The 57671-nt window shown below is 46.4% G+C and carries 58 protein-coding genes (2 of these 58 cut by a window edge); 13 read left to right on the top strand and 45 right to left on the bottom strand.

The window, feature by feature from the left end; all coding sequences use genetic code 11:
* The 8 genes from JAO78_RS01715 to JAO78_RS01680 all read right to left on the bottom strand — a co-directional run.
* Positions 1-40, bottom strand: the 5' end (the start) of a protein-coding gene (locus JAO78_RS01715) for a DUF368 domain-containing protein (protein WP_226749626.1). 881 nt of this gene lie to the left of the window's left edge; 40 of the gene's 921 nt are visible here — the first part of the coding sequence; its start codon is at positions 38-40; its stop codon lies off the left edge, out of view.
* 27 nt (positions 41-67) lie between these two features.
* Positions 68-706 carry a protein-L-isoaspartate(D-aspartate) O-methyltransferase gene (locus JAO78_RS01710; protein ID WP_226749625.1) on the bottom strand — a complete coding sequence of 213 codons (639 nt, stop codon included), beginning with the start codon at positions 704-706 and terminating at the stop codon, positions 68-70.
* A gap of 2 nt (positions 707-708) precedes the next feature.
* Positions 709-1461 (bottom strand): 5'/3'-nucleotidase SurE, encoded by a 753-nt coding sequence (surE, locus tag JAO78_RS01705; protein WP_226749624.1) that lies wholly within the window; start codon positions 1459-1461, stop codon positions 709-711.
* Positions 1462-2544 carry a tRNA pseudouridine(13) synthase TruD gene (gene truD / locus JAO78_RS01700; RefSeq protein ID WP_226749623.1) on the bottom strand — a complete coding sequence of 361 codons (1083 nt, stop codon included), beginning with the start codon at positions 2542-2544 and terminating at the stop codon, positions 1462-1464.
* The gene (gene ispF, locus JAO78_RS01695; protein WP_226749622.1) at positions 2538-3017 is read right to left on the bottom strand and encodes a 2-C-methyl-D-erythritol 2,4-cyclodiphosphate synthase; all 480 of its coding nucleotides are present in this window, start codon (positions 3015-3017) and stop codon (positions 2538-2540) included. Before ispF ends, truD begins: the two co-directional genes overlap by 7 nt.
* Positions 3017-3709 (bottom strand): 2-C-methyl-D-erythritol 4-phosphate cytidylyltransferase, encoded by a 693-nt coding sequence (ispD, locus tag JAO78_RS01690; RefSeq protein WP_226749621.1) that lies wholly within the window; start codon positions 3707-3709, stop codon positions 3017-3019. The genes ispF and ispD overlap by 1 nt, the downstream gene beginning before the upstream one ends.
* Positions 3709-3987 carry a cell division protein FtsB gene (gene ftsB, locus JAO78_RS01685; protein ID WP_226749620.1) on the bottom strand — a complete coding sequence of 93 codons (279 nt, stop codon included), beginning with the start codon at positions 3985-3987 and terminating at the stop codon, positions 3709-3711. The genes ispD and ftsB overlap by 1 nt, the downstream gene beginning before the upstream one ends.
* 65 nt (positions 3988-4052) lie before the next feature.
* Positions 4053-4706, bottom strand: coding sequence for a hypothetical protein (locus tag JAO78_RS01680; protein WP_226749619.1), 654 nt, complete (start codon positions 4704-4706; stop codon positions 4053-4055).
* A gap of 194 nt (positions 4707-4900) precedes the next feature.
* Between JAO78_RS01680 and JAO78_RS01675 the strand changes: the two genes are divergently transcribed.
* The gene (locus JAO78_RS01675; RefSeq protein ID WP_226749618.1) at positions 4901-5419 is read left to right on the top strand and encodes a DUF1569 domain-containing protein; all 519 of its coding nucleotides are present in this window, start codon (positions 4901-4903) and stop codon (positions 5417-5419) included.
* Positions 5420-5455: 36 nt separating this feature from the next.
* Here JAO78_RS01675 and JAO78_RS01670 read toward each other — a convergent pair whose 3' ends face one another.
* The 6 genes from JAO78_RS01670 to rlmD form a co-directional block, all read right to left on the bottom strand.
* The gene (locus JAO78_RS01670) at positions 5456-6070 is read right to left on the bottom strand and encodes a hypothetical protein (RefSeq protein WP_226749617.1); all 615 of its coding nucleotides are present in this window, start codon (positions 6068-6070) and stop codon (positions 5456-5458) included.
* A gap of 205 nt (positions 6071-6275) precedes the next feature.
* Positions 6276-7568: a phosphopyruvate hydratase gene (eno, locus tag JAO78_RS01665; RefSeq protein ID WP_226749616.1), complete on the bottom strand. Its 1293-nt coding sequence runs from the start codon at positions 7566-7568 to the stop codon at positions 6276-6278.
* Positions 7569-7628: 60 nt separating this feature from the next.
* The gene (gene pyrG, locus JAO78_RS01660) at positions 7629-9266 is read right to left on the bottom strand and encodes a CTP synthase (RefSeq protein ID WP_226749615.1); all 1638 of its coding nucleotides are present in this window, start codon (positions 9264-9266) and stop codon (positions 7629-7631) included.
* Positions 9267-9567: 301 nt separating this feature from the next.
* A complete protein-coding gene (gene mazG, locus JAO78_RS01655; protein ID WP_226749614.1) occupies positions 9568-10344 on the bottom strand; it encodes a nucleoside triphosphate pyrophosphohydrolase in 777 nt (258 codons plus the stop codon).
* Between the two features lie 26 nt (positions 10345-10370).
* Positions 10371-12566, bottom strand: coding sequence for a GTP diphosphokinase (gene relA / locus JAO78_RS01650; protein ID WP_226749613.1), 2196 nt, complete (start codon positions 12564-12566; stop codon positions 10371-10373).
* A 64-nt stretch (positions 12567-12630) separates the two neighbouring features.
* Positions 12631-13956, bottom strand: a complete 1326-nt coding sequence (rlmD, locus tag JAO78_RS01645; RefSeq protein WP_226749612.1) for a 23S rRNA (uracil(1939)-C(5))-methyltransferase RlmD — start codon at positions 13954-13956, stop codon at positions 12631-12633.
* An 83-nt stretch (positions 13957-14039) separates the two neighbouring features.
* Here rlmD and JAO78_RS01640 point away from each other — a divergent pair, with 83 nt between their 5' ends.
* Positions 14040-16754 (top strand): response regulator, encoded by a 2715-nt coding sequence (locus JAO78_RS01640; RefSeq protein WP_226749611.1) that lies wholly within the window; start codon positions 14040-14042, stop codon positions 16752-16754.
* Positions 16755-16756: 2 nt separating this feature from the next.
* Here the strand turns inward: JAO78_RS01640 and acpS are convergent, their stop codons facing one another.
* From acpS to rpoE, 11 genes are all read right to left on the bottom strand, one after another.
* The gene (gene acpS / locus JAO78_RS01635; protein WP_226749610.1) at positions 16757-17134 is read right to left on the bottom strand and encodes a holo-ACP synthase; all 378 of its coding nucleotides are present in this window, start codon (positions 17132-17134) and stop codon (positions 16757-16759) included.
* Complete coding sequence (gene pdxJ / locus JAO78_RS01630) at positions 17134-17865, bottom strand: pyridoxine 5'-phosphate synthase (RefSeq protein ID WP_226749609.1); 732 nt, start codon at positions 17863-17865, stop codon at positions 17134-17136. The genes acpS and pdxJ overlap by 1 nt, the downstream gene beginning before the upstream one ends.
* A gap of 20 nt (positions 17866-17885) precedes the next feature.
* On the bottom strand, positions 17886-18578 hold the full coding sequence (gene recO, locus JAO78_RS01625; RefSeq protein WP_226749608.1) for a DNA repair protein RecO: 693 nt from the start codon (positions 18576-18578) through the stop codon (positions 17886-17888).
* 8 nt (positions 18579-18586) lie between these two features.
* Positions 18587-19504 carry a GTPase Era gene (gene era / locus JAO78_RS01620; protein ID WP_226749607.1) on the bottom strand — a complete coding sequence of 306 codons (918 nt, stop codon included), beginning with the start codon at positions 19502-19504 and terminating at the stop codon, positions 18587-18589.
* Complete coding sequence (rnc, locus tag JAO78_RS01615) at positions 19494-20168, bottom strand: ribonuclease III (protein WP_226749606.1); 675 nt, start codon at positions 20166-20168, stop codon at positions 19494-19496. Before rnc ends, era begins: the two co-directional genes overlap by 11 nt.
* A gap of 9 nt (positions 20169-20177) precedes the next feature.
* Entirely contained in the window at positions 20178-21101 is a 924-nt protein-coding gene (lepB, locus tag JAO78_RS01610; protein WP_226749605.1) for a signal peptidase I, read from the bottom strand.
* Between the two features lie 28 nt (positions 21102-21129).
* Complete coding sequence (lepA, locus tag JAO78_RS01605; RefSeq protein ID WP_226749604.1) at positions 21130-22929, bottom strand: translation elongation factor 4; 1800 nt, start codon at positions 22927-22929, stop codon at positions 21130-21132.
* A 133-nt stretch (positions 22930-23062) separates the two neighbouring features.
* A complete protein-coding gene (locus JAO78_RS01600) occupies positions 23063-23527 on the bottom strand; it encodes a SoxR reducing system RseC family protein (protein ID WP_226749603.1) in 465 nt (154 codons plus the stop codon).
* 18 nt (positions 23528-23545) lie between these two features.
* Positions 23546-24487: a MucB/RseB C-terminal domain-containing protein gene (locus tag JAO78_RS01595; protein WP_226749602.1), complete on the bottom strand. Its 942-nt coding sequence runs from the start codon at positions 24485-24487 to the stop codon at positions 23546-23548.
* A 2-nt stretch (positions 24488-24489) separates the two neighbouring features.
* Positions 24490-25098: a sigma-E factor negative regulatory protein gene (locus tag JAO78_RS01590; RefSeq protein WP_226749601.1), complete on the bottom strand. Its 609-nt coding sequence runs from the start codon at positions 25096-25098 to the stop codon at positions 24490-24492.
* A 30-nt stretch (positions 25099-25128) separates the two neighbouring features.
* Entirely contained in the window at positions 25129-25710 is a 582-nt protein-coding gene (rpoE, locus tag JAO78_RS01585) for an RNA polymerase sigma factor RpoE (protein ID WP_226749600.1), read from the bottom strand.
* Positions 25711-25918: 208 nt separating this feature from the next.
* On the opposite strand from rpoE, the gene nadB reads away from it, so the two are divergent.
* Positions 25919-27523: an L-aspartate oxidase gene (nadB, locus tag JAO78_RS01580; protein WP_226749599.1), complete on the top strand. Its 1605-nt coding sequence runs from the start codon at positions 25919-25921 to the stop codon at positions 27521-27523.
* Here nadB and JAO78_RS01575 read toward each other — a convergent pair.
* Positions 27520-27951 carry a protein YgfX gene (locus tag JAO78_RS01575; RefSeq protein ID WP_226749598.1) on the bottom strand — a complete coding sequence of 144 codons (432 nt, stop codon included), beginning with the start codon at positions 27949-27951 and terminating at the stop codon, positions 27520-27522. The two genes, nadB and JAO78_RS01575, sit on opposite strands and share 4 nt — an antisense overlap.
* Complete coding sequence (locus tag JAO78_RS01570; RefSeq protein WP_226749597.1) at positions 27938-28189, bottom strand: FAD assembly factor SdhE; 252 nt, start codon at positions 28187-28189, stop codon at positions 27938-27940. The genes JAO78_RS01575 and JAO78_RS01570 overlap by 14 nt, the downstream gene beginning before the upstream one ends.
* A 118-nt stretch (positions 28190-28307) precedes the next feature.
* Here JAO78_RS01570 and ygfZ point away from each other — a divergent pair, with 118 nt between their 5' ends.
* The 5 genes from ygfZ to dbpA all read left to right on the top strand — a co-directional run bounded on the left by ygfZ (position 28308) and on the right by dbpA (position 32710).
* The gene (gene ygfZ / locus JAO78_RS01565; RefSeq protein WP_226749596.1) at positions 28308-29279 is read left to right on the top strand and encodes a tRNA-modifying protein YgfZ; all 972 of its coding nucleotides are present in this window, start codon (positions 28308-28310) and stop codon (positions 29277-29279) included.
* 9 nt (positions 29280-29288) lie between these two features.
* The gene (locus JAO78_RS01560) at positions 29289-29774 is read left to right on the top strand and encodes an FKBP-type peptidyl-prolyl cis-trans isomerase (protein WP_226749595.1); all 486 of its coding nucleotides are present in this window, start codon (positions 29289-29291) and stop codon (positions 29772-29774) included.
* A gap of 197 nt (positions 29775-29971) precedes the next feature.
* Positions 29972-30922: a M23 family metallopeptidase gene (locus JAO78_RS01555; protein WP_226749594.1), complete on the top strand. Its 951-nt coding sequence runs from the start codon at positions 29972-29974 to the stop codon at positions 30920-30922.
* An 8-nt stretch (positions 30923-30930) separates the two neighbouring features.
* Positions 30931-31251 carry a bactofilin family protein gene (locus JAO78_RS01550; RefSeq protein ID WP_229585375.1) on the top strand — a complete coding sequence of 107 codons (321 nt, stop codon included), beginning with the start codon at positions 30931-30933 and terminating at the stop codon, positions 31249-31251.
* Between the two features lie 70 nt (positions 31252-31321).
* Complete coding sequence (dbpA, locus tag JAO78_RS01545; RefSeq protein ID WP_226749592.1) at positions 31322-32710, top strand: ATP-dependent RNA helicase DbpA; 1389 nt, start codon at positions 31322-31324, stop codon at positions 32708-32710.
* Between the two features lie 6 nt (positions 32711-32716).
* On the opposite strand, the gene arfB is transcribed toward dbpA, so the two are convergent.
* The 3 genes from arfB to yaaA form a co-directional block, all read right to left on the bottom strand.
* A complete protein-coding gene (arfB, locus tag JAO78_RS01540) occupies positions 32717-33133 on the bottom strand; it encodes an alternative ribosome rescue aminoacyl-tRNA hydrolase ArfB (RefSeq protein WP_226749591.1) in 417 nt (138 codons plus the stop codon).
* A gap of 9 nt (positions 33134-33142) precedes the next feature.
* Positions 33143-34441 carry an inosine/guanosine kinase gene (locus JAO78_RS01535; RefSeq protein WP_226749590.1) on the bottom strand — a complete coding sequence of 433 codons (1299 nt, stop codon included), beginning with the start codon at positions 34439-34441 and terminating at the stop codon, positions 33143-33145.
* A gap of 66 nt (positions 34442-34507) precedes the next feature.
* Positions 34508-35281 carry a peroxide stress protein YaaA gene (gene yaaA / locus JAO78_RS01530; protein WP_226749589.1) on the bottom strand — a complete coding sequence of 258 codons (774 nt, stop codon included), beginning with the start codon at positions 35279-35281 and terminating at the stop codon, positions 34508-34510.
* A gap of 340 nt (positions 35282-35621) precedes the next feature.
* Between yaaA and tal the strand changes: the two genes are divergently transcribed.
* The 3 genes from tal (at position 35622) to JAO78_RS01515 (ending at position 38567) form a co-directional block, all read left to right on the top strand.
* Complete coding sequence (gene tal / locus JAO78_RS01525) at positions 35622-36572, top strand: transaldolase (protein WP_226749588.1); 951 nt, start codon at positions 35622-35624, stop codon at positions 36570-36572.
* A 25-nt stretch (positions 36573-36597) separates the two neighbouring features.
* Positions 36598-38217: a glucose-6-phosphate isomerase gene (pgi, locus tag JAO78_RS01520; RefSeq protein WP_226749587.1), complete on the top strand. Its 1620-nt coding sequence runs from the start codon at positions 36598-36600 to the stop codon at positions 38215-38217.
* Positions 38218-38393: 176 nt separating this feature from the next.
* Complete coding sequence (locus JAO78_RS01515; RefSeq protein ID WP_226749586.1) at positions 38394-38567, top strand: DUF3545 family protein; 174 nt, start codon at positions 38394-38396, stop codon at positions 38565-38567.
* 40 nt (positions 38568-38607) lie between these two features.
* Here JAO78_RS01515 and ung read toward each other — a convergent pair whose 3' ends face one another.
* The 5 genes from ung to JAO78_RS01490 form a co-directional block, all read right to left on the bottom strand.
* Entirely contained in the window at positions 38608-39276 is a 669-nt protein-coding gene (gene ung, locus JAO78_RS01510; RefSeq protein WP_226749585.1) for a uracil-DNA glycosylase, read from the bottom strand.
* Entirely contained in the window at positions 39276-40559 is a 1284-nt protein-coding gene (gene thrC / locus JAO78_RS01505) for a threonine synthase (RefSeq protein ID WP_226749584.1), read from the bottom strand. The genes ung and thrC overlap by 1 nt, the downstream gene beginning before the upstream one ends.
* On the bottom strand, positions 40550-41515 hold the full coding sequence (gene thrB, locus JAO78_RS01500) for a homoserine kinase (protein WP_226749583.1): 966 nt from the start codon (positions 41513-41515) through the stop codon (positions 40550-40552). Before thrB ends, thrC begins: the two co-directional genes overlap by 10 nt.
* 3 nt (positions 41516-41518) lie before the next feature.
* On the bottom strand, positions 41519-43993 hold the full coding sequence (thrA, locus tag JAO78_RS01495; RefSeq protein ID WP_226749582.1) for a bifunctional aspartate kinase/homoserine dehydrogenase I: 2475 nt from the start codon (positions 43991-43993) through the stop codon (positions 41519-41521).
* Between the two features lie 221 nt (positions 43994-44214).
* Positions 44215-45162 carry a sensor domain-containing diguanylate cyclase gene (locus tag JAO78_RS01490; RefSeq protein WP_226749581.1) on the bottom strand — a complete coding sequence of 316 codons (948 nt, stop codon included), beginning with the start codon at positions 45160-45162 and terminating at the stop codon, positions 44215-44217.
* Between the two features lie 125 nt (positions 45163-45287).
* Between JAO78_RS01490 and JAO78_RS01485 the strand changes: the two genes are divergently transcribed.
* On the top strand, positions 45288-47030 hold the full coding sequence (locus JAO78_RS01485; RefSeq protein WP_226749580.1) for a sensor histidine kinase: 1743 nt from the start codon (positions 45288-45290) through the stop codon (positions 47028-47030).
* 57 nt (positions 47031-47087) lie between these two features.
* On the top strand, positions 47088-47993 hold the full coding sequence (locus JAO78_RS01480) for a recombination-associated protein RdgC (protein ID WP_226749579.1): 906 nt from the start codon (positions 47088-47090) through the stop codon (positions 47991-47993).
* Positions 47994-47996: 3 nt separating this feature from the next.
* Here the strand turns inward: JAO78_RS01480 and JAO78_RS01475 are convergent, their stop codons facing one another.
* The 10 genes from JAO78_RS01475 to JAO78_RS01430 form a co-directional block, all read right to left on the bottom strand.
* The gene (locus tag JAO78_RS01475; RefSeq protein WP_226749578.1) at positions 47997-48836 is read right to left on the bottom strand and encodes an HDOD domain-containing protein; all 840 of its coding nucleotides are present in this window, start codon (positions 48834-48836) and stop codon (positions 47997-47999) included.
* 84 nt (positions 48837-48920) lie between these two features.
* Complete coding sequence (locus tag JAO78_RS01470) at positions 48921-51551, bottom strand: ATP-binding protein (protein ID WP_226749577.1); 2631 nt, start codon at positions 51549-51551, stop codon at positions 48921-48923.
* Between the two features lie 191 nt (positions 51552-51742).
* On the bottom strand, positions 51743-51955 hold the full coding sequence (gene nqrM, locus JAO78_RS01465; RefSeq protein ID WP_226749576.1) for a (Na+)-NQR maturation NqrM: 213 nt from the start codon (positions 51953-51955) through the stop codon (positions 51743-51745).
* Positions 51956-51963: 8 nt separating this feature from the next.
* On the bottom strand, positions 51964-52977 hold the full coding sequence (locus JAO78_RS01460) for an FAD:protein FMN transferase (RefSeq protein ID WP_226749575.1): 1014 nt from the start codon (positions 52975-52977) through the stop codon (positions 51964-51966).
* A gap of 69 nt (positions 52978-53046) precedes the next feature.
* Positions 53047-54273: an NADH:ubiquinone reductase (Na(+)-transporting) subunit F gene (gene nqrF / locus JAO78_RS01455; protein ID WP_226749574.1), complete on the bottom strand. Its 1227-nt coding sequence runs from the start codon at positions 54271-54273 to the stop codon at positions 53047-53049.
* A 19-nt stretch (positions 54274-54292) separates the two neighbouring features.
* A complete protein-coding gene (nqrE, locus tag JAO78_RS01450; RefSeq protein ID WP_226749573.1) occupies positions 54293-54901 on the bottom strand; it encodes an NADH:ubiquinone reductase (Na(+)-transporting) subunit E in 609 nt (202 codons plus the stop codon).
* Between the two features lie 10 nt (positions 54902-54911).
* The gene (locus JAO78_RS01445) at positions 54912-55544 is read right to left on the bottom strand and encodes an NADH:ubiquinone reductase (Na(+)-transporting) subunit D (RefSeq protein ID WP_226749572.1); all 633 of its coding nucleotides are present in this window, start codon (positions 55542-55544) and stop codon (positions 54912-54914) included.
* Positions 55537-56331 carry a Na(+)-translocating NADH-quinone reductase subunit C gene (locus tag JAO78_RS01440; RefSeq protein WP_226749571.1) on the bottom strand — a complete coding sequence of 265 codons (795 nt, stop codon included), beginning with the start codon at positions 56329-56331 and terminating at the stop codon, positions 55537-55539. The genes JAO78_RS01445 and JAO78_RS01440 overlap by 8 nt, the downstream gene beginning before the upstream one ends.
* A complete protein-coding gene (locus JAO78_RS01435) occupies positions 56324-57529 on the bottom strand; it encodes an NADH:ubiquinone reductase (Na(+)-transporting) subunit B (protein WP_226749570.1) in 1206 nt (401 codons plus the stop codon). Before JAO78_RS01435 ends, JAO78_RS01440 begins: the two co-directional genes overlap by 8 nt.
* 2 nt (positions 57530-57531) lie before the next feature.
* Positions 57532-57671: the 3' end of a Na(+)-translocating NADH-quinone reductase subunit A gene (locus JAO78_RS01430; RefSeq protein ID WP_226749569.1), read on the bottom strand. Its footprint extends 1198 nt past the window's final position; the window shows 140 of its 1338 coding nt (coding positions 1199-1338); its start codon lies off the right edge, out of view — the gene reads right to left on this strand; it ends in the stop codon at positions 57532-57534.

The following is a 57671-nucleotide window of genomic DNA, read 5'->3' as shown; positions in this document are numbered from 1 at the left end:
CCATAGCGAGACCTTTGATCAGCCATTGCAGATACTTCATATACTTCCTGTTTGCACGTTGTGCTGGTTACGCCAGATCGCCTGGCACTAAGGGAACAAACCTTACGGTTTCAATATCTTGTTTTTGCCACTGTTCGCCGTTTCGCTGATAAACACGTAACACTTGTTGTTCCGCACCCACGGGGATCACCAAACGCCCGCCATCGGTTAATTGCTCTAACAAGGCTTGCGGCACATCCACCGGCGCAGCGGTTACAATAATGCTATCAAAGGGCCCTTTCGTCGGCCAGCCTAACCAGCCATCACCGTGCTTCATCGACACATTGTGTAAATCTTGCGCTTGTAAACGGCGCTTCGCTTGAAACTGTAACGATTTAATACGCTCGACACTGCAAACATGACTGAATAACCGAGCCAAAATGGCAGTTTGATAACCCGAGCCCGTACCAATTTCGAGTACTTTGCCGCAACTGCCGCCATGCAGCAACAGCTCGGTCATACGTGCCACAATATAAGGTTGCGAAATGGTTTGCCCCAAGCCAATCGGCAAGGCCGTATTCTCATAAGCTTTGTGTGCTAGCACTGGTTCAACAAAGAGGTGGCGCGGTGTTTGCGCGATAGCGCTCAGTACACGGGCATCAGTGATGCCATCAGCTTGAAGTTTTTGCGCTAACATCTGCGCACTACGTAAGGTAACGACTGCCATAATTACAATGGGATCCCCTCTAACCAATGTGCCAAGGTTTCCATACTTTTATAGGCAGACATATCAACATGTAATGGTGTGACTGAAGCATAACCATTTGCAATGGCATGAAAATCCGTGCCTTCACCAGCGTCTAATTCTGGCCCTAAAGAGCCGTACCAATAAATTTTTCGACCCCAAGGATCGGTTGAGCTACTCATGGTTTCGGCTTTATGCCGACGGCCAAGCCGCGTCACCTGAATACCTTTTAGTTCGTGCAAGGGAATGGCCGGCACATTGATATTCAAAATTTGATCAGCAGGTAACGGATGTGATTGTAATTTACGGATCACTTCAACGGTCACATGCGCCGCCGTAGCAAAATGCTGTTCTTCACGCCCGGCAAGCGACACGGCGATAGCCGGTAAGCCAAGGTGTCGGCCCTCTGTCGCGGCGGCTACGGTGCCAGAGTACAACACGTCATCCCCGAGGTTTGCCCCATGATTGATGCCGGCGACCACTAAATCGGGTGTGAAATCTAATAATTGGCTAATGGCTAAATGCACACAATCGGTCGGGGTGCCATTGACCGCAATAAAGCCGTTGTCTAAGGTTTGTGTGCGCAGCGGATTAAGTAAGGTCAACGAATTACTGGCACCACTACAGTTACGATCGGGTCCTACGGTAGTGACTTCAGCAATTTGTAATAATGCTTGCTGTAATACTTGAATACCACGGGCATGCACCCCGTCATCGTTACTCAGTAAAATGCGCATTTAACACTCCATTTGTACAAGATCGCGGGCAATGTCACGATAAGACACTAACTCTCGCAGGACACTCGTCGCAAAACACCCTGCAGGTAAAGCAAACTGCAAGGTCACCGTATCAGCTTCGACTGTAGCGCTGACCGACTCGGGGATCACGCGCATCGCCCGACGGCCAACTTGCACCCGCAGTAGCTCTAAACCGCTAACCCAGTGCTGCCAGGGGGCCAGTACCTGCTGTTCAAATAAAGCGGCGTCTGCACTGACTAACGCCTTACCCTCACCACATAAAGGTGCGGTGAGATGAATATCGGCGCTGTCGAGCCGCTGTTGCAACACCGCGTCGGGTTCAGTAACCGGAAATATCGAGCCAGATCCGTTTAGCTGCACCACATCCCCAGCCATTAATTGCTGAAAATGACCTTTTTGGATCCGCGCTGACAGAACCTGATTAAACAAAAAAGAGCGGCTTGCCGATAGTGCTAACCCCCGTAATTGCCGATCTGCGATACTTTCGCCCTGAAACAAACGCTCAGCAAGGTGTAAATTCCCGCCAGCCAGACCAAAACGTTGCTCACCATAATAATTAGGTACCCCAGCTTTCAGCAAAGGTAACTTGGCCATTAGCGCCGGTATATCAGATACTTGAGTTAAGCGTAAAGTAAAATGATTGCGCTTTAAAGCACCTAGGCGCAATTTACGGTAATGCCGTACCATCTGTAAGATGTTAGCGCCTTCAATTTGCCAGGTTTGCCAGTCCAGCTCTTGCTTGATGGGCCATTTAAAACAAAACCATTGCTGCGTGACCGCATGCCGATCTTTTAAACCCGCATAGCTAATATCGCGCACGCGTAAACCGGTTAAACGCGCCAGCTCGCGGGCAATAAACTGGGTATTTTGCCCGGTTTTCTCAATTTGCAGCAGAATATGTTCACCGGCACCGCTCGGTGTAAAATTAAGTTCTTCCACCACTAAAAAATCAGCAGCTGCCGCTCGAATAGCGGCGCGAATATGCGGTTGACCGTGCAAATAAGCTAACTCAGCTTGCGCAGGAAAAGACGGATGACTTAATGCGGATTCAGTATTCAGCATGAGGTTAATAACACCACGGCGGCAACCGCGATACCTTCTTTACGTCCGACAAAACCCAGTTGCTCGGTGGTGGTCGCTTTAACATTAACTTGTTCAGGCTGACACTGCAGATCGGTAGCAATACAGGCACACATATCGGCAATGTGCGGTGCCATCTTCGGTGCTTGCGCCATAATGGTAATATCCACATTACCAATCTGATAACCACGTTGCTGCACTTCATCCATTACTTTGCGGAGTAAAATGCGGCTATCAATACCTTTATACGCTGCATCGGTGTCAGGAAAATGCTTGCCAATATCACCGAGTGCTACTGCACCAAGTAAAGCATCGGCTAACGCATGCAGTACCACATCACCATCTGAATGTGCAACCAGTCCTTGGCTATAAGGAATTTTGATACCGCCCAGCGTCACTGGCCCCTCGCCACCAAAGGCATGTACATCGAAACCATGACCAATACGTATTGTCATTATTGATTTTGCTCCAAATAAAACGCTGCCAGCTGCAGATCGGCCGGCCGCGTAATTTTAAGATTATCACTGTGTCCTTCTACTAACAGAACCGGCTCATTTGCCCATTCCATAGCCGAGGCTTCATCTGTGATAACCACTTTGGCCGCTAACGCAGCTTGGATATTCGCTCTGAGTAAGGCCGTAGGAAAAAATTGTGGTGTAAGCGCATGCCATAAATGCTCGCGCTCTACCGTAGCATTAATTAAGCTTTGACCACGTTTCATGGTATCACGGACTGGCGTTGCTAAAATACCACCATGCCCAACCTCAAGGCAGCGCTGGATCAGTAACTCGATATCTTGCGGACGCACTAAAGGTCGCGCAGCATCATGCACAAGTACCCAAGGCATTTTTTCAGCGTCTATCGCTAACAGCGCATTTAATACCGAGTGCACCCGCTCTGCACCACCATCAACCCGCACAATATTTTCAGCGGTTAAGCCGGTTGCGGCAAAATAGGGATCGTTTGGGCTTAGCGCTAAATATAACTGTTGCACGGCGCTAATGGCTAACACCGGTTTAACACTGTGCTCTAAAATGGTTTTGCCGTGTAAGCGCAAGTATTGCTTGGGTTTATCGGCTTGCATACGCTGGCCAACCCCAGCGGCGGGGATCACGGCGGCAATCGCCGGAAAAGATTTTAATGACATTACGGTGTCCGCGGTACTATCCGAAAAAAAACTTCATCTTCAGCAATCAGACCAAGCTCGTTGCGAGCTCGCTCTTCTATCGCTTCCAATCCCTGGCGTAAATCATCAACATCCGCCAACAACATACGATTACGCTTAATCAACTCCTGATTACTCGCTTGTTGAGTGGCTATTTCTTCCTGCTGACGCAGGTAATCTGTCACACTGAGCTGACCAAACCAAAGCCGGTGTTGTAAGGCCGCTAACACGATGAGCAACAGCACGATTAATATGCGCATAACTAAACCGTTATTTCTGTTTGAGCTTATTATGAAGCGTTAAATAGCTACTGCAAAGCTTTATATCAGCTGCTTTGCCCCAAATGTGGTCGAGCGAAATTACGCCAATTTAGGCGGCTAGCCAATAAAAGTTCACGCAAAGTGAGTAAACGCGGTTCTTTTTTTTGTAAGTTTAACCACTGATGGCCACAACAAGCGGCGGTCATAATGTTCTTGTCTGGTTTAAGTAAAAACAACTTACTGTTGTCCTCGGCTAAGGGCATACCACTAAACGAAAACCAACCATACTGATTACAATGCAAACGCTGCTCTGTTACATCCACTTCATCAACACTGTCTAACACGATATGTTCAAGGGTTTTATCTTCGCAGTAAAGCGGCACAATCAGACCAGGTTTCGCTGCTTTGCTGTAAAAAGCTAGGATCGGATCCGCCGCCTGTTTACTGGCCGGACAGCGTTTAAATTGTTTGCCATACCAAGAGGCATTTTGACTATCGAGCGCCAAATTAGCAGGATATTGCAAAATACTGCTCGCAGCACGTCGAATATAAAAAGGTAAACTGGCGATGCGTTTTGGCAACTGTGCTAATTCTGAGCTGGGGGTGGCCGCCAAACGAAATAGCTCACGCTCATACAAAGCATTACACAGCTCAGTATAAGTTTGATTGGCTGCAGTTGCTTGCCAAAAATGTGGTTGATTTTCGTGCATCATCGTCATGTAGCGATGTTAGCCAATAGCCTGATTATTGTAAAAGCCTAAATGCATCTGTTAAGCAGAAAAATCGCTCTGTAAGAAAAAACCTTCGCAGCAAAGCGCTTATCCGCCAGGCTATCGCTGCAGACTGGACGCTCGCGCCGAAAAACGGTAGTTTAAGCGCCAGTCACACCACCGTTAGCCATAGAATAGGTCCGATGAATCGTCGTCAATTTTTACGCACCGCCGCTTTTACCCCCTTGGTTGTCGTGCTGGGCAGCAAATTTGTTGCGACTTTACGGCATTACCCTCTGACCGATCTGCAACAACGTTTACGCGCAATGCAACCGGATCGACTCCGTAGTATGGGGAACTGGAATGTGAGTCAGATTTTTCAACATTGTGCGCAAAACCTACGTTACTCTATTGTGGGTTATCCACAGCATCACTCGGTATTACAAAAAAATATCGTGGGTAAATTAGCGCTAAATTTTTATGCCGCAATAGGCAGTATGCCAGCGGCGCAGGAGCAGCCGATTCCTGGCGCACCACCACTGGCAGTAGACGTTCCTAATGATGTGGCACTACATGAGTTAATGTTTGAATTACAGGAATTTATTAATTGGCAGGGCGAATTAGCCGCGCATTTTGCTTACGGTAGCCTCACCAAGGCGCAGTACTACAAAGTGCATGCGTTATTTTTAGAACAACACTTGCAGCAGATTGTCTCTCGCTAACTAGCGGAACGACAGATTAACTCGCCAGTGGTTATCTTAGCGTAACTCAATGGCTTTATCGCGGAGCTCGTATTCACTACTTGCTATACCGCGAGCAAACGGCTCACATTTTATCTGCACGCGGTAACCATAAAAGATATTATCTGCCGGATCAGGATGACCTTGTTTATTTAAGCGTAAAGTGACGGCATTCGGGCCATAAAAATGTTTCACATCTTCAGGATGATATTTTTGCCTTAAGGCATCAAGCTGCTCTGCGGCCACCACTAAACACTGCGGTGGTGTTTCAGCCAGCTGAGCTTGGGTTTGTAATACAATCCAGTACGCTTGTTGTTGCCGATTAAAATACACATTTAACAAGGTTTCACCGTCTGCCCCATTACGCTGTGCCTGACACTGTGTTTTCACACATTTAAATGCCGCTATACTGGTATCACTGCTCTCACTGCTCTCATCGCTGTGACTAAATTGATGTTTTAACAATCGTTCTACCGTGGCTTTACTCATATCAAGCTGTATGCCATTAATTTGCACTTGTGATAAATCAATCTCACTTAATGTTGGACTTGGTTTATTTTGCGCTGAGGTGATGCTGATGAAACCGGCACCTAATACTGCACAACATATCTGAATCAAAGCATGTCTTTTCATAGCAAACCTAAAAAGTTGTTAGATATATTGACTATAACGCAGCCATTGCGTTTCGGCGGGAAAATTTCAATAAAGCTGCAGCAGCTTTGATCTTCATCATATGTTATGCGTTAAGCACAATAAAGATGGTGCTCTGCCACAGCAGGGTGCATGCCGCAAGCAGTTATACCGGTAGCCTGGCGGCTACCGGGAAACAAAGCCTAAATTACTGGCCTTTGATTTCGCTACGGCCTTTGTAGGGGGCCTTGCTGCCTAACTCTTGTTCGATCCGCAGTAATTGATTGTACTTCGCAACGCGATCTGAACGACACAGTGAACCGGTCTTAATTTGACCGGCTGCGGTACCCACCGCTAAATCCGCAATAAAGGCATCTTCGGTTTCGCCGCTACGGTGTGAAATAACTGCAGTAAAGCCCGCGTCTTTAGCCATTTTGATAGCGGCTAAGGTTTCGGTTAACGAGCCAATTTGATTAAACTTAATCAAAATTGAGTTACCGATGCCCTGCTCAATACCGCGTGTCAGGATCTTGGTATTGGTGACAAACAGATCGTCACCAACTAATTGCACTTTAGTGCCAATTTTGTTGGTTAAATCTTTCCAGCCATCCCAATCACTTTCGTCTAAACCATCTTCAATAGAAACGATCGGATAACGCTGTGATAAACCGGCTAAGTAATCGTTGAAACCATAGGAATCAAAGCTTTTGTTCTCGCCGCTTAACACGTACTGACCGTTTTTATAAAATTCAGAGGCCGCACAATCTAAGGCTAACGTAATGTCTTTATCCATTTCGTAGCCGGCAGCTTTTACCGCTTCAACGATAACCGATAAAGCTTCTTCGTTAGATTTCAAATCAGGTGCAAAACCGCCTTCATCACCCACTGCAGTGTTTAAACCGCGTTTTTGCAGCTCTTTTTTCAAGCTATGGAAAATCTCAGCGCCCATGCGTAATGCTTCAGCAAAGGTTTTAGCGCCGACAGGCTGCACCATAAATTCTTGAATATCAACGTTATTGTCAGCATGCTCGCCACCGTTGATGATATTCATCATCGGTACTGGCATGCTGTAAACACCCGAAGTGCCATTTAAATCAGCAATGTGTTGATATAATGGGATCTTTTTATCGGCAGCGGCAGCACGCGCTACGGCCAGTGATACCGCTAAAATGGCGTTTGCGCCTAATTTTGATTTGGTTTCAGTACCGTCTAAATCGATCATGATCTGATCGATGTCAGCTTGTTGGTAAGCATTTTTGCCGACTAACGCTGCTTGGATCGGGCCATCAATATTGGCAACCGCTTTTAATACGCCCTTGCCCAAATAACGGCTTTTATCACCATCACGTAACTCTAAGGCTTCGCGTGAACCGGTTGAGGCGCCTGAGGGTGCACAACCGCGCCCCATTACACCACTGGTCAAATACACATCCGCTTCGACTGTCGGGTTACCACGTGAGTCTACGATTTCGCGAGCAATAATTTTTGCAATTTCTGACATAATTTAAGATCCCCTTGATAAAGACAAAAAAGCCGTGTTATCCAACACGGCTTGCTAAAGTTATACGCGCTGCTGTTTTTGGAACTTATGCGCAGCGGCAACAAAGCTTTGGAACAATGGATGGCCATCGCGCGGCGTCGAATTAAACTCCGGATGGAACTGTCCAGCCACAAACCAAGGATGATCGGGTATTTCAATCATCTCAACCAGCTGATTATCAGCTGATAAACCAGAAATCACCAAGCCGGCAGCTTCTAATTTTGGTCTTAAATTGTTATTCACTTCATAACGGTGGCGATGACGTTCTTGTATCACCGCTTGACCATAAATACTAAAGGCTTTGGTATCGGCAACCAAATTACAGTTTTGGCTACCCAAGCGCATGGTGCCGCCCAGGTCAGAGTCGTTAGTACGCACTTCAACTGAGCCATCTGCATCGCGCCATTCGGTGATCAAACCGACCACCGGATACGGTGTTTCTTTATTAAATTCAGTAGAGTGAGCTTCTGGCATACCCGCCACGTTACGCGCATATTCAATTAAAGCAACTTGCATACCTAAACAAATGCCCAAATAAGGTACTTTGTTTTCGCGAGCAAATTGCGCCGCTAAAATTTTACCTTCAACACCGCGCTCACCAAAGCCACCCGGTACTAAGATACCGTCTAAACCGCTTAATATTGCAGGGCCTTTGCTCTTAATATCTTGCGAGTCGATGTATTTAATATTAACGGTAACGCGATTTTTTAAACCGGCATGACCCAAAGCTTCATTCACCGATTTATACGCATCGGGTAACTCCACATACTTACCAACCATACCAATGGTGATCTCGCCCGTCGGGTTCGACTCTTGGTATAAAACCTGTTCCCATTCCGCTAAATCGGCTTCAGGTGCATCGATATGGAAACGGCGACAGACTAAATCGTCCAAGCCTTGTGATTTCAACAAAGCCGGAATTTGATAAATGCTTGAGACGTCTTTTAGCGAAATAACTGCTTTTTCTTCAACATTAGTAAACAGCGCTATTTTAGCCCGTTCGTTATTCGGGATCGCCCGATCGGAACGGCAAACCAGAATATCAGGTTGAATACCGATAGAACGCAGCTCTTTTACCGAGTGTTGAGTTGGCTTGGTTTTGATCTCGCCAGCCGTGCCTAAGTAAGGCACCAAGGTTAAATGCATAAACAAAGTGCGCTCACGACCCACTTCGGTACCCAGCTGACGAATAGCTTCTAAGAAAGGTAGCGATTCAATATCACCGACCGTACCGCCAATTTCGACAATGGCAATATCATAGCCATCGGCACCGGCAACCACGCGGTTTTTAATTTCGTTAGTGATATGCGGGATAACTTGAATGGTGGCACCTAAATAGTCACCACGACGCTCACGGCGCAATACGTCAGCGTAGATGCGGCCTTGCGTAAAGTTATTTAACTTCGTCATTTTAGTGCGAATAAAGCGCTCGTAGTGCCCCAAATCCAGATCCGTTTCCGCACCGTCTTCGGTAACGAAAACTTCACCATGTTGGATCGGGCTCATCGTGCCAGGATCGACGTTGATGTAAGGATCCAATTTCAGCAGAGTGACATTTAAACCACGCGCTTCCAGAATTGCCGCCAGCGATGCCGCAGCAATGCCTTTACCTAGAGATGAGACAACCCCACCCGTCACAAAAATATATCGTGTCGCCATAAGACCCCAGAAACGCAGTAATAGAAGATTTCGCCAAACAAAAAAAGCATTTAGCACCGATAAAACTATCGGTTGCTGTTAAAACAAGGGCTTAAAATGTTTGGTATCAGGACGGGAGGAAAGTATAGCAAAGGCCGAACAGCGGCTCAATCTAAAGCTGTGTTAGTCGTTAAATAATTGCACAACGTAAAACAGGTAAGACCAGCAAGTTGCAATGCAACAAGCAATCTGCATAACCCTTTACTTCAAGCCGGTAGTTAAGGGCGGTCATTACCGCCCTGTGCATGCCACTGGGCCGCCATTATGACGGTTGGCGCTTTACCTGCTGCCAAATCTGTTCCATTTCGTCCAAAGAGGCCTGTTCAGTGCTGCGGCCTTGCTCGGCAAGCGTTAGTTCGACCGCGCGAAAGCGCTTTTCAAACTTACTGTTCGCCGCACGTAAAACCGCCTCAGGATCCAGTTTATGCTTACGCACCACATTCACCAGCGCAAACATTAAGTCGCCGAGTTCTTCTGCTAGCTCGGCACTGCCCGGGGCGGTTTGTTCAACTTCTAAAATCTCTTCTTTGACTTTATTCCAGCAACCGCTAACATCCGGCCAATCAAAACCGACATTAGCACAGCGTTTTTGCAGCTTATAAGCACGGCTTAATGCTGGCATCGCTTGCGGAATATTATCCAGCACACTGTGTTGCCCGCTCTCTTTACGCTCCGTGCTTTTCAGGGCTTCCCAATTTTTTAGCACGGTGTCGGCATCTTCTGCACTGAGATTACCAAACACATGCGGATGGCGACGCTCTAATTTATCGCAAATGGCCGTGACACAATCTTCAAACTGAAAGCGACCTTCTTCTTTAGCTAACTGGGCATAAAACACCACTTGAAACAGCAAATCGCCTAATTCATCTTTCAGCTCATCAAAGCTATCACGCGCGATGGCATCAGCCACTTCATAGGCCTCTTCTAAAGTGTAGGGCACAATGCTGGCGTAGCTTTGCTTCAGATCCCACGGACAACCGCTAACAGGATCGCGTAATGCGGACATGATGCTTAACAAGCGTGAAATGGGTTCAGACACGGCTAACTCTTCTTATACTTAACGGCTTAATGATGAAAGCGTTTTGCTTCAATCACATCGTCTATTTGGCTAATTTTACTCAGCAGTTTATTTAACGAGTCCAAGTTGTACAGTTCCATCGTCATATTAATCACCGCGGTTTGCGCTTTAATATCCGAACTACTGCTCATACTGGTCACGTTGGCTTTTTCATTGGCCAAGATACTGGTGATATCGCGTAACAAGCCATTACGATCATTGGCCACAATCCGAATATCGACTTCGTAACCAGAGGCATACTTGTCGCCCCAAGTGGCATCAACCACCCGCTCTGGATGTGAATCCAATAAAGTTTTGAACTGATCGCAATCATCACGGTGAATCGCAATACCACGACCTTGCGTGATATAGCCAATAATGGCATCGCCTGGTAACGGCTGACAACAGCCCGCCATATGTGTTAGCAAATTACCCACACCTTGCACCACCACATCACTTTTCACTTTATTAGTGGGTAGCGGTTTGGTTTTTAAACGCGGATCAATCTCGGGTAATTCATGATTTGGGCTTTGGCTTTGAATAAAGTGGACCACTTGTGTCACTTTGATTTCACCACCGCCAATGCCCACTAATAGCTCGTCCATGCTATTGACATTAAAGCGTTGCAACACCTTGGTTGGCGCTTCAATCTGCAGGTTTAACCGATTCAATTCGGCATCGAGTAATTCGCGACCGGCTGACAAATTCTTATCACGATCCTGTAAGCGGAACCAATATTGTACCTTAGAGCGTGCCCGACTTGATTTTAAGTAGCCTAAATTAGGATTTAGCCAATCTCGGCTGGGGTTGGGCTCACGCCCCGTAAGAATTTCGACCTGATCACCGGTTTTTAATTGGTAGGTAAAAGGCACGATGCGCCCAGAAATTTTCGCGCCGATACAACGATGTCCAACATTAGAATGTACATAGTAAGCAAAATCTAACGGTGTCGAGCCCATCGGTAAATCAACAATATCGCCTTTGGGCGTAAAGACATAAACGCGATCTTCAATGACCTGAGTACGCAACTCTTCAGCCAAGTCGGTGCCATCGGCTAAATCTTCTTGCCATTGCAGTAACTTACGTAACCAGCTAATTTTTTCATCGTTCGCCACGGTTTTGCTGGCCGCGCCGCCCTCTTTGTAACGCCAATGCGCCGCGACACCCAACTCGGCATCTTCATGCATTTGCCGTGTACGGATCTGGATCTCGATCGGCCGCCCTTGTGGGCCTAGCACCACGGTATGAATGGATTGATAACCATTTTGTTTTGGCGTGGCGATGTAATCGTCGAACTCTTTGGGTAAATGTCGCCAATTGGTGTGCACTAACCCCAAAGACGCATAACAATCTTGCACACGCTCGGTCACAATCCGAACCGCTCTGATGTCATACAACTGTTCGAAAGACAGTTGCTTTTTCTGCATTTTCTTCCAAATGCTAAAAATGTGTTTCGGCCGCCCGTAAACTTCGGCTTGCACTTGCGCGTCGAGCATTTTTTGCCGAACCGCAGCCACAAAATCTTGCATATATTGTTCGCGATCTAAGCGTCGCTCTTCCAGTAAACTGGCCACCTGTTTATATGTGGTTGGATGCAAATAGCGAAACGCCAGATCTTCAAGTTCCCATTTTAATTGGCCAATACCTAAACGGTTGGCTAAGGGCGCAAAAATAGCATTAGTTTCTTTCGCCGCGAGAACACGCGTTTCTTCATCGGCATCTTTCACATCACGCAGATAGCAAATTTGTGCCGCTAATTTAATCACCACCGCGCGCACATCTTCTACCATGGCTAGCAACATGCGCCGTAAGTTATCCGCTTGTTGGCCATCCGCACCTTGCTTAACGCTGGTTGGGATAGTGCGGATCGCTTCCATTTGTTGCACTGCAGACAGCAGCAAGGCCACCGGAGCAGAAAAATTGGCTTCAATCTGCGCCAATTCCAGCAGGCCCGCCTCAAAAGCAGGAAATAACAAGGAGGCAAGCAGTGAGTCCTGATCCATTTTAAGATCAGCCAAAATCTCTACCATTTCCCAGCCGGTTCGCACCTCTAGCACATCGTCGTCTAGTTGTTGCTGTTTTAGCCAGGCTGCACATTCTAATAATGCACCAATCCTTTTTTCAGACAGCCCCAGTGAGCACAGCCATTCGACTGTCTCACCACCATGGTAGCCACTGCTGTGTGACTGGCGCACCCTAACCATGCTTTGTCCTCATTAAAATAAGTCGTTCCAGCTTATTGCACGTCACGAAAGTCAGCCAGATTGGCTAACGACTGAACAACGCCATCAATTCCAGATGACTCGTGTGGGGAAACATATCGATGCCAGCAATATTTTGCAACTGATAACCCGACTGTAACAACACTTTTGCATCGCGCGCAAAGGTCGCGGCATTGCACGATATGTACAATATCTGTGCCGGTTTTAGCTTAACCAGCTGTGGCATCGCGCCTTCGGCACCGGCTCGGGCAGGATCAAGCACGATCTTCTGGTAAATCGGGTTATTCCAGTCCGTTTTACCCCAAGCTAAATGCAAATCGGCTTGCCAAAACTGGGCGTTCGTAATGCCATTAAGTTGGGCATTCGCCGTGGCTTGCTGCACCATAGTGGCAAGTCCTTCAACACCATGCACCAATTTAGCGCGCTGCGCCAAGGCTAAACTAAAATTGCCCATACCTGCATACAAATCAAGAATATTATCCTCAGCATGCGGCTGCAACCATTGTAGCGCTAATGACACCATTTGCTGATTTAATTGCGGATTGACTTGAATAAAATCAGTTGCGGCAAAGGCCAACTCTAAACCTTGCTCGCTTAACCGATAACGCGGACTCGGCGCATTAGGCTGCCAGTTTGTTAACTGCCCTGCTTCGGCTTCACCCAGCCAAACCGCTTCAGGCCACGCCGTAACAAATAATTGTTGCTCAGCGGTGGTCAATGGCTTTGTGTGCCTCACAATTAAAAACACTTGCTGCTCAGCGGCAATCACTTCAACATGCGTGATCGCACTCGGCTCTGATAATTGTGGTACAACCTGTTGTAATACTGCAAAAATAGGCTGTAACTGCGGCTGCAGTACAGCACAGGTATTAATGGGCGTGAGGGTTTTGCTGGCACTTTCTCGAAAGCCAACCGTCAGCTGCTTGCGTTTACGATCAAACCAGACACCAATTCGCGCTTTACGCCGATAACCTTGATCGGGCCCCGTTAACAATGGCTGCCATGGCAACTCTCCTAAACCGGTTTGATGACGGATTAATTCATCTACACCTTGTTGTTTTAATTGTGCTTGCTCGGCACTGGCAACATGCTGCAATTGACAGCCACCACATAACTGATAATGCGGGCAAAAAGGCGTCACTCGCAATGGGCTGGCTTTAAGTACCCGCTCAACGCGCGCTTTAATAAAATGCGTTTTATCTTCAGTCACTTTAGCAAGCACCTGTTCGCCTGCTAAAGCACCGCTGACAAAAGCAATCTTCTGTTGCCAACGACCAATACCATTGACTTCATAATCGGTCGATTCCACTTGCAATTTTACTTGCTGGCCAAGGTGTTGCGATTTTTGTTTCGGTTTATAGAGCGTTACCATTCGATGCAGGTCTTATAGGCATTTAAAGGATCATGTGTCATTATGACATGGCTGAGCTTAATTGTAACAAGTGCCGTGCCCTGATGAAAAAAATTGGTCTACGTTTTTGGTTAATTCTTTGTAGTGTGCTACCCAGCTTGCTGGTGGGTATACTGCTGGCTAGCTATTTTAACCACCGGCAACAACAGGCCAGTGAATTACACTTGCATGAGCGTGCTGCCAATGTCGCCCTGATGTTGGCAATTAGCAGCCAACCCCTGTTACAACAACAGCCACTAAAAACCGTTCTGCCTTTGCTGGAACATGCTCATCGTTTAAATGCCCCCTTGATTACCAGTATTTCGTTATTTGATGCTGAGGGCCGTTTATTACTCACCAGCAATAGCCAACAAGATTTATCTACTCATGCGGTGCATCAACAAGCCACTAAGCCTTCGCAAATCCGCTTTTATTCGTCCCAACCACAATTAATTGTCTATCAGCCATTATTGCGCGATAACAATTTACTGGCAGAAGACCCTGGCTATTTGCTATTACAGTTTGACCAACAACATATTTTATTACAGCAACAATTAGGGGTGCTGCAAAGCGGCGCTTTAATTGCTTTAGTCTTGCTGCTCGCACTGGGTTTAACCCTATTTTTAATTCAAAAACTGCAACCTGAACTGCAACGCCTGAAACGGCAAATGCAGCAATTGATGGATGGACAATATCGACTGCGGCCTTATTTGTTAGGTGTTAGAGAGTTTGATAATTTTCAACAAGGCTTATTGAAATTAGCCGAACACCTGTCTCGGCTAGAGCAAGAAATGCAGCAAAATATCGAACAAGTAACTAGCGATTTACGACTGAGCATGGAGCAACTGGAGATCCAAAACATCCAGCTCGATTTTGCGAAACGCAAAGCGCTAGAAGACAACCGACAAAAGTCTGATTTTTTAGCCAAAATGAGCCATGAATTACGCACCCCGTTAAACGCCGTCATTGGCTTTACCCGGCAATTATTAAAAACCCCGCTGACTCACCATCAAAGTGACTATCTACAAACTATCCAGAAGTCAGCGAATAGCTTATTGAATTTGGTCAATGATGTTTTGGATTTTTCGCGGTTAGAAGAAGGCCGTATGTCGATTAATCCTGAGCCGTTTTCTCTGCGCGACGTGCTAAACGATACCATCGAATTATTAGTCAGCAACGCCTTTGATAAGCAATTAGAGTTGGTGTTATTGGTCGAGCCAGATTGCCCTGATGCCGTGGTAGCCGATCCGGCCCGATTAACTCAGGTATTGATGAATATTGCCGGTAATGCCATTAAATTTACTGAGCATGGCAGTATCATCATTCGGGTTAAAGCCACCAGTTTGAACGATGAACAAATTCAGCTACAAATTTCGGTTAAAGATACCGGTCGTGGCATCAGTGAAGATAAAAAACGTCATTTATTTGATGGCGTCACACCCCTTGAGCAAAGCGACCAACAAACCGGCTCTGGCTTAGGCTTGCTTATCTCGAAACGGTTAGTGCTAGCCATGCAAGGTACTATTGGCTTTGAAAGCAAGTTAGCCGAGGGGTCAACTTTTTGGTTTACCATTAAGTGCCAACGCCATCAATTGTCGGTTGCCGAAGCGTTACCACTAGAGTTGCTGGCTGAAAAAACCGTTTTGTATTTTGAACCACAGCAATATTCACGCGAGGCCACCTTACAACTGTTGAGCAGCTGGGGAATGGTGGTTACGGCCTGCGCCACCAAAGCGCAACTGCAACAAGCGCTCAGTAAGACTAAGGCTTATGATATCGGTTTATTAGGCCGTGCCGTTGCGATTAATCAAGTTAATGAAATTATTACGCTGGTGCAGCGCATTAAAGCACACTGTCAGCATGTCTATTTGTTGGTGAATACCTTATCACCCAACTTGCGTGAGGTATTGCTCAGCTCAGGCGCCAGCGCTTGTTTACCCAAGCCGGCTCATATGCGCAAATTAGCTTTAACCTTAGCTCAGCCCTATACCGACATTGCTCAAGCCAATGGCCAAAGTGAAGAGATGCTATCGCCGGGCTTAAAAGTGTTAACGGTCGACGATAACGAAGCCAATCTAAAACTGATTAATACGCTTTTACGTGAGCATGTGCATGTTCTGGATTCGGCTCGTGATGGTGCCGCCGCGTGGCAGAAATCGACGCAGCATGCCTACGATATTATCTTTATGGACATTAATATGCCGGTGATGGATGGCATCACGGCGTGTCAACGCATTCGACAAAGCTCGTTAAATGAGCGTACACCGATTATTGCTGTGACCGCACATGCGATGGATGGCGAGCGTACACGCTTAATCAATGCCGGCTTTAATGAATTTTTAACCAAACCGTTAGATGACAAAATGCTGTTGTTTACCTTGCAAGAGTATTGTCAGCTGCAAAAACATCAAGATACCCAGCAACAAGCCTTACAAGTGGTGCCTTTAATCGATTGGCCCATGGCGTTACAACGGGCGGCAGGTAAACCGGAATTAGCGCAAGAGATGCTGCTGATGTTGTTAAAAAGCTTACCGCAGTCTGAAAAACAAATTAACCAAGCGATTAGAGACAATGACCAACAAATGCTGCTGCATGCCTTACACAAACTGCATGGTGGATGTTGTTATACCGGTGTACCCAGGTTAAAAAATCTACTGGAAGCGCTTGAAACACAATTAAAACGCGGCGCCAATATCAAGCTATTAGAGCCGGAGTTATCTGAGTTAGACGATGTTATCCAACTGCTCTATGGCATCGATCCGTCGATGCCAGAGCCCTGAGCTTAAGATTCTAAAATGACCGTGGCACAAGCATAAGCCTGCTCATCACTAATACTGAGCCAAACTGCGGTAACGCCCTTCTCGGCAGCTAACACAGCGGCTTGCTCGGTTAAGGTTAACTCAGGCTTGCCCCAGACATCATTACGGATCTCAAAATGTTGAAATGAAATGCCACGACCAATACCGGTACCCAAGGCTTTTGCCGCGGCTTCTTTCGCGGCAAAACGTTTTGCAAAGTAACGCTCGGGTTGCCGATGATTTTGATATTGCTCTTGCTCAAACGGGGTTAACACCCGCAGCACTAATCGAGGGGTCTGCTGCAAACTTCGGGCAATGCGTTCTATCGCCACAATATCAGTACCTAGGCCGCGGATCGCCATTAACGACGTGCCTCCACCATCAGCCGTTTCATTTCGCTTACTGCTGGGCCTAAACCGCTAAAAATGGCGCGGGCAATAATGGCATGACCAATATTAAGCTCGTACATTTCAGGGATAGCCGCAATAGGCTGTACGTTATGATAATGCAAACCATGGCCCGCATTGACCGTTAACCCCAAAGAAGCCGCATAGGTTGCAGCCTCTTGAATACGCTTTAGTTCGGCTAACTGCTCCGCGGGATGCTTGGCTTCGGCATACTTACCCGTGTGGATCTCGATAAAGGGTGCGCCGACTTCGGCTGCGGCAGCAATTTGTTTTTTATCGGCATCAATAAACAGTGACACCAAAATATTATCTGCGGCAAGTTGCGCCACAGCATCACGCATTTGGCTTAATTTACCGGCAACTTCTAAACCGCCTTCGGTGGTCAATTCTTCACGCTTTTCTGGGACTAAACAGCAAAAATGCGGTTTCAGTTTAGCCGCAATGCCCAGCATTTCATCGGTCAGTGCCATTTCAAAATTGAGCCGTGTTGCGATGGTCTCGCGTAAAATAAACACATCGCGATCAATAATATGGCGGCGGTCTTCGCGCAAATGCACGGTAATGCCATCCGCACCGGCTTGCTCAGCCATCATTGCCGCGTGCACTGGCTCGGGATAATAAGTGCCACGTGCATTACGCACTGTTGCCACGTGATCAATATTGACACCCAAATAAATTGCCGTCATTTTTCTCTCCACTCTTTGGGTTACGCCTTATCGGACGAAGTAAATAATGCCCTGCTGGCTAAAGGTTTATTGCCCAGTAACGGGGCCAGTAATTGTCGAGTCAGTTGCTTAGCCACCGGTAATAGCCCAACAACATGCCATTGCTCTGCGGCCAGCGCTAGCAACATAGCACCAGGCCAGCCTTGCTGCACGGGCACCAAGCCTTGCTCTGACACGTAACTATAATGCTGATCGGCTTGCAAAGGTCGATCATAGCAGTCAGATGACCAGTCAGGTAATACGCCTAATTCGTCTAATAAGGCCAATTCAAATTGGCGCAACGCACTTTCTAAACCCGTTGCTTGTTGTTGTACCTGCACTAGCGCGGCTAATGCCTGTTGATATAAAGCAAATAAGTTATCTGATGGCTGATCAGCAGGCCATATACGACATATCAATTCATTGAGATACAGACCACTGAACAGCACCTTACCGCTTAATTGGCTGGCGGCACTGCTCTCTTCGAGCTGTTTTACCGTTTTTAAGTCACTGCGCCCGGTTAAACTAACCGAGAACAACTGAAAAGGTTGGAGTGCGCGATGCTGTTTGCCACTGCGTCGCCGCGCAACAGCGCTAATGCGCCCTTGCTCAGGTAACAACAGTGACAATAAAAGTTTATCTTCCTGAAAGGGACGGCTATGCAAAATATAGGCAGGCCAGAGCTTAGCGTCCATTGGCGAGCTTAATCTTCGCCGTAACCTAAGCTGCGCAGCGCTCGCTCATCATCTGCCCAACCCGATTTCACTTTAACCCAGACTTGCAAAAACACCGGCGCATCCAACATGTCCGCCATATCTAGCCGGGCTTCGGTGGCAATTTGCTTGATCCGCTCGCCTTTGTTACCAATGACCATTCGCTTCTGACTTTCGCGCTCAACCAGTACTAACGCTGCAATATGAAAGTGTTTTTCTTCCCATTTAAAGCGCTCGATCTCCACCGTAACGGCATAAGGTAATTCATCACCGAGAAAGCGCATCAGTTTTTCACGGACGATTTCCGCTGCCATAAAACGCTGCGAGCGATCGGTAATATAATCTTCTGGGAAAAAGAATTCGCAAGGCGGCAACTGGCGTTGTATCACTTTACGTAGAGCTTCAACATTATCGCCGGTTTCAGCAGATAACGGCACCACGTCTAAAAACGGTAACTGGCTACCCAACCACTGCAAATGGGGTAATAAATCTGATTTGTCTTTATACAAATCGACTTTGTTCACCACTAACACCACTGGTTTATTGGCCGCGATCAGTTTGTTCAGCACCATTTGATCATCATCGTGCCAACGCGTGCCTTCAACCACAAAAATCACACACTCAACGTCTTGAATTGATGACGAAGCCGCTTTGTTCATCAGGCGGTTAATCGCGCGTTTTTCTTCAATATGCAGGCCTGGGGTATCGACATAGACGGTTTGATACTGCTCTTGAGTATCAATACCGACAATACGATGACGTGTTGTTTGTGGCTTTTTTGAGGTAATACTGACTTTCTGACCCACTAATTTATTTAACAGGGTCGATTTACCGACATTCGGCCGCCCAACTATGGCCACCAAACCGGCAAAAGTCGTTGCTGCGTCGGGCTGTTGCTTATCTGTCATGTTTAATTTGTTCCAAAGCCAACTGAGCCGCATCCTGCTCAGCTTTGCGCCGAGATGAACCGGTCGCATTAATCGGGGGCATGCCTGGCACGGTGCAACGCACAGTGAAAGTTTGCTGATGAGCCTCACCCACGGTGGCAATCACATCGTAGGTAGGCAAGGGTTTACGTAACCCTTGTAAATATTCTTGCAGCAGGGTTTTCGAGTCTTTTTGCTGGCCTGGGGTAATCTCTTGTAAACGCTGTGCAAACCACAACATGATTTGCGCTTTACACGCTGCCATACCGCTATCTAAATAAATTGCCCCAATAATCGCTTCTAGCGCATCCGCTAAAATCGATTCTCGACGAAAACCACCACTTTTTAACTCACCTGGCCCTAAACGTAAAAACTCAGATAAGCCTAATTCTTGGGCAATAGAGGCTAAAGTGACCCCTTTTACCAGCGCCGAGCGCATGCGTGTTAAATCGCCTTCGCGGGTCTCTGGAAAACGCTCAAATAACGCTTCCGCAATGACCAGACCCAGTAAGGCATCACCTAGAAATTCTAACCGCTCGTTATGTTGTCCTTTACAACTGCGGTGGGTCAGCGCCTGCTCCAATAAGGCGGGTTGCTGAAACTCATAACTTAATTTGCGCATCAGCGGTGCTAACGGTTTATGCATAAAACACTCTTAATGGATCGGTCCTAGTCGTGCAAAACGTACACCAACCGGAACCCAACGCGGTAACCAGCTATTCGGGTCTTCGCTAAATTCAAAACTCATCCAGACAAATACCGCTTTACCAACCATGTTATCGGCAGGCACAAAGCCCCAAAACCGACTATCAACACTGTTGTCGCGATTATCACCTAGTACAAAATAGTGGCCTGCAGGTACAACAAACTCATCAATACCCGTACCTGGCTGACGATAGAAATCCTGTAGATTGTCTGGCAGCATCGGCGTTTGCAAAATATTGTGCGTTACCTGCCCCAGCGTTTCTTCATATCGGCGTTGTGGTAACGGCCCCATAAAGAACTCGGCTTCGGCTTGAAAGGTTAACGGGATCATTTCTAAATTGCCGCAGCCGCTGGTTTGACCTTCGCTACAAGCGCGTTGAATATACAATTGCTTTTGCTTATACACAATGCGATCGCCAGGCAAACCCACAACCCGCTTGATATAGTCTAAACGTGGATTAGGCGGATATTTAAATACCGCAACATCTCCACGCTCAGGCTGATTGTTTGACCACAGGGTTTTGCGCCAAACCGGATCTTTCACATCATAAGAAAACTTTTCTACCAAAATAAAATCACCGACCAATAAAGTCGGCATCATCGATCCTGACGGAATTTGAAACGGCTCGTATAAAAACGAGCGTAACAAGGTGATGCCCGCAACCACCGGTAAAATTGAAATAGCGGTTTCAACAATGGCCGGCTGTTTTAAAAAGTCCTGCTGCACCTGTTCTGGCAATACCGACTTCGATTGGGCATTGGCAAAAGCTAATTTTTGCTGCCGCTTCGGCGCGAGTAAAAACCGCTCTAATAACCAAGTAACGGTACATGCTAACGTCAGTAACACCAAAAATATTGCAAAATAACCAGCCATTAAGCTTCCTTAATCATGCGATCGGGGTTTATTTACCCACTTTTAAAATGGCCAAGAAGGCTTCTTGTGGCACTTCCACATTACCCACTTGTTTCATCCGTTTTTTACCGTCTTTTTGCTTTTGTAACAGCTTTTTCTTCCGGCTAATATCGCCCCCATAACATTTCGCTAATACGTTTTTGCGTAATTGTTTTACCGTAGTACGAGCAATAACATGGTTACCAATAGCTGCTTGAATGGCAATATCGAACATCTGCCGTGGGATCAGCTCTTTTAGCTTTTCCGCTAACTGCCGGCCTCGGCCTTGTGCAAAATCGATATGACTGATGATGGCCAGCGCATCTACCCGCTCGCCGTTAATCAGGATATCAACCCGCTGCATATTCGAGGTTTGGAAACGTTTGAAACTGTAATCCAATGACGCATAACCGCGACTGGTCGATTTTAAGCGGTCGAAGAAATCCATCACCACTTCGGCCATCGGCAGTTCGTAAACCACGGCGACTTGTCGACCATGGTAGCTCATATTAATTTGCGTACCGCGCTTTTCGATACAAAGGGTAATAACGTTACCTAAATACTCTTGCGGCACCAAGATATGCGCTTCAACGATAGGCTCACGGATCTCATCAATATCATTTACCGCAGGTAAATCGCTGGGGTTATCCACTAAAATGGTCTCGCCATTTTTGGTTACCACTTCATACACTACCGTTGGTGCTGTTGTAATCAGATCCAGATCGTATTCCCGCTCCAACCGCTCTTGAATGATTTCCATGTGCAACATACCCAGGAAACCGATCCGAAAGCCAAAGCCTAAAGCGCCTGAGTTTTCTGGTTCATAAAATAATGACGAGTCATTTAAGCTTAACTTAGCCAGCGCATCACGGAAGTCTTCATAATCATCGCTGGACACCGGGAAAACACCCGCATACACCTGCGGTTTAATCCGTTTAAAACCCGGTAAGGCTTTTTCAGCGCTGTTTTTTGCCAAGGTTAAGGTATCACCCACTGGGGCGCCCTTAATTTCTTTAATACCGGCAATCACAAAGCCTACTTCACCGGTTTTCAATTCGCCGGTATTGGTGGCTTTCGGGCTGAACACCCCGACTTTGTCTACTTCAAAGATTTGACCACTCGACATCACTTTGATTTTGTCTTTGGTTTTGATACTGCCGTGTTTTACCCGAACTAAGGAGACAACACCTTGGTAGGCGTCAAACCAAGAATCGATAATTAATGCTTGCGTCGGGGCATCCGGCTCACCTTCTGGGCAAGGAATTTTTTTAACGATGGTTTCTAACACATCCTTGATACCCAAACCGGTTTTAGCCGAACACTGCACCGCACCGAGGGCTTCAATACCAATAATATCTTCGATTTCTTCAGCTACCCGCTCCGGCTCTGCCTGTGGTAAGTCGATTTTATTCAGTACCGGGATAACTTCTAAATTCATGTCCAAGGCGGTATAGCAGTTGGCAACGGTTTGTGCCTCTACCCCTTGTCCGGCATCCACTACCAATAAGGCGCCTTCACAGGCAGCTAACGAACGGCTCACTTCATAAGTAAAGTCTACGTGGCCTGGCGTATCGATAAAGTTTAGCTGGTAAGTATTGCCATCATCTGCAGGATAATACAGCGTCACACTCTGTGCTTTGATGGTGATACCACGTTCACGCTCCAGATCCATGGAATCCAGCACTTGTTGCTGCATTTCACGATCACTTAAACCGCCACAATATTGGATCAGGCGATCGGATAAGGTAGATTTTCCGTGGTCAATGTGGGCAATAACTGAGAAATTTCTGATATGTTCAAGTTTAGGCATGGTATCCGCAAGAAACTAAGCGTATGGCCGCCGTCGCTGTCAGTAAATGACCAATAGCTTAAGACTAACCATACAGGTTATTAATAAAATTAGCGCGAATTGTACTCTATCCCGCGGCAGCTTGCTATGGTTGTTAAGCGTCAGTCGCTGCAGGGTTTAGCTTTATACTGGGCAGTACGTTTAAGATGATCACTTGCTCTTGCTGGCTTTGCAAAGACTGATTATAGCGCCGAGCTAAAGCAAAGCCGCTGGCCCCGCCGATCAGTGCGCCCAACATCAACCAGCCTTCAGCCGGTTGCCATAGGCTTTGCATGGTCACCACCACCACTAACATCAACACTAAGGGTAATAAATAGACGGCCAAGGCCGCTAACACTAAGCCTTGCTCGGCAACACCAATCGTCACTTGTTCACCGGGTAACAGCTGTAACGGAGTTTTGACAAAAAAGCGATTTTGGCGAGGTGTAAAGGTTTGCGCTACGATGCCAGTACCACAATCAGTACTGACATGACAGCTATGACAGGTCCCAGCCGGTGTGGTGTTTAACCAGACCCCATCGGATTCAATGGCTAATACGGTGGCAATTTCTTCAACCATGGGGCAGTTGGCTCATCATTAGCGCACCGCAGCGGCTAAACGCTTGGCCGTTTCAATGCTGATTGGTCCAATCACGGTCACATCCTGTTTAGCATCGGCTTGAACATAAATGGTGGTGGCGCCATCACGGTAAGCTTGAGTGGGTAACTGATGGCTATTCTGCACAAAAACCGACACTTGATGTAAGCCATCTGACAATAACCAGTAACTAAGAACATCAGGTTGTAACTGAGGCACTAACAATGGATCGTCGCTAATGCTAAAACCCTTCGGTAACCAGCTAAGTTGGTGCGGTTGCGAAGCCGGTTTGGCCACCACGGGCGGTGTCAGCGCAGGCAACTCAATTTCCAGCAATTGCGCTAAGGTATCGGGAAGTTCAGGAGTGATGCGTAAATGCGTGACCTGCCAAATCTCTAAAGCACGGTTTTTGTTATTGGGATGTTGTTCAGACAAGGTATCAATGCGCAGCGGAAAGCCGGTTTGCACATCGACCCACAGCCAATAATGATGCCGATTATCATCAATAGCAGATAGCCTTAATAGCTGGGCACTGCGACCGTCCATCAGCGAACTGCTGCCAGCGACCGCATCGTATAGGCTGCGAATCTTTTCGGGGCTTTGAAATAATAATGGCGGCAGTTCTTTAATACTGCTGCTTTGGGTCACGAGAGAAGGACGCTCGCTGAGTAAATAATACACTTTGTCGCTGCGTCTAACGATATCGACCCCATCGGCGTACATTGGGATCAGATGTTCAATTTCTTTATCACCCGAACGGCCATGCAACCAACGATAGGTCTCGGCTTGGCCGCCTTTAAGCACGACATAAGAAACGTCAAAATTGTGCTGTTTAACACTCTGCTGCACTTTATCAAATAAAGCCCAACCCGTTTCTTCGGCACTTGCCGGCTGACTACAACACAGCACGACTATACTACAGATGCCAAACAGCCATTTCATCATTATTGCTCGCGTTTTTCCTGTGTTGAGGTTTTGTTCGTTTGCGTTTCAGAAACTCGAATTTGCTGACGGTGTGCCTGTAATAACGCTTGCAGACGTTGCTGTTGCTCTAACATCGCTTGCTGCTCTTGCGCTTCAAAACGATTTTCAACAGACGTTTGACTTAAACTCACTGGCGTGGCAAAACCGGCAACGGGGCGAGTTTGTAACAGAGGCGTTGGCGCACTCAGTTGCTGTTCGAGCGGTTGCTGATATTGCTGCACACCAAATACCGCGACTAAAGCGACACTGGCGGCAATAGCACCATGTGCTGCCGGTTTAAACCATTCCGCATTCGCCGCCTGCCGTAAACCGTTTTTCATTTTCTGTAATAAACTGCTGCTGTTTTGCAATTGGTAAGTTGGCTCTTGTTCCAACATACTGGCCAAGTTATCGGCAAAATCCAGTGGTAAAACACTTTCGGCTTCGTTTCGAAGCACGGCACCAGCCAACTGATAGCGCTGCACGGTTTCCTGCAAATCAGGCTGCTGTAACAATTCTGACAGTTGCTCGGCAGTTAACGCGTGATTATCGGCGGCTTGTGACAGCCATTCTTGCTTTTCTGACAACATAAAGTTTCCTGTCAAATAGTCTATATCGGCTTAGGTATTACCCACTAAGGGTTTTAACTGAGCGTCTATGGCTTCGCGCGCCCGGAAAATACGACTACGTACTGTACCTATCGGACACTCCATAACTTCGGCAATCTCTTCGTAACTTAACCCTTCTAATTCACGTAGCGTAATTGCCGTACGTAACTCATCGGGTAATTTTTCTATGGTACCAAACACCACTTGGCGAATTTCCTCGGACAATAATAAATGTTCCGGAGAATCTTGTTCTTTTAGCGCATCACTACCTTCGTAGTATTCTGCATCCTCGGCATCAACATCGCTAGCCGGTGGCTTACGATTGTTTGATACCAGATAATTTTTGGCACTATTCACTGCTATTCGATACAACCAAGTGTAAAACGCACTCTCACCACGAAAACCGGGGATAGCTCGATAAGCTTTGATAAAGGCTTCTTGAGCGACATCAGCTACGTCACCATGGTTAGAGACATAACGTGAGATTAAGTTCGCGATCCTATGCTGATATTTTTTTACCAGCAGATTGAAAGCAGCTTTATCGCCTTGTTGTACACGCTGGACAATTTGCCAATCTAATTCTTGCTCGCTCATTCTTGAGCCTACCCCTGTAATACTTATTTAGGTGTTGTAAACGAATGGCGCCAGTCAAGCGTACTAACTATGACTGCAGGCTGAATAAATAGTTCTGTTTATTTTTATAAAAACGCTAGAATAACCTGAACATAGCGCAACAAATTATACCGCAGCCTGTTATTTTAGTCTGTTTTACCAAAGCCACTAACTGAGTTAAGTGTATCCTATGACACAACCCAATGAATATCTTTGTGACGTATTAATTATTGGTAGTGGCGCGGCGGGTTTGTCGCTAGCGCTGCAATTGGCGGATCACGCCAGCGTTATTGTTTTAAGTAAAGGGGCTTTACGCGAAGGCTCAACACTTTACGCGCAGGGCGGGATCGCCGCGGTGTTTGACGAAAATGACACCATCGCGTCGCATGTGAATGACACCCTGATTGCTGGTGCCGGTTTGTGCGAAGAAGAAGCGGTAAAATTTACCGCAGAACACGCTAAGCAAGCGATGGAGTGGTTAATCGCCCAAGGCGTCCCCTTTGATCAGTATCAAGATACTGATGGCAGCATGAAATACCATCTCACTCGGGAAGGTGGCCACAGTCATCGCCGCATCTTGCATGCAGCCGATGCCACTGGTAAAGCTGTACAAATCACGCTGGTTGATCAAGTTAAACGCCACCCAAATATTCGTTTGTTAGAAAACTACAACGCCATTGATTTGCTCACCGGCAAAAAACTCGGTCTTGATCTGGCACGTTGTTATGGTGCTTATGTTTGGAACAACCTTTTGGCTCGCGTTGAGACCATTCAAGCTAAAGCGGTGGCACTAGCTACCGGCGGCGCCAGTAAAGTGTATCTGTATACCAGCAATCCAGATGTGGCCAGTGGCGATGGCATTGCGATGGCTTGGCGTGCGGGTTGTCGGGTGGCCAATATGGAATTTAATCAATTTCACCCAACCAGTTTGTACCACCCTGCAGCACCGAATTTTTTAATTACCGAGGCCATGCGCGGCGAAGGAGCCTATTTAAAGCGCCCCGATGGCAGCCGGTTTATGCCTGATTTTGATGAGCGTGCAGAGTTAGCACCGCGAGATATTGTGGCTCGTGCGATCGATTTTGAAATGAAACGCCTTGGCGCTAACTCCGTGTTTTTAGATATTAGTCATCAAGACAAAGACTTTATTATTGAACACTTCCCCACTATTTACGCTAAATGCCTCAGTGTGGGTATTGATATTACCAAAGAGGCCATTCCGGTCGTTCCTGCTGCGCACTATACCTGCGGCGGCGTAATGACCAATTTGCATGGCCAAACAGACTTGCAAAATTTATACGCCATTGGCGAAGTGGCCTATACCGGTTTACACGGCGCAAACAGAATGGCGTCTAATTCGTTATTAGAATGTATTGTTTTTGCCCAAGCCGCTGCTCAACATATTTTAACGCAATTGCCTCAATCTCAAGCTACCCTAACGTTGCCCGCTTGGGACGATAGTCGAGTGAGTAATTCGGATGAAGAAGTAGTGATAACGCATAACTGGCACGAGTTGCGGTTATTTATGTGGGATTATGTGGGTATTGTACGCACCGATAAGCGACTTGAACGGGCACTGCATCGCGTAGAGTTACTCAAACAAGAAATCCACGATTATTACAGCCATTTTCGTATCAGCAATAATTTATTGGAATTACGTAATTTAGTGCAAGTAGCCGAGCTTATTATTCGCTGTGCCATGCAGCGTAAAGAAAGCCGGGGTTTACATTACAATTTGGATTACCCAAATATGCTAAGTGATAGTAAACCGAGTATTTTACAACCGCTGCGTTAAAGCGCCTCGTCAGCAACGCTGCGCCAGCGTTGCAATTGTACCCGTCTTGCCAGTGCTCGATAATCACTGGCAGACAATTGGTCGGCAAACAGATAACAGCGCTGCTGCTGGCCCATTTCGTCATACCAAAACAATTGCACAAACCAAGGGTTGAGCAGACAATTTGCGGCTAATTGCCCAGCGGGTAAAGCGCTTTGTTGCCAATGCAAAGCGCCATCTTGCTCAATATGTAAAATACCGCTAACACCGGGTGCAGCCCAGTATTGCAACATCAGATAAAAAAACGCTAGTAGCAGCAAGGCAGCGGGTAAATACCAGATCCCTTGCAGCGGTAAAGTGAGGACGATAGCGCCACCGAGCAAACTGATGGCCAGTAGCGCAATGCGTCGGAAACGCGAGGTTCTCAGATAAAAGCTAGACCCGGACACGATTGACGATTAACTCAACCATGGCTTGAATAGAGGCATCTTTTGAGTGCTGATGCCCCATGAACCAAGCGAATAAATCCGGATCATCACAGGCTAAGAGCCGTTCAAAATCGGCTTTTTGCTGGTCGTTTAATGCATCGTACCCTTCGTCGACGAAGGGGGCTAATAAAATATCTAACTCCAACATACCGCGACGACACGCCCAGCGCAGTTTTGGTTTACTCATTAAAGCGGTCATGTAGACTCCTCATTATTCTGCGACATTTGCAGTATCTTAACAAATATTGCGATCAGGGGTTGAGCTTTTGTGTCTTGCCCCAATCTATTTACTATTCACGTTTAAATGAACGCTCGCTATGCATACATCTTGGCTAACTGCAGAACAATACGCACAATTATCTACTCAGGTTCATGATGCTTATCTTGCTCCTTTACCTGCTTTTCAGGTATTGGCTATTAGCGGGCCTGATAACCGTAAATATCTACAAGGGCAAACGACCTGTGATATTGAAACCTTAACGGCGGACACTTTTTTACGCGGCGCACATTGTGATGCTAAAGGTAAAATGTGGGCGATATTTCAGTTGTTTGCCAAAGACGATGCGCTACTGATGGTCGCTTTTCGTGACGAACTGCAAGCCTCTGCCGCCCAACTGAAAAAATTTGGCGTGTTTTCCAAAGTAAGTTTTGACCAAACCACCGAACCTTATGCCGTGCTTGGTTTAGGCGGTTCGCAAGCAGAGCAACTTGTGACACAGTTAGGCTTTAGTCTGCCCGCGGCAGACGGTCAGGTTAGCCACGGACAACACGGCAGCTTATTACGCTTAGCTGCGGCGCATTTTATGTTGGTGCTACCGCAAACGCAGGCGCAGCAACTTATGACGGCAGATTGGCCACTGGCTGCCCCAACGGTTTGGCTCAGAGCCCATATTTTGCAAGGGTTAGCTTATTTAGAACAACCACTAATTGGCGAAGCTGTGCCACAGATGCTTAACTTACAAGCGATTGATGCCATTAGCTTTACCAAAGGCTGCTATATCGGACAAGAAACGGTAGCCCGCTTGAAATACCGCGGTGGCAATAAAAGAGCCAGTTACATTTTACACGCAAACACCAACGAACTTCCGGTCGCAGGTACAGCAATAGAACTGCAACTGGAACAGAACTGGCGCCGGATTGGCCAAGTCATTAATGCGGTGAATATCAATGACCAACTTTGGTTGTTAGCACTGCTCCCGAATGATATAACACCGGCAGACACCTTGCGGTTAAGTGCTGAGCAGCCCGTTTTGCTGCAGCAGTTACCGCTACCTTATTCATTAAATTAAGAGGTTTGCATGACCATTTCTCAAGACAAAGTCGTCGCCATCCATTACACAGTAACAGATACTGCAGGTAACCAGCTTGACTCTTCTGCTGGCGGCGAACCTCTAGTCTTCCTGTTTGGCCATGGTGCATTGATCCCAGGTCTGGAACAAGCACTGATTGGCAAAAACAGTGGCGATAAATTTACGAGCAGCATTGCTGCTGCAGATGCTTACGGCGAGCGTCATGATCAACTAGTACAATCCGTACCGAAAAACATGTTTGAAGGTATGGATGTAGAAGTAGGCATGCGTTTTCGCGCATCCGGCCCGGATGGACGTGAACAGCCAGTCATTATTGTCGACGTCACAGAAGAAGAAGTCGTCGTTGATGGTAATCACCCACTCGCCGGCATTGAACTCAGTTTTGATGTTGAAGTTGTGTTAGTTCGTGATGCGACAGAGGAAGAACTGGCGCACGGCCATGTGCATGGTTTAGATGGACATGCTTCACACTAAGGCCTATTGATTTCATTGATAAAAAAAAACCGCAGTGACCGCTGCGGTTTTTTTATTGACCCTAAGCAAACATGCCAACTGAAAAATCATTGCTCTGAAGTAGTGCAACCTGCCGCATGAACTGCTTGACAGCCACCCCAAAGCCACATATTTTTAGCCATTGTTATTTTTCAGCCACTGAGCATATTATCCAGCTGATGAAAGATCGTATTAGTATTTCTATCTCTAGCATCAACGGCACCAAGCACTTTAGTATCGGTAAGATATTTAAGCGCAATGCTGTTATTGGCTTATGGCTTGTGCTGTTTTCAGTACTGATCACCGCGGCGGTGATTAACTATTTGCTGCATACGGTTGAACAAACCAAAACCGAGCAACAGCTACTGACCTCACAAACGAATGCTTTACAGCAACAACTGGCTCAGTTAAATGCCGCTCGCGAAACCCTAGAACACGAATTAACCCTTAAACAAGATCAGATGCTGCAAGTCAGCCAGCGTTTGGGTGAAATTGAACAGAATTTAGGTTTAGAGCAAGGTATCGACCAAAATTTAGAAGCTCGACTGGATATCGCCACCGTAAATGCCAGTGCAAGGATGGCCATGTTGCAGCTGGTACCCAATGGCTCACCACTTGATTTCGATAAACGTTCTTCTCGCTATGGCGTTCGTACCCACCCTATTTTAGGCAAGCGCAAGCATCATAATGGTATCGATCTCACAGCACCGAAAGGCACCGAAATTTATGCCCCTGCTGACGGAGTGGTAGAAGTGGTGCGTCGCAGCAATAGCGGTTATGGCAACTTATTAAAAATACGTCATGCTTTTGGTTTTGCCACGCTTTACGCTCATTTATCAGACTTTAATGTGGCAAGTGGCACCTTTGTCCACAAAGGCCAATTAATCGCTAAAGCAGGCAATACCGGCAGTTCTACCGCACCGCATTTACACTATGAAATTCATTTTCTTGACCGGTCACTTAATCCACAACACTTTATGGAATGGGATTCCGGTAATTTCGACCTGTTGTTCGAAAAAGAGAGGAGTATTAAATGGGATTCTTTGGTAACCATGTTGCAAACCAAGGCAAGCACACAATTACAACTGTCATCGCTGAGGGATGCGTCCTTAACGGCAACTGCCGAGTAAACAGTGATATGCAAATCGACGGCGAACTTGAAGGTAACGTCGAATGCAAAAGTACTGTCATCATCAGCTGTAGTGGTAAAGTTGTTGGCGAAATCACCGCTGACAAGGTGATGATAAATGGCTATTTCGATGGTCAAATCACCGCTAATATAGTTGAAATACTACCTCAAGGCAAAGCACATGGCGTGGTGTTCAGCGATAATCTGTGTATCGAACGGGGTGGCAGTTTTTTCGGCGAAACGCATGCCTCTAAACCTGGCCAACAAAATCTGCTGTTAACCGACGAATTGCAACCCAACAACGTTGCTGAACTTAGCCAAGCGAAATAACGCCTGTTTATGCTACACTATGCCCTTTACGTGCAGACAATGGGTCTGCGCCTAGTGCAGGATAGTTCCCTTGAGTGTTCAACTTAGTTTCAGCGCTTTTGCGCTTTCACCCGCCTTACTCGATACCTTAACCAGCTTGAATTATCATCAGCCTACGCCTGTGCAGGCACAAAGCCTACCAGCAATTTTAGCGGGTAAAGATGTGCTGGCTCAGGCCGCGACGGGCTCGGGTAAAACAGCCGCCTTTGCACTAGGCTTACTCAGCAATTTAGACGTTAAGCGTTTTCGGGTACAAAGTTTAGTGTTATGCCCCACACGTGAATTGGCTGAACAAGTCGCCACCGAAATTCGAACTTTGGCGCGCGGCATCCATAACATCAAAGTATTAACCTTATGTGGTGGTATTCCGGCCAAAGGACAAATTTTGTCTTTAGAACACGGTGCGCACATCATTGTGGGCACACCGGGTCGAGTGTTAGATCATTTACAACATGATCGTTTGAACCTAGAAGAACTGACGATGTTAGTGCTCGATGAAGCCGATCGGATGCTCGAGATGGGTTTTGCCGAAGACTTACAACAGATCATCGATGCTATGCCAGCACAGCGCCAACAACTGCTGTTTAGTGCCACCTTTGCGCCTGCCGTAAAGAAACTAGCAAACGAGCTGTTACACTCACCCCAAGAAGTGATTATTGATAGCCCTGCTACCAAAGCCAACATTAATCAGCAATTCTTTTTGCTAAGCCATAACCAAGAACGCAGCCAAGCCACGGTACGTTTAATTTTGGCTAAAGCACCGCAAAGCTGCGTTATTTTTGCCAATACCCGTAAAGAAGTGCAAAGCTTAGCCGAGCAATTAAAATATGCCGGTTTTAGTGTGGCTGCCTTACACGGTGATTTAGAGCAGCGCGAACGCGAACAACAACTGCTGCAATTTGCCAATGGCAGCTTACAATTGTTGGTGGCCACCGATGTGGCGGCACGCGGTTTAGATATCGAAAAGCTCGATCTGGTGATCAACTTTGAGCTGGCGCATGATACCGATACGCATATCCATAGAATTGGCCGCACCGGCCGTGCCGGCGAGCAAGGGGTCGCCTGCACGCTGTATACCACGCAAGACGGTAATAAAATTAGCCAACTTGAAGAGGCGCTGGGCCAAGAGATTAATCCTGAGCCCTTACCTGAAACCCGCAATAGCAAGCCGCTATTACCGTTAATGGCAACCATTGAAATTGACGGCGGTAAAAAACAAAAATTACGCCCGGCCGATATTGTGGGTGCGCTCACCCGTGATGATCAGATTGCTTTTGCCGATATTGGTAAAATTCAATTGCAGGATTTTCGGGCTTATGTGGCGGTAAAACGCAGCGCTTTAAAAGCCGCTTTGCAGCAATTAAACAACAGCCGCATCAAGGGCCGCAGTTTTCGGGCCTACCGTTTAGGTAACGATTAACTAGCCCTACTCAAAACCTTTATCACGGCGCAAGGCCTTAGTTTGGCCTTGCTGCTTCTTCTGCTGTAAGCGTTTTTGCTGGCTGCCATAACTCGGTTTGGTGGCAAAACGCTTCTTCGGGGTTTTACTGACACTGTGCACCAGCTCCACAAATTGCAATAATGCCAGCTCGCGGTTTTGCTCTTGGCTGCGGCTTTGCTGACATTTAATCAAAATTTTGCCGCTGGGTGTAATACGGTGATCAGACAATTGCAGCAAACGGCTTTTGTAGATCTCAGGTAAGCTGGAGTGGGCAATATCAAACTGCAGCAACACTGCCGTTGATACTTTGTTTACATGCTGGCCACCAGGGCCAGATGAGCGCACAAATTGCCAACTCAACTCATCATCTGCTACATGAACATTTGCATTAATCCTGATCACCGCTGCTCCTTAACGCTCCCAGTAAGCCTCTTCTAAGCTATCTTCGCGCTCAGGTAGGCCTTTAGACAAACGAGGAGCATTCTGTACTAAAATCTCATAGCTGACCCGATTGGCGTATTTACATAATTGTGCAAACGATGAATAAGCCAAGTATGACTCTTCGTGCTTGCTCGATAACGGCTGCACTTGTTTATGATAATGATTCGCCGCCATATCGTGTAATATGGCCGCTAAGGCCCCATCACCGGCGCCATTGGTATTTTTAATGCGCTCTGGACCGCCTAAATACGGATCAATGTGCGAATACACCTTCAAGGGGGCTTGGCAATTTTGCCGCAGCATCGGCCGACTAAACTCAAAGCGATTAAAATCTGCTAAGCTGGCCGATTTGATCGGGTTAGAACTTTCACGTTTCATACTTTCATCAGTATAACCGCACAAGTATAGCCCCTCAGCACCCGCGGTGATCAACACCATATCGGTGATCTCTAAAGCGGCTTGCGCTGCGCGTAGCGGATCAGCAAAGCCGGTTAACGCTTCGGCCTCTAATTCATTCATCGCCAGAACATTGACATATTTGCTAACGGTTTCAATGATTTGCTCGCGGTTTTCTTCCACCAAATGCCGTGTACCTAAGCTCATCACAACCGGTACTTGCTGCTCACTGGCATCCGACAACGCTTTAAGCATAGCTTGTTGAATGGGCTGATCAGTGGCGCGCAAGGGGTAAGCACTCACCACAAATGCTGCGGCACCTGCAATAATGTCAGTCGGGATATACTCAGGTGCCAACTGATCCATATCACTGGGATCGATAACAAAAGTACGTTCACCATCGGGCGTAATCATCGTGATACCACGGCCAATATCACCGGCAACACCTTGCAGGCGGTTCATATCCACTTTCGAGCTGGTATGACACACATAATGATAGGCTGGCGAACCCAGCGCGATATTGGCCGACATCACGCCGAGCAACACCGATTTATCATCGGCTAATACGGAGTAATTATGAATGGTATTACCAATAGTGCCACCGGCAAAATGATCCGAAATCGCTTGCTCCACCACCAACTCATGGTAGATCTCGTTGGCTTTTTCATGTGCGACTAAATTGGATAACCCTTTGGGAATATTATGTTTCGCGAGAAACTCATCACTGACACTGGCCACTACATCAACGATAGTTTGATCAAGCCCTACGATATACGTGTCCAACTCCGGCCGCACTTCAAAACTGGGCAGTTGTGGTTTAGGTTGGGATACTGGGAAGTAATGCTTTATTTTGCGCAGACCAGGAAATTTCATAGCGTTGGCTCAACTGAAAACAGGCCGGTATGTTAACAAAAATACCGGCAAAAAAGTAAGGTAATGTCAGCTGGCATCACGCAAAAACACCGGTTTATCCAAGCTGGATAACGTATCGCTGAAATAATAACCATCAAGGTCGAATTGTTGTAATTGTGTGGGTTCCTGTAATGCGTGCTGGATCACATAACGCGCCATCAGGCCACGCGCTTTTTTGGCATAAAAACTGATGATTTTGTATTGGCCATTTTTATAGTCTCGAAACTCAGGCGTAATAATGCGTGCTGATAAGTGTTTTTTATCGACCGCTTTAAAATACTCTTGTGAGGCTAAATTGAGTAATACATCACTGCCCAAAGCCGCCAGCTGCTGCTGTAAAGCCTTAGTCACTTCGGCCTGCCAAAAGGCATACAAATCTTTACCGCGCGGATTCGACAGTTTTGTGCCCATCTCAAGCCGATAAGCTTGCATCAAATCCAAGGGCCTTAATACACCATATAAACCGCTGAGAATACGCAAATGGTTTTGCGCATACCGTAGCTCGTCATCCGACAGACTATCTGCCGCTAAGCCCTGATACACATCACCATTGAACATAAATAACGCAGCTTTCGCATTGTCGGTATTAAACGGAGGTTGCCACTGCGCGAAGCGTGCCGCATTTAAACCGGCCAACTTATCACTAATATGCATTAACGATGACAAATCAGCTGGGGTTAACTGCTTACAAACCGTGGCTAATGCTTTGGCATCCTGTAATAAAGCAGGTTGGCTAAAACTCAGCTCACGCGCGACGGGGGTTAAATCTAAATCTTTGGCTGGCGATACCACCATCAACATAAAGACGGCTCCTATTTTGACAAAATGAGCGTTTATACTGCACAGCCGCTGTTTCAGACCTTGCAGACAACGATATAGCCCATTATGCTGTTTACTAACTCGATTGCAAAAGGAATCTGCATCAGCGTTACCACTCTGTCGCCCGCTGTATCTGGTTTTTGCTGACAGCCATCTTACGTTCGTTAAACTGCAACTAACGGCAGAGCCGCCTCGTTAAGGGCAGATCCCACATTAACCCTGTTTTTAGACAAACGGCTATTTTGTTGTTATTTTATTACAAGAATAGCCATTTAGACGTATACTTAAGCTAATTCCAACTAATAAGTGGTAAGTGAACAACATGAATGATCTTCTAAGCCAATTAAAAGCCGTCACCACCGTGGTCGTTGATAGCGGTGATCTAGGTGCTATTGAACAGTTTCGTCCGGTAGATGCCACCACCAATCCATCGTTATTATTAAATGCCAGTCAACTCGACTTTGCCAAGCCCATCTTAGCGGCAGCTATTGCCTATGCTAAAGCACAAACCAGTGACAAAGACGCGCAGTTAAGCTTAGCCAGTGATAAATTTGCGGTAGATATTGGCACGGCTATTAGTAAGTTAGTCCCTGGTCGCGTGTCTACCGAAGTCGATGCCAGATTGTCCTTTGATCGTGATGCAACCTTAACCAAGGCACGGCAATTAGTGGCCTTATACCAGCAAAACGGTGTCAGTCGTGAACGCATCTTAATTAAAATTGCCTCAACTTGGGAAGGGATCCAAGCGGCCAAAGTGCTTGAGCAAGAAGGCGTTCAGTGTAATTTAACCCTGTTATTCCACATGGCGCAGGCACGCGCTTGTGCCGAAGCCGGTGTGTTCCTGATTTCTCCCTTTGTTGGGCGTATACTAGACTGGTACAAAGCCAATACCAAACAAGACTACACTGCCGAAACCGATCCCGGTGTTTTATCGGTACGCGAAATCTACCGCTTCTTCAAAACCCATGGTTATAACACAGTAGTGATGGGTGCCAGCTTCCGCAATATTGGTGAAGTATTGGCGCTTGCCGGCTGTGACCGTTTAACCATCAGCCCAGGTTTGTTAGAAGAGCTGCAACAGCAGCAAGGCGAATTAACCGTACATTTGAAAAATGACGGCGCCACAGCGACGAAACCGGCAGCATTAACCGAAGAAGCCTTTCGCTGGGCACTCAACGAAGACGCCATGGCGACGGAAAAATTGGCCGAAGGGATCCGCAAATTTGCCGTGGATCAACGCAAACTCGAAGCATTACTCGCTGCCCAACTTTAACCTCTGATTTGTAGGAGATGACGCGATGTCGGTAACCCTTTCAGCTTTATTAAGCCCTTTAGCAGCGAAGCAGCAACCCCTGCGGCAATTATTTGCGGCAGAACCGGGCCGTGCTAAACGCTTTAGCACTAGCGCTTGTGGTATCTATTTAGATTATTCAAAAAATTTATTAGACGAGCAAAGTTGGCAAGCCTTGCAGCAATTAGCTACACAAAGCAAAATTCGTCAGCTTAGTAAACAAATGCAAGCCGGTGCGGCCATTAATAATACTGAACATCGCACCGTGTGGCATACGCGATTGCGCCAACAAGATTTGAGCAATTTACAGCTAGCCGGCGAAGATATTGGTGCAGCCATTACGGCTTGTCAGCAGCAAATGGCACAATTAATTGATGATTTACACGCACAGCGTTATATCGGCTATCAAGGTAAACCGATTACTGATTTAGTCTGGGTTGGCATTGGTGGCTCATTATTAGGCCCACAGATGGCCGTAGAAGCACTGACTCCCTATCATTGCAGCCCGGTGAACTTGCACTTCGCAGGTAATATCGACGGTGCGGTGGTGAGCGATATTACCAAAAAACTCGATCCTGCCACCACCCTCGTCGTGGTGGCGTCTAAGTCTTTTGGCACCGAAGAAACCAAACAAAACGCCTTGGCATTACGGCAGTGGTTTAACGACGCCGGTGCCGACAGTAACGCCATTGCTCATCACTTTTGGGCGACCTCGTCTAATGTTAAAGCGGCTGCCGAGTTTGGCATTATTGAGAAACATATTTTACCCATGTGGGATTGGGTTGGTGGTCGTTATTCATTATGGTCTGCCATTGGTTTACCCATTGCATTAATGATCGGCAATAGCGCTTTTAAAGAATTGCTAGCCGGTGCTGCCGCCATGGATGAGCACTTTTTTAATGCCCCCTTTAGTGAAAACTTGCCGGTTATTTTGGCATTGCTAGGCATTTGGTACATCAATGGTTTTGGTTGCCAAGCTCAAGCCTTATTGCCTTACAGTCATTATTTACGTTTATTGCCCTCTTATGTGCAACAACTGGATATGGAGAGTAATGGTAAGTCGGTTGACCGTCGCGGCCAACCACTACAAGACGCCACGGCACCGGTGATCTGGGGCGATGCAGGCACTAATGGCCAACATGCGTATCATCAATTGTTACATCAAAGCCAATTAAAAGTACCGGCTGATTTTATTCTGCCCTTACAGGTAAGCCACAGCTTTGCGGATCAACATCAACGCTTAGCGGCGCATTGTTTTGCGCAAACACAGGCGTTGATGCAGGGTAAAACGGAAGAGGAAGCCCTTGCCGAATGCTTAGCTGCAGGCATGACACAACAGGCCGCGGCAGAGCTGGCGCCACATAAAGTATCGCCGGGTAATAAGCCCAGCAACACCCTACTACTCGATGCTTTATCGCCTTATCACCTCGGCGCGTTAATCGCCATGTATGAGCATAAGGTGTTTTGTCAGGGGGCTATTTGGGAGCTGAACAGCTTTGATCAATGGGGCGTCGAGTTAGGTAAACAACTCTCAGGCCCCATTTATCAGGCGATCAGTGGTCAAGCTGACGGACAATTTGATTGCTCAACCGCCAGCTTAATAAAACGCTTTTTGCAAAAACCTTAGGCATACCACTAAGTTTACCAAGCTTATTATTATTTGATTAACGTAAAAAGGCTGCTTTCGCAGCCTTTTTTTTAGCTTGTCATCTTGTTGTCACTTTTTAGTTTTATTTTTAAACAAAATATGGTAGAACCTTTGTTGAAAATAACAACAAAATCAACATCAGATGAGGCCGTAATATGGAAAGCTTCGAAGACTTACTGAATATGTTGGAACGACCTGCTGCGAAGACACGTGTGGTCAAACGCAAATGGCGTGAAATTGAAGAGCTGAAAGAGCGTCAACGTCTCAAAAAGGAACTCTGTGACATAGATTGGACCATCGAACCTGAACTAGATACCATTGAATTATAAACAATAGGCCCGCTACTCTGTAGCGGGCCTATTGTTTTCATCACTGTGCTAGGATCGCATGCCAATTAATCGGCGTCTTACCCGCCGCTTTTAATAGGCTATTGGTCTGTAAAAAGTGACCACATCCGAAAAATCCTCGGTGCGCTGATAAAGGCGAAGGATGCGGCGCTGTTAAAATATGATGCCGCTGAGCATCAATCAACCGGGCTTTCTTTTGCGCATGACTGCCCCACAATAAAAACACCACCTGTTCAGAGTGAGCGGAAATTTGTTGGATAACAAAATCGGTAAACATCTCCCACCCAAGTTTCTGATGTGAATTCGGGCTATTCGCTTCCACAGTCAGCACCGTGTTCAGTAACAATACCCCTTGCTCAGCCCAGCGCTGTAAACAGCCTTGATCCGTGGCGGAAAAATCAGCATATTCCAGCGCCAGCTCTTTGTAGATATTACGTAGCGACGGCGGCACTTTTACCCCAGCTCTAACTGAAAAAGCCAAGCCATGTGCTTGATTTGGCCCGTGATAGGGATCCTGGCCTAAAATAACCACTTTTAGCTGTGCTAATGGCGTTAATTTAAACGCATTAAACACCTCATTACTCGGTGGATAAATCACCTTACCACTGGCTCGCGCTTGTTCAACCTGAGCCAGTAAGTCTAAAAAATAAGGCTGCTGTTTTTCAGCAGCCAACACATCGGCCCACAGCATTATTGAGCAGCCGTTTGCCGAATCACGTGCTCTAAGGCACTAAAGTCAGCAGGGATCTCTAAATTTAAGCCCGGCTCAGCGGCACATTTAGCTAAAATTGCCGGTAACGCGATTGGATTGCCAAGAATATTCTCGACCTGCTCTTTAAACTTGGCCGGATGCGCCGTACCTAAGAAGATCCCAAACTCACCCGGTTGTAAACTACGCTTTAACGCTTTATAAGCCACGGCCGCATGCGGCTCGCTTAAATAACCTTCTTGCGCCAATAAACGCATACCGACTTGCGTATCGTCTTCATCAACCATGGTCGCTTCAATATCACTGCGGCTTATCACACCTTGCGCTAGCAATGCTTCAACCCGCGGCCAATTGTTGGGGGCGCTGACATCCATAGCATTAGACAAGGTTGCACGGGTATCTTTTGGCTGCCATTCGCCATTTAACCAATAACGAGGCACCGTATCATTAAGATTGGTTGCAGCCACTAAGCGCTTGATCGGTAACCCCAAAGCTTTGGCAATTAAACCCGCCGTTAGGTTACCAAAGTTACCACTCGGCACCGCGATAACCACTTCTGAGCGTTTATCTACCGGTACTTGTGCCATAGCTTCAAAGTAATAACAAATTTGTGCAAACAAGCGGCTGATATTAATCGAGTTAGCCGAGTTGATATTAAATTCAGCAACCAGTGCTTTATGATCGAACACTTGTTTAACTAACGCTTGGCATTGATCAAAATCGCCTTCCACCGCTACGGTGGTAATATTTTCACCCAACGTAGTAAACAGTTTTTCTTGCAGCATGCTGATTTTACCCTTCGGATACAAAATCACCACTTGCACACCTGGTTGTTTAAAAAAGGCATGCGCCACGGCAGCCCCAGTATCACCCGAAGTGGCAGTCACAATCGTAGTATGTTGTTGCTGCTGCGCTTGCGCCAACGCTTGCGCCATAAAGCGCCCACCGAAATCTTTAAAAGCTAGCGTTGGGCCATGAAATAACTCTAGGCAATGCACTTGCTCGTTTACTGCAACCAGCGGTGCCGGAAAGGTAAAAGCCTGTGCAACCATCTGGTGTACTTGCTGCGGGCTGAGTTCATCACCAATCAGCGCAGATAAAATCTCCGCACTGCGCTGTACTAAGGGCAAACTCAGTAAATGCTCAATATCCAATTTGGGCCAACTGCTCGGGAAAAACAGCCCTTGTTGCTGCCCTAGCCCCTGGCGTACAGCTTGTAAAAAACTGACCTGCTCTGCAGGTACTTTTAAATTATTTAATTGCATGCTTGTTCCTCCAGCGCCCGCGCGCCTGTATTCGCCAGACGACACACTACGGTGAGCGCATCTTGATTTTTTGCATAATGGGTTTGCAGATATTGAGCCGTGAAATCAGCTACAGCGCTACTATTACATACGGCAAATAACGTTGGCCCTGCGCCAGAAATACCTAAATGCAACACCCCTGCGTCAGTGAGCGCTGCTCGCAATGCCGTTAATTCAGGTAATAGCGGCAAACGTGCCGGTTCAGCCACCAGATCTTGTAAAGCGGCCGCCGCATCAACGTCGTCGCTACTGTATAAGGCGCTAACAAAGCGACTTAAGGCACCTGCAAATTTAATGCTATGTGCTAACGAGAGTTGTTTTGGTAACACTTCACGCGCCGCTTTGGTGGATAACACGGTACCGGGGTAGCATAACACCACTTGCCAGTCTGCAAACCAAGGCAAACTGCGACAAATTGCCGGGCTATCCGGTAGCATTAATTGCAAGCCACCAAAATAAGAAGGCGCGACATTGTCATAATGCACACTACCACTGACGCCCCCTTCAGCAGTGGCCATCAGTTGTAGCAGTTCAGTTTGACTAAAGGGCTGACCGAAATAATCGTTAAATGCATAAAAAGCGACAACAATTGAGCAAGCACTAGAACCTAAACCGCTACCAACGGGTAGATTCTTATGTAAGTGTAATTGCAAGCGAGGTAGCGTTTTACCTAACGCTTCCTCAAAAGCATAAAAGGCTTGGCTTACTAAATTATCCGTGGTAGCTGCAGGTAATTGATGCACATAACGGCCACTGATGGTCAGCGATAAAGACTCCGCCTCGCCTAAGATATCTAATACATCGCCCAGCAAACTGCCATCTACTGGCGCAAAGGCTGCGCCAAGCAAATCGAAGCCGACCGACAAATTACCGGTCGATGCCGGAGCGTAATACCGTTTAATACTGTTTTTTTGCATTATTTATACCTGCTGCTGCCAACTTAGCGTGCGCATGATATCGCTAAACACCCCTGCCGACGTCACTGCGGCTCCGGCACCATAGCCCCGCAGCACAAACGGGATAGGTTGGTAATAACGACTTAACATCGATAAGGCGTTCTCACCGTCTTTCACTTTTGCTAAGGGATGATCAACCGCTAACGCTTTAATGGCCACCTTACATTTACCATCACGAATTTCACCAATGTAACGTAGCACCTGCCCTGCTGCTTTGGCTTCGGCTAAGCGCTTTGCAAAATGCTCGTCAAGGCTGGGTAAACGCGCCATAAAGTCATCGATACTGCCAATGGCATCAAAGTCGGCAGGTAATACAGACTCCACCTCGACATCACTTAAATCCAGCTGTAAACCCGATTCCCGCGCCATAATTAACAGCTTACGTGCGACATCCATACCCGATAAATCATCACGTGGATCCGGCTCAGTAAAGCCCAGCGCCTTGGCTTTGGCCGTCACGGTTGATAAAGCAACACCCGCTTCTAACTCACCAAAAATATAAGAGAGTGAACCGGATAAAATGCCTTCAAAGGCTAACAGTTCATCACCCGCGTTAATTAAACCTTGCAGAGTATCAATGACCGGTAAGCCAGCGCCTACAGTGGTTTCATATAAGAAGCGACGACGCTGTTGCTGGGCAACGGTCCGTAGCTTGTGATAATAGTCTAAACTGGCTGTGTTGGCTTTTTTGTTGGGTGTCACGACATGAAAACCTGCCGCCAGAAAATCAGCATACTGATCGGCAATTTGCTGTGAACTGGTGCAATCCACCAATACCGGGTTAATCAAATGCTGTTCTTGCACAAAACGATTTAACTCAGCCAAAGAGAAGGTTTGCTTGGCAGCCGGCAATTGTTGCTGCCATGACTCTAACGCAATGCCATCGCCGGCTAATAAAAGCTGCTTACTGTTGGCAATGCCGTACACCGTTAAGCGCACTTGTCGTTGTTGCAAAAACGCTTGTTGACGATGGATCTGAGCCAATAACTCACTACCAACCACACCACACCCCACCAAAAACACATCAATACTCGGGATATGGCTAAAGAAGTTTTCATGACACACTTTTACCGCACTTTGACAACTGCGTTGCTCTACCACCGCCGAGATTGAACGCTCACTGCTGTCTTGCGCTATCGCCACAACATTTACTCGGGCTTGCGCTAAAGAGGCAAAGAACTTCGCGGCAACGCCTTTATGTTGGCGCATGCCATCCCCCACCAAGCTGACAATGGCCATATCAGATTGAATGATTAACGGGCGTAATAATTTGGTTTGTAATTCGAGTTCAAATTCTTGTTCTAACGCGCGTTTAGCGGCCTGCAAATGTAATTGAGGCACACAAAAACTGATACTGAATTCAGACGAAGATTGTGTGATCAAACTGACCGAGATCTGTGAACGTGCCATGGAAGCGAAAATCCGGCTCGCCATGCCCACGACACCTTTCAAGCCAGGGCCGGAAACAGTAATTAACGCTAAATGCTCTAGGCTTGAGATCCCTTTCACTAAGGCTTCCCCATCACCGTCGTTATCGATACAGGTTCCGGGTGCACTTGGGTTCAACGTATTTTTGATATAACACGGTATTTGCACTCGCGCTAAGGGGCCGATGGTTTTCGGATGCAGTACTTTAGCACCAAAGTACGATAGCTCCATCGCTTCATCATACGACAAACGATCAATTAAGCGCGTCTGTTTTACTTGCCGGGGATCGGCACTGTAAACACCATCAACGTCAGTCCAGATTTCACAGGCACTGGCTCGGATCGCCGCAGCGACGACTGCAGCAGAGTAATCTGAACCGTTTCGCCCCAATAAAGCCGTTTCGCCTTGAGCGTTGCTTGAAACAAAACCCGCTAACACATAGATACTGGCGGGCAAACCGGCAAGGGCTTGTTGAAATTGTTGTGCCGTCGCTTCCACATCCGCGGTGGCATTTAAGAAATCACCATGGCTTTTCACTAATTTTACGGAGTCAAGTGATGCGGCATCTGCACCACGCGCTTGCAACAACGCTGTCATCAGCGCCACGCTAAATTGTTCACCCAAGCCCAGAATTTGCGCCTTGATATGATCGGGACAGAAGCGTAATAGGCTCATACCCTGTAATCGCAAACTTAATTGTTCAATTTGCTGGGTAATTAACTGTTGCACAACCTGTTGCTGTGCGGCACTGATACCCACCACATCTTGCAATAGTTGCTGATAACGTTGCTGTAACTGTTGCAGTAGCGCTTGAAAATCGGCACCCAAATAAGCCAGATCCGTTAATTCTACCAGCGTATTGGTCACCCCTTGTGGGGCCGATAAGACTAAACACACTTGTTCCGTCGTAGCTTGTTGCATCACGATCGTTGCCACTTCACTGAAGCGGGCAACTGACGCCAACGATGATCCACCAAATTTTAGCACCCTCATCTCTCTCTCCTCGCGCATTGTCGTCTTTCGTTGTTTTGCTATCGCAGACCCATCGCCATTATCGGCCAAAAAAAAACCCGAAACCTTTTGAGGTCACGGGCCTTTTTACAGACAACACACCGCCGACCTCCTACCCCGCAGGGTTGGTGGTGATAATAATCATGGTGAGTGTTGTCATTTTTATTTTCATGAACACACTATGCACGGACTTATAGACGTCTGTCAATCCTTTTTCTGATTTAACTGGCTATCGCTGCGGTATTCCAAATACTGACCTGATTTCGGCCTGCTCGTTTGGCTTGATACAGCGCTTGATCGGCTTGCAAGATCAGTTCATCTGCACTGTTCGACATTTGATGCAAACTCACGCCCGCACTAATTGTCACCCGCACTTTGGGTTCATGCTCGATAAAAGCCTGTTCTGATAATTGCAAACGGACCCGGTTAGCCACTTCTATTGCCCCATTTAAGGTGGTATCTGGCAGCACGACCGCAAAAGAGGCGCCACCGAAGCGTGCTAAGAGATCATTATCACGCAATAGCCCTGCACAATGACGCGCCAGCGACTGTAACAAGATATCTGCTGCTTTGTGGCCATATTGATCATTAAGGTGTTTAAACTGATCAATATCAAACATCATTAGCGATAAAGGCCGCTCATAGCGCTCGGCTCGTGCGATTTCTAACAGTAATTGTTGCTGCCAAAATTGCCGATTCATCAAGCCGGTAAGACTATCTTGGCGATCATGAATTTTTAATTGCTGCTGCGTCATTAATAATTTAGCGTGATAACGCGCTTGCTCGCTGGCATCTTGGATCCACAAGCACAGAAATTGTTCGTGAGTTTGAGGGTGACGTAAGGCAATAAGCGTGCAATTTTGCGCCATATACACTTGTGTTTGGTCCAGGTGTTGTTGGCGAGGAAACTTGAGTAAATACAAGCGCTGTTGCCAGCTAATCTGTTCGGTTTGTTGGCTAGTCAACACGCTCTGCATTTTCCGATTGAACCACGCTTTAGGCACTTCGGGAAACAAAGAAAAAAACGATTTGCCTACCAGCTCTCGCTCTGTCAATTCGCTATATCGGTAAATAAAGCTGTTGGCGTAACTGATTTGGCAATGCGAATTCAGTAACAGAACGCCACCAGGTAAATGTTGTACCATTGACACTAATATCGACGAGATCACACAGATTCCTCTTTTTACTGCCGATTGCTGACTATTTTGCTATAACTATTTTAAATCTTACGCTTATTCGTTATGGTAACAGTAATACATAACAATAAAACGATGATCAATCTTAGGGTGATACCATGCAGCAACCCAGCTTGTCAAAAAAGCTGCTGACAAAAGTCTTATCAGTCTATTTTATTTTGACGCTTGTGGTGACCGTTGGCCAGATCGTTGCTGAATATTACAACGCCAAAAATTATATTAATAACGAGCTAACCACCTTACAAAACACCTTCGCTGGCAGTTTGACGAGGGCGATTTGGGAGCTCAACACCCCACAAACCTTGAATATTGCCGACGGCTTGTTAGCCATCCCAACGATTGAAGGGATTATTGTGCGGGACGATAACGGCGCCATTATTACTCAATCTGGCCGTTATATTGATATTCAACAACGCTTTAGCAACCAATTGGTGAGTAAAGAAGTCAGCTTAAGTGAACAAGGCTCGGGTATTTTTGGATTTACCTTTCCGTTAATCTTTGAGTTTTCTGGCAGAACGAGCCAAGTGGGCGATGTCACGCTATTTTCCAGCCGCGATATTGTTATCGAACGTATCAAAGTGGGTTTATATTTCCTGATTGCCAACGCAATGCTAAAAACCACTTTTTTAATCATCTTATTTCTACTGGCGTTTCGCCGTTATCTGATTGAACCTTTGGCTGATTTAAGCCAACAAATTGAAGATTTAGAGCTCGACCAGTTAGATGGCAGCAAAGTCATTGTCGCAGAAGACCAAGGCGCTGAACTATCCTTTATGGCGAATGCGTTTAACCGGCTGCTGGCTCGGTTAAGCGACAATCAAGGCCAACTAAAACAAACACAGCAACAATTGCTGGTATCACATAATAAATTAGATCAACAAAACCTCTTATTAGAACAAGAAGTCGCGCGGAAAACCTCGGGGTTAAGTCAAGCGATGATGGATTTGCAACAACAAAAACAAGAATTACTGCATAAGAAACAAGCTCTACGTGAAGAGATCGAACAGCGCGTGCAAACAGAAAGTAACTTACTGCAAAAACAACGTGAGTTGCAGGAAACCATTGATAACTTAAACTTAGCGCAAGACCGGTTAGTGCAATCTGAAAAAATGGCGGCACTCGGCGGTTTAGTCGCTGGCATTACTCATGAAGTGAATACCCCCGTCGGGATCTGTGTTACGGCCACCAGCTTTTTAGATGAGCGTGTCAGCAAACTGAGCAGCGCTTATCAACAAAAACAGCTTACGCCCAAAATGCTCGAAGAATTCTTACAAGAAGCACAACAAAGTACTGCCTTATTACAATCAAATTTATCGCGAGCATCCGATCTGATTGCTAGCTTTAAACAAATCGCCGTGGATCAAGCCAGTGAAGCCACCCGCACCATCAATCTTTGCCACTATCTTAATGAAATTATTCGTTCATTACAGCCGCATTTTAAGAAAACCCAGTACCAAATTGAGGTGAACTGTGAAGAGAGCATTATCCTAGATTGCCCTGCCGGTGCCATTTCACAAATTATTACCAACCTGTTGATGAACTCATTGATCCATGGCTTTGAAGACCGAGAGCATGGGCTGATCCGCATTACCGTGCTAGACAACGAACACAATATTGACATCCATTATGCTGATGATGGTAAAGGGCTCGCGGCCGATCAGTTAGCGAAATTATTTCATCCGTTCTTCACCACCAAGCGCAATCAGGGTGGCAGCGGCTTAGGTACACATATCATCTACAACTTAGTACGCCAAACGCTAGGTGGCAGCATTGAGGTCAGCAGCCAACTGGGCGAAGGCTTGCATTATCATATTTGTTTTCCTAAAAAACTAAATAGATAGCGCCGCTTGAAGCAGGTTATACTGCCGGTCTTTGCTGTAAAATGAAGTAAGGTTTTTATGTGGTTTAAAAATATTCGGGTTTACAAACTCAGCGCTCCGCTGACAACAGATTTGGCCAGCCTTGAGCAAGCCTTCGCTGAATTTAAGTTCAGCCCTTGTACCGGTCAAGAAGCAGTGAAAAGTGGGTTTAGCTATCCTCTGCATAACAGTATTAAACAATATTGCCATCAACAGCAGCACCGCTGGTTTTTTGCGATTAAGCGCCAAGAAAAGATCCTGCCTGCTGCCGTGATCAATGAAGAATTACAACCCAAAATTGATGCTGCCGAGCAAGAACAAGGCCGCGCGTTAAGTCGCAAAGAAAAGCAGGCTTTAAAAGAAGAGCTTATCCATACTTTACTGCCGCGTGCTTTCAGTCGCTCTCAGCTGACTCAAGGTTATTATGATGCGCAAAAAAACTGGTTGGTCATTAATAGCAGCAGTGCGAGTAAAGCAGAAGATATCTTGGCTTTACTGCGCAAAGCCATTGGTTCTTTACCGGCTTTACCTTGGTTAGACAGTCATAAACTGAATAGTCAGTTGCAACAATGGTTAAAGCATGAAGATTTACCCAAGGGCTTTATGCCAGGGGCGGAAGTCGAGTTAAAAGCGCCCGATGAAGAAGGCGCCAAGGTGCGCTTTAGTAATCATTTACTCAGCGCCGATGAAGTGCAAACCCATTTACAAGATAAATTGGTTACGCGCATTAGCTTGCAACAAACCGAAGGTGTCTCATTAACCATCACTGATGATGGCAGTATCAAACAAGTCAAATACCCAGATAGCGTTATTGATCACAACGATGAACTGGGCTGGGATGATTTACCGGCGCGATTAGATGCTGATTTGTTATTGATGGCGGACAGTGTCAACAATGCCCTGCTCGCCATCAGCGAGCAGGTGAATAGCCATCCGGAAAGTTAAGATTTATTGAAACAGTTGCCGAATGTCTTGGTACAGGTTGGCAATTTGCGGTTGTTGCATAAACTCCGGTACCGACACCACTTGCTGCGTAACATAATGCGTTAGCAATTGGTGTTGTTCTTCAGTTGATTTGTAAAAACCGCGAGCTACGGCCGCTAAACGAATAAAATCAGTATAATCTAATTCTGGGCTGGCCTTGCAGACACGCCATGTTTTGGCTGCGCGCTGCAACTCGTCATCAAAACCCCAAGCCTTTAACACTTTGACACTTATATAAGGCGCCGCCTTGTCTATCACACTGGTTAAAAAAATCGGATGCCCAAATACTTCTGGATGCCGCTCGGCTTCGGTGATCACGGCAAGTGCCCCAATATTATGCACTAACGCACATAACGTCATCACATCTGCACTTAACGTACATTGCTTATTCACCGTTTGATAGGCTTTTAAGCAAGCCACCGCGATTGCCGCGACCTGCACATTGTCTTGCCATAATTTATCTAAATGCTGCTGTACTTGTTTATATTGCGATATGAATAACTGCTCTACCGCCATCGCGGTGGCAATATTTTTAATTTGGCTTAAACCAATTCGAGTAACTGCTTGGTTTAAGGTGCTCACCTTAATTGAACGCCCCATAAAGGCGCTGTTAGCGACTTTCATCAGCCGGGCTGCCAAAGAGGGATCTTGTGAAATAACTTCTGCCATTTGCGCAAGGCTTACGCTGGCATCATCGGCTCGTTGCCGAACTCGTAACGCAATTTCTGGCAAGGTCGGTAAGACCAAGCGGTCATTACGGATCTTGTCATCTAAAATAGTCAGTAATGCTTGTTGTGCACTCATACTGCGCAGTCTCTCGGTTAATCAATGAAAACTCGTTATAGGGCTTAATAGTGAGCACCCTCGGTTTAAGCCGATGCGACTACATTAAGCTTGCTCGATTATCTGCTGCATCTGTTGCAACATAACTTGCACCGCAGCCACATCTTGCTGTTTTGCTATTTTTTCTAATGCGTCGGCAAGTTGGGTGAGCTGTGGGTACCCCATACTGCCCGCACTGCCTTTTAAGCTATGGGCATCAAACTCTAAGCTAGACCAAGCCTGCTGCTGCAAAGCTAGCTCAAATTGCTGTAATAACGCCGGCAACTGCGCTTTAAAACGCGCTTTTAGCGCTTGCATTGCGGGATCTTGGGCTAAATGCTGTTCCAACTCCTGTAATTTGCTTGACGTTGTTTTAGCATAACGACGCAACAAGGACAAAAATTCTTTTTGCACAATAGGCTTGCCAAGTAATTCCTGACACCCCGCTAGACGATAACGCTCGGCATCCTCAGCCATCACATTAGCCGTCACTGCAATAATGGGGGTGTTCACGCCGGCCAGTCGGATCAATTGAGTGGCCTCTTCACCACCCATCACAGGCATTTGCATATCCATAAAGATCACATCAAAACGGCCGGCTAAAGCGCGCTCTACCGCTTGATGGCCATTACTGACCAATTCATGATGCACTCCCACTTTATCTAGCATTAACGCTAGCAGCAGTTGGTTATCCGGGTTATCTTCCGCCACCAGCGCATTAAGCTGCCACTGCGTTTCACGCTCGGTTAGCGGCTCAACAAGGGGTTCAACAGCCTCATATTGCTCAATCAGGTTCACTTTGTCGGCAACAGGCAACAGTAATTCAAAGCTACTGCCAATGCCCTTGACACTCTCGACCAAAATATCACCCGACATTTGCTCAATCAGCTTTTTCGAGATACACAGGCCTAAACCCGTTCCACCAAAATCGCGAGTAACGGTGGCATCGGCTTGCATAAAGGGCTGGAATAAACGCTGTTGCTCTTCGTTATTCATGCCAATGCCAGTGTCTTTTATTTTAATCGACAGCCGCGAATGTGCTGCATCATAACTGACCGCCAACAAGATCTTACCTTTACGGGTAAATTTCACGGCGTTACTGGTGAGATTTAATAACACCTGTCGAAGACGCAAGCTGTCCACATAAAGAGTTTGCGGTAACGGAAACTGAATGTGTAATTGACACTCTAGCCTCTTTTGGCGGGCTTGCTCCTTGGTCTGCTGATAAATTTCATTAAGCATCGCCAAGTAATCGACCTGGCTTAATTGCAGCTCTAATTTGTCAGCTTCAATTTTTGATAAATCCAAAATATCGTTGATTAAGCCAAGCAAATGTTCGCTACTGCGCAACACGCGCCGTAAATAATCCGAACGGGTTGCTTGTTCTGTTTCATTTAAGGCTTGCTCACTAAAACCAATAATCGCGGTCAGTGGTGTGCGGATCTCATGGCTCATGTTAGCTAAAAAAACACTTTTTAAACGGTTGGCTTGCTCGGCCACTTCACGCGCTAAAATTAATTCTTGGTTAGCTGATGCTAAATCGCTATTGGCCCGGGCGAGATCTTGAGTACGACGCAATACCTTATCTTCGAGTTGCTGTTTATAGATCGTTTCGCGTTCACGGTACACGCGTAACTGGCGCACCATCACATTAAAAGCCGCGAACATATCACCGAGTTCATCTTGCTTACGTATTTCAAGGAATGTAGCAAAATTCCCCCGGCCAACCGCCGTTTTGGCTGCCGTCAGTTGTTTTACCGGGTTAAACACCTGATAAATCAGTATTTGATGTATTAGAATAGGCACTGCGAAGATACAAAATAACGCGAACAACAATATATGCAATGGCCATTTTGAAAACTGGCTATACATCTCGTCTGCATCCACGCCGTAGATCAGCTGATACGAGCCCGCTAAGTTTTTACCGAGTAAAAGTTTCGGTTGGCCCAGCAATAAACTATCAATAAAATTAGTATGGTCAATGCTCTGCTGAATGATCCGATATTGACTGGGTGGGAAGGCACTCCCAATTAAAGATTGATTAGCGGCATACGCAATGGTGGCGGCACGATTAACCAATAAAGTGACACTATTGGCTGAAACAGGGTTATTCGCGACTTGGGCAAAGGGCTCGGCATCGAGTACCATCAAAATATAACCCCACACTTGCCGATTCGCGCGACTATCCGCAAGGTAAAGCTTTTTCACAATAAAGACCTGCAATTGACGATCTGCGCCATGTGGCGCGAGAAATACCGTTTGATCTTCGATCATTGCTTGCACTAAAGAAAAATATTCATTCCTAAAACGGCTAGGTACCGTCGAAACCACCTGTTGAAGTGGGTATATCACATCCTCATCGCCATTTAGCCGCAACAACTTGATTGATCGTAGCGTTTCATCTTGCGCAGCGACTTCTTGAAACAAGTTATCAACGGCCTGTTTATCTTCGGCGGAGCCCGTCTGTAAATACTGATTAAGGCGTTTTGAGATGGTGAGTAACGACAGCTTAGTCTGATTAACTCTTAAATAGTCATTGAGGTATTGTTGTTGGTCGTTTAAATGCTTTGAAACCTGCTGAAACAATTGTTGCTGTTTGACGGTGTTACTGTAGTGATATGCCAAATAGCCTAGCAGCGCTAAAGGTAAAATCAATAGCGGCAACATATAGATTAACAGTGTTTCCCGAAGCCTCATGCTGGCTTACGCCTATTATAATTGTTAATAACAATGGACTTATAGCATACTCAGCATTGCAGTCAGCGACAAGGGATCAGGCAGTTTTGACGACAAAAAGCAAATTTAGCTCGGTTAACGCAAGGTATGCTAGTCATGAACATGGCATAGCCTTGATTGGGCTAGATCGCATAGCGACCTAGCCCTGTACTTTAGATAATTTTATTATCTTGCCAAAACTTTTCTTTTTCTAAACGTTTTTGTCTTTTCTCACAAGGTTTATCGCAGTCACAAGCTTTATCGATGTTCAATTCACCTAAACCACCACAACTTCCGGCAAGTGACTTACGCTGTAATAAATAACCGCTGGCCATTGCCACAACTACAACTAAAAATAACCCAAAGGTCATTAAAAAAATGGTCATTGTTCACCTCAAGGTTGAGTTAAATAAGGTTTAAAAGCATCTGATATATGTTCCACAAAACCGGCATCCGTTTTTTCAATAATTAATGCAGCAAGCTGCTGCTGATTAGCAAACGCCAGTGCCTCACTTGCCGACATCACATTTAACGCTGTGGCATAGGCATCTGCCGTCATAGCGGAAGCATGCAGCACAGTGCTAGATACTGTTTTATGCTGGATCGGTTTACCCGTGCGCGGATCAATTAAATGCGAGTAACGAATACCGTCTTCCTCAAAGTAATTACGATAATCACCTGAGGTGGCTACCGCGATTTGGTTTACCGCCATAATGCGTTGTACCGCACGTTCATGGTCGATCGGTTTTTCAATGGCCACTCGCCAGTCACCATTAGGTTTTGCTGCACCTACACGCATTTCGCCACCAATATCCACCAAAAAGCGGGTAATGCCTTGCGCCAATAAGATTTCTGCTAATTGATCGACACCATAGCCCTTAGCTATCGTCGACAAATCAACACTCACCCGCGGATCGCTCTTTTGTAACTCAATGCCATTTAAACTGATTTTATCAATACCAACATGTTGGCGTATGGCTATTAACGCTTGCTCGTCAGGCGCATGTTCAATGCGACCTTGCGCACCAAAGCCCCATAATTCGACTAATGGCGCCACGGTAACATCAAGCACACCTTGCGTTTCGTGTCCGACACGAATGGCTTCGGCTATAACCAGTTGCGTACGGGGTGATAAGGTAAAGGGCTCACTGCTCTGTTGGCGATTAAAGCGCATTAATTCAGATTCTGGTCGATAGGTCGACATCAGATCGTTTAATAGCTCTAACTCGCTATCAAAGGTGGCTTGCAGCGCGGTCAGATCCGGCTCTTTGTCACTGTAAAATTTCACGACATAATAAGTGCCCATCGTTTTACCTTCCACTTTGTATTCTGGAAAGGTCTGCTGCGGTTGGCAAGCCGCAACCAATATAACGAACACTAATATTAGCAAGGGGCGAATAAATCGCATGTTCTGCTCCTGATAAAAATAAGGGGCGACTAAAAGTCACCCCTACTATTTTACCGCTTCACGCTTAGATTAACCACCAAAGTCATCTAATAGAATGTTGTCATCTTCTACGCCTAAGTCTTTCAGCATATTGATAACCGCTTTGTTCATCATTGGTGGACCACACATGTAGAATTCACAGTCTTCTGGTGCTTTGTGGCTCTTCAGGTAGTTTTCATAAATTACGTTATGGATAAAACCCGTATAGCCAGTCCAGTTATCTTCTGGTTGTGGATCAGATAACGCCACATGCCATTCAAAATTGTCGTTCTCAGCCGCTAGCATATCGAAATCTTCAACATAGAACATTTCTCGCTTCGAACGCGCACCGTACCAGAAACTGATCTTACGCTTGGTTTTTAAGCGGCGTAATTGGTCAAAGATATGTGAACGCATTGGCGCCATACCTGCACCACCGCCGATGAAGACCATTTCAGCTTCAGTGTCTTTGGCATAGAACTCACCAAAAGGCCCTGAAATCGTTACTTTGTCGCCTTCTTTCAAAGACCAAATAAACGATGACATTTTACCGCAAGGCAGCGTCAGGTTATTTGGTGGCGGCGTAGCAATACGCACGTTCAGCATGATAATGCCTTCTTCTTCTGGGTAGTTAGCCATTGAATAAGCACGAATAGTCGGCTCATCCACTTTTGACTCCAGTGTGAAGAATTTGAAACGTTCCCAATCACCACGGAATTGTGCAGGAACATCAAAATCTGCATATTTAACGTGATGCGCAGGCGCTTCAATTTGGATATAACCACCCGCACGGAAAGGTACTGATTCGCCATCAGGGATCTGCAGTTTCAGTTCTTTAATGAAAGTGGCTTTGTTATCGTTAGAAATAACCGAGCAATCCCATTTTTTAATACCGAAGATTTCTGCTTCTACTTCGATGTCCATGTCAGTTTTAACATTAACCTGACAAGACAAACGACAGCCTTCACGGGCCTGACCTTTAGTGATGTGACCCAGCTCGGTAGGTAAAATCTCACCACCGCCCTCGTGTACATGGACACGACACTGACCACAAGAACCACCGCCACCACAGGCTGATGACAAGAAGATACCGTTATCAGCTAAAACGCTTAATAACTTACCGCCTGCTTTTGTTTTAATTGCTTTGCTCGGATCACCGTTAACACTGATCGTGATATCGCCACTGGCAACCAGTTTTGATTTGGCCGCTAGAATAATAAATACTAGCGCCAGTACCACGACAGTGAACATGCCAACGCCAAGATAAATCTCTTGCATGGTGTTATTCCTCTACTGCTTATAGTTGAACGCCAGAGAAAGACATAAAGCCTAATCCCATTAAACCTACTACCAAGAAGGTAGAACCTAAACCGCGTAAACCGTCTGGGATATCAGCGTATTTCAGCTTCTCACGAACTGCGGCTAATACCGTTATCGCTAAAGCCCAACCTACACCACTTCCTAAACCGAACACGACGCTCTCACCGAAGGTATAATCACGTTCAACCATAAAGGCTACCGCACCAAAAATAGCGCAGTTAACGGTAATTAAAGGTAAGAAAATACCTAATGCGTTGTATAACGCAGGGAAGTACTTGTCTAAGATCATTTCTAGAATTTGCACCAGGGCAGCGATAACGCCTATGTAGGTCAAGAACCCTAAGAAACTCAGATCGGCATCTGGAAATCCCGCCCATGCTAACGCACCTGGCGCTAATAAAAGGTGGAAAACCAAGTTGTTCACAGGTACCGAAATACCCAGTACAACGATTACCGCAACACCTAAACCAAAAGCAGTTTTGATTTTTTGTGATACAGCAAGAAAGGTACACATCCCTAAGAAGAATGCTAATGCCAGGTTTTCAATAAATACGGCACGTACGAACAAGCTAATGTAATGTTCCATCAATCGCTCCTTATACCTTCTTCTCAATTTGCTCTGGGCGGTATGCACGTAATACCCAAATAAAAGCTGCAATAATGATGAAGGCGCTTGGTGGCATCAGTAGGATACCCATTGGCTGATACCAGCCACCTTCACTGATCAGAGGCATGATTTGTACGCCAAATACTGAACCTGAACCGCCTAACTCACGGATAAAGGCGACAACTAATAACACCACGCTATAACCTAAGCCGTTACCAATACCATCTAAGAAACTCATACCTGGAGTACTTTTCATGGCATAGGCTTCAGCGCGGCCCATAACGATACAGTTAGTGATAATCAAACCAACGAATACTGAAAGTTGCTTAGATAAATCATAAGCATAAGCTTTCAAGAACTGGTCAACAACGATTACCAATGAAGCAATAATGGTCATCTGCACGATGATACGTACGCTTGATGGAATGTGGTTACGGATACTCGAAATAAAGAAATTCGAAAAGGCCGTTACAAAGGTCAATGCCAAACACATTACTAATGCGGTGGTCATCTGAGTTGTTACCGCTAGCGCAGAACAAATACCGAGTACTTGTAAAGCGATAGGGTTATTGGCAAAAACCGGACCAAACAGGACGGTTTTAATTTCTTTAGCATTAGCCATTGGTTAAGGCTCCTTGACGCACTTTAGTTAAGAATGGGCCGAAGCCGTTCTCACCAATCCAAAAAGTGAAGGTATTTTGCACACCATTTGCCGTCAGCGTGGCACCTGACAAACCATCAACCTGATAATCAGACTGAGGGTCGGCATTACCTGGTTTCAAAATAGTCAACGCCAGCTGGCCAGCATCATTGGTTAATTTCTTACCCGTGAACTGTGCTTTCCAACGTGGGTTTTCTATTTCGCCACCTAAACCGGGTGTTTCACCTTGTTCATAGTAGTTTAAGCCGATAATCGTATTGCCATCGGTTTCGACTGCTAAGAAAGCATGCATCGTTGACCATAAGCCATAACCATGCACCGGTAACACCACGGCTTTTAAATTACGATTGTCATCGTAAGTTAACCAAATAGGTGCTTGCTCTGAAATACGACGGATAGAAGCCACATCTTCGCTTTGCGCCAGTGCTTCACCTTCCTTCAGGTTTTTACGGTAGTCATAAGCCTCAGCACAAGCGGTATCGCAACTTGCGTCAATCTCACCGGTCTTTAAATTAACCAGACGCGTTTCAACGTGCTTGCTAAACAGCTCGGCAACCTTAGCTGCAGGTGCTGAACCTTCGATTAAACCTACACTGCGCAGGATGTTAATTTGCGAGTCTAACTTTTTGTTGGCTTGCTGCGTTGGACGCAACTGCACAGCGGCAGTTGCCACCACGATGGCACAAACTAAACATAAAGAAACTACTACAATCAGCGTCTTGCTGATGCTGTCATTATTACTAGACATTACGTGCCAGCCTCCGCTTGATGTTGCTCTGAGCCACGAAGAAATCGAATAAAGGTGCAAACAAGTTAGCAAACAAGATTGCCAACATCATCCCTTCTGGATAAGCCGGGTTAACCACTCGGATCATCACCACCATAAACCCAATCAAAATACCGTAAGCCCATTTACCTTGGTTAGTAAACGAGGCAGATACTGGGTCTGTGGCCATAAAGAACATACCGATGGCAAAACCACCTAACACTAAATGCCAATGCCATGGCATCGCAAATAGCGGGTTGCTGTTTGAACCTATAGCATTAAACAAATAGCTGGTTAATACCATACCGACCATGACACCCAGCACGATACGCCAAGAAGCAATACGGAAGTAAATTAACGCTAAACCACCAACTAATAACGCCAGTACTGAGGTTTCACCGACTGAACCAGGGATAAAGCCCAGGAACGCATCCCACCACAGCTGGGTATTTGCCGCGTAATCTAGTTCACCAGAAGACGCTTTGCTTAACCAAGTCGCACCTGAGTAACCGTCGGCTACAGTCCATACCGCATCACCAGAGATTTGCGCTGGGTAAGCGAAGAACAAGAACGCACGACCGGCTAAAGCAGGGTTTAAGAAGTTACGGCCAGTACCACCAAACACTTCTTTTGCCACTACGATACCGAAGGTAATACCAAGCGCCACTTGCCATAAAGGAATGGTTGCAGGCAGGATTAAAGCAAACAGGATTGAGCTAACAAAGAAACCTTCGTTGACTTCATGTTTACGCACTGAGGCGAATAAGACTTCCCAAAAACCACCTACCACGAAGGTAACAGCATAAATAGGTAAGAACCAGACCGCGCCATAGAACATCTTAGCGCCCCAGCCTGAGGTGGCCGTTAACTCTCCGCCTAAGGCAGAGTAAATGGCAACCTGCCAAGTATCAGGAGTACTAAAGCCTTGTGCTAATGCCAAACTGGCCTGATGGCCAATGTTGTACATACCGAAGAATAACGCTGGAAATAATGCCAGCCAAACGAAAATCATAATACGCTTCAGGTCAATACTGTCACGGACATGAGTACCGTTTTTAGTCACTAAACCTGGCGTATAAAGTACGGTCGCCACTGCTTCATACAGTGCGTACCACTTTTCGTGTTTTCCGCCTTTTTCAAATTGCGGTTCAATGCGCTCTAAAAAATGCTTTAAGCTCATGATTAGCCTTCCTTCTGGATGGTAGTCAAGCAGTTGCGTAGAATAGTGCCGTAGTCATATTTACCTGGGCATACGTAAGTACACAAAGCTAAATCTTCTTCGTCTAATTCTAAACAACCTAATGTTTGTGCCCCGTCAGTGT

Origin of the sequence: Alishewanella maricola, from assembly GCF_016343785.1 — a bacterium.
GTDB classification, from domain to species: Bacteria; Pseudomonadota; Gammaproteobacteria; order Enterobacterales; family Alteromonadaceae; genus Alishewanella; species Alishewanella maricola.
The sequence above is the reverse complement of the archived record's forward strand: the minus strand, read 5'-3'. Positions and strand labels throughout refer to the sequence as shown.

What these genes read in the sequence shown, in the direction of transcription:
- lepA (WP_226749604.1), bottom strand. Translation starts at nt 22,929, where the DNA reads ATGCCTAAACTTGAACATATCAGAAATTTCTCAGTTATTGCCCACATT.
- JAO78_RS01475 (WP_226749578.1), bottom strand. Translation starts at nt 48,836, where the DNA reads ATGAGTGCACAACAAGCATTACTGACTATTTTAGATGACAAGATCCGT.
- JAO78_RS01680 (WP_226749619.1), bottom strand. Translation starts at nt 4,706, where the DNA reads ATGACGATGATGCACGAAAATCAACCACATTTTTGGCAAGCAACTGCA.
- rnc (WP_226749606.1), bottom strand. Translation starts at nt 20,168, where the DNA reads ATGCATAAACCGTTAGCACCGCTGATGCGCAAATTAAGTTATGAGTTT.
- tal (WP_226749588.1), top strand. Translation starts at nt 35,622, where the DNA reads ATGAATGATCTTCTAAGCCAATTAAAAGCCGTCACCACCGTGGTCGTT.
- thrC (WP_226749584.1), bottom strand. Translation starts at nt 40,559, where the DNA reads ATGCAATTAAATAATTTAAAAGTACCTGCAGAGCAGGTCAGTTTTTTA.
- JAO78_RS01640 (WP_226749611.1), top strand. Translation starts at nt 14,040, where the DNA reads ATGAAAAAAATTGGTCTACGTTTTTGGTTAATTCTTTGTAGTGTGCTA.
- yaaA (WP_226749589.1), bottom strand. Translation starts at nt 35,281, where the DNA reads ATGTTGATGGTGGTATCGCCAGCCAAAGATTTAGATTTAACCCCCGTC.
- JAO78_RS01440 (WP_226749571.1), bottom strand. Translation starts at nt 56,331, where the DNA reads ATGTCTAGTAATAATGACAGCATCAGCAAGACGCTGATTGTAGTAGTT.
- ispD (WP_226749621.1), bottom strand. Translation starts at nt 3,709, where the DNA reads ATGTCATTAAAATCTTTTCCGGCGATTGCCGCCGTGATCCCCGCCGCT.
- JAO78_RS01570 (WP_226749597.1), bottom strand. Translation starts at nt 28,189, where the DNA reads ATGACCGCTTTAATGAGTAAACCAAAACTGCGCTGGGCGTGTCGTCGC.
- ftsB (WP_226749620.1), bottom strand. Translation starts at nt 3,987, where the DNA reads ATGCGCATATTAATCGTGCTGTTGCTCATCGTGTTAGCGGCCTTACAA.
- JAO78_RS01560 (WP_226749595.1), top strand. Translation starts at nt 29,289, where the DNA reads ATGACCATTTCTCAAGACAAAGTCGTCGCCATCCATTACACAGTAACA.
- relA (WP_226749613.1), bottom strand. Translation starts at nt 12,566, where the DNA reads ATGGTTAGGGTGCGCCAGTCACACAGCAGTGGCTACCATGGTGGTGAG.
- JAO78_RS01435 (WP_226749570.1), bottom strand. Translation starts at nt 57,529, where the DNA reads ATGAGCTTAAAGCATTTTTTAGAGCGCATTGAACCGCAATTTGAAAAA.
- era (WP_226749607.1), bottom strand. Translation starts at nt 19,504, where the DNA reads ATGACAGATAAGCAACAGCCCGACGCAGCAACGACTTTTGCCGGTTTG.
- nqrE (WP_226749573.1), bottom strand. Translation starts at nt 54,901, where the DNA reads ATGGAACATTACATTAGCTTGTTCGTACGTGCCGTATTTATTGAAAAC.
- surE (WP_226749624.1), bottom strand. Translation starts at nt 1,461, where the DNA reads ATGCGCATTTTACTGAGTAACGATGACGGGGTGCATGCCCGTGGTATT.
- JAO78_RS01675 (WP_226749618.1), top strand. Translation starts at nt 4,901, where the DNA reads ATGAATCGTCGTCAATTTTTACGCACCGCCGCTTTTACCCCCTTGGTT.
- JAO78_RS01470 (WP_226749577.1), bottom strand. Translation starts at nt 51,551, where the DNA reads ATGAGGCTTCGGGAAACACTGTTAATCTATATGTTGCCGCTATTGATT.
- rlmD (WP_226749612.1), bottom strand. Translation starts at nt 13,956, where the DNA reads ATGGTAACGCTCTATAAACCGAAACAAAAATCGCAACACCTTGGCCAG.
- acpS (WP_226749610.1), bottom strand. Translation starts at nt 17,134, where the DNA reads ATGGCGATCCGCGGCCTAGGTACTGATATTGTGGCGATAGAACGCATT.
- JAO78_RS01480 (WP_226749579.1), top strand. Translation starts at nt 47,088, where the DNA reads ATGTGGTTTAAAAATATTCGGGTTTACAAACTCAGCGCTCCGCTGACA.
- eno (WP_226749616.1), bottom strand. Translation starts at nt 7,568, where the DNA reads ATGTCAGAAATTGCAAAAATTATTGCTCGCGAAATCGTAGACTCACGT.
- JAO78_RS01515 (WP_226749586.1), top strand. Translation starts at nt 38,394, where the DNA reads ATGGAAAGCTTCGAAGACTTACTGAATATGTTGGAACGACCTGCTGCG.
- pdxJ (WP_226749609.1), bottom strand. Translation starts at nt 17,865, where the DNA reads ATGACGGCAATTTATTTGGGTGTCAATATTGATCACGTGGCAACAGTG.
- JAO78_RS01535 (WP_226749590.1), bottom strand. Translation starts at nt 34,441, where the DNA reads ATGAAATTTCCTGGTCTGCGCAAAATAAAGCATTACTTCCCAGTATCC.
- pgi (WP_226749587.1), top strand. Translation starts at nt 36,598, where the DNA reads ATGTCGGTAACCCTTTCAGCTTTATTAAGCCCTTTAGCAGCGAAGCAG.
- recO (WP_226749608.1), bottom strand. Translation starts at nt 18,578, where the DNA reads ATGGACGCTAAGCTCTGGCCTGCCTATATTTTGCATAGCCGTCCCTTT.
- pyrG (WP_226749615.1), bottom strand. Translation starts at nt 9,266, where the DNA reads ATGGCGACACGATATATTTTTGTGACGGGTGGGGTTGTCTCATCTCTA.
- JAO78_RS01485 (WP_226749580.1), top strand. Translation starts at nt 45,288, where the DNA reads ATGCAGCAACCCAGCTTGTCAAAAAAGCTGCTGACAAAAGTCTTATCA.
- JAO78_RS01460 (WP_226749575.1), bottom strand. Translation starts at nt 52,977, where the DNA reads ATGCGATTTATTCGCCCCTTGCTAATATTAGTGTTCGTTATATTGGTT.
- ispF (WP_226749622.1), bottom strand. Translation starts at nt 3,017, where the DNA reads ATGACAATACGTATTGGTCATGGTTTCGATGTACATGCCTTTGGTGGC.
- thrA (WP_226749582.1), bottom strand. Translation starts at nt 43,993, where the DNA reads ATGCGCGAGGAGAGAGAGATGAGGGTGCTAAAATTTGGTGGATCATCG.
- JAO78_RS01590 (WP_226749601.1), bottom strand. Translation starts at nt 25,098, where the DNA reads ATGTTGTCAGAAAAGCAAGAATGGCTGTCACAAGCCGCCGATAATCAC.
- JAO78_RS01555 (WP_226749594.1), top strand. Translation starts at nt 29,972, where the DNA reads ATGAAAGATCGTATTAGTATTTCTATCTCTAGCATCAACGGCACCAAG.
- nadB (WP_226749599.1), top strand. Translation starts at nt 25,919, where the DNA reads ATGACACAACCCAATGAATATCTTTGTGACGTATTAATTATTGGTAGT.
- rpoE (WP_226749600.1), bottom strand. Translation starts at nt 25,710, where the DNA reads ATGAGCGAGCAAGAATTAGATTGGCAAATTGTCCAGCGTGTACAACAA.
- truD (WP_226749623.1), bottom strand. Translation starts at nt 2,544, where the DNA reads ATGCTGAATACTGAATCCGCATTAAGTCATCCGTCTTTTCCTGCGCAA.
- JAO78_RS01710 (WP_226749625.1), bottom strand. Translation starts at nt 706, where the DNA reads ATGGCAGTCGTTACCTTACGTAGTGCGCAGATGTTAGCGCAAAAACTT.
- ung (WP_226749585.1), bottom strand. Translation starts at nt 39,276, where the DNA reads ATGCTGTGGGCCGATGTGTTGGCTGCTGAAAAACAGCAGCCTTATTTT.
- JAO78_RS01445 (WP_226749572.1), bottom strand. Translation starts at nt 55,544, where the DNA reads ATGGCTAATGCTAAAGAAATTAAAACCGTCCTGTTTGGTCCGGTTTTT.
- ygfZ (WP_226749596.1), top strand. Translation starts at nt 28,308, where the DNA reads ATGCATACATCTTGGCTAACTGCAGAACAATACGCACAATTATCTACT.
- JAO78_RS01550 (WP_229585375.1), top strand. Translation starts at nt 30,931, where the DNA reads ATGCAAATCGACGGCGAACTTGAAGGTAACGTCGAATGCAAAAGTACT.
- JAO78_RS01670 (WP_226749617.1), bottom strand. Translation starts at nt 6,070, where the DNA reads ATGAAAAGACATGCTTTGATTCAGATATGTTGTGCAGTATTAGGTGCC.
- nqrF (WP_226749574.1), bottom strand. Translation starts at nt 54,273, where the DNA reads ATGCAAGAGATTTATCTTGGCGTTGGCATGTTCACTGTCGTGGTACTG.
- lepB (WP_226749605.1), bottom strand. Translation starts at nt 21,101, where the DNA reads ATGGCTGGTTATTTTGCAATATTTTTGGTGTTACTGACGTTAGCATGT.
- JAO78_RS01600 (WP_226749603.1), bottom strand. Translation starts at nt 23,527, where the DNA reads ATGGTTGAAGAAATTGCCACCGTATTAGCCATTGAATCCGATGGGGTC.
- thrB (WP_226749583.1), bottom strand. Translation starts at nt 41,515, where the DNA reads ATGCAAAAAAACAGTATTAAACGGTATTACGCTCCGGCATCGACCGGT.
- nqrM (WP_226749576.1), bottom strand. Translation starts at nt 51,955, where the DNA reads ATGACCATTTTTTTAATGACCTTTGGGTTATTTTTAGTTGTAGTTGTG.
- JAO78_RS01595 (WP_226749602.1), bottom strand. Translation starts at nt 24,487, where the DNA reads ATGAAATGGCTGTTTGGCATCTGTAGTATAGTCGTGCTGTGTTGTAGT.